Source organism: Bacillota bacterium LX-D, assembly GCA_031628995.1.
In the GTDB taxonomy this organism is placed as follows: Bacteria; Bacillota; DUOV01; order DUOV01; family Zhaonellaceae; genus JAVLUO01.
This window is the reverse complement of the sequence record JAVLUO010000010.1, coordinates 1-57,671: the sequence shown is the minus strand read 5'-3', so window position 1 is coordinate 57,671 and position 57,671 is coordinate 1. Positions and strand designations below refer to the sequence as shown.

The window sequence follows — 57,671 nt, the reverse complement described above, 5'->3', positions numbered from 1 at the left end:
CATTCCCCATTACTACTGCACAACCTACATAATTAAACATTTCTAAATCATTATGGCTGTCTCCAATTCCTATCATTTCATTTTGTCCACAGCCTAGATAATTTGCCAGCGCCTCTAGCCCCTTCCCTTTAGTTGCCTGAGGGTGAAGGAGCTCTAGAAAAGTAGGATCAGACTTAGTTGTAAAGACTTTCTCTCCCCATTTTTTAATAAACTCTTGCTGCAAAGCATTAAGTTCTGCCGGTTCCGCTATGACAACCATTTTAATTGGATCCTTTTGTAAAAATTGCAGCATATCTTCTGCCACATGAATGGGAACCCGGACTCTTTGGGCATAGGCCCTGCCTTTGTCATTAAGCTTCTCCACATATAAACTGTCTTGGTAATAAACATTAACATGGTAGCCGTATTCCTTGGCCATGACAAAAGCTTTGCGGGCAAACTCCACAGGCAAGTTTCGATTGTAGATTAGTTCCCCATTCTGTGGGCTTTTCACAAAGGCGCCGCCATAAGTAACTAAGGGGACCTGTAGCTGCAGCTGTTCTGCGTATGGCAAAGCAGAAGCATACATTCTTCCTGTACATAATGTAACTTCCGTGCCTTGCTCCCGCACTTTGGCAATAACTTCTTGGGTCCGGGGTGAGATTTGTAAATCATTATTTAATAAAGTACCATCTAGGTCAATGGCCACCAATTTAAAAGTAGACATCAAGATCGCTCCTGTTTTCCCAAATATTCCAGTACTGCTTCGGCAGCTTGATAATTCATTCCTTCAACTTGAGCTAATTCTTCCAAGGTGGCTTCTTTTATCTTTTTAATGGAACCAAAGTATTTAAGCAAAGCTTTTTTTCTTTTGGCCCCAATGCCTGGAATCTCATTTAAAATAGACTGGTAAGCTCTCTTTGATCTTAGCTGCCGATGGTAACTAATAGCAAAGCGGTGAGCCTCATCCCTGATTCGCTGCACTAAATAGAGGGCTGAAGAATTCCTTGGCAAAAAAATTGGCTCAGGTCGTCCTTCTGAAAACAAAAGTTCTTCCTCTTTAGCTAAACCAAAGGTAGGAATGTCTGATACCCCTAAATTTTTCATAACTTCCCGAGCTGCTCCTAACTGTCCCTTGCCTCCGTCGATAATAATTAAGTCTGGCAAACGGCTGAATTTACCTTGCTCTTCCCCTGCTTCTATTTCAGCTAAAGCCCTTTTAAATCTTCTCGTTAATACTTCCTGCATGGAGGCAAAATCATTGGGGCCTTCCACTGTTTTAATCTGAAATCTGCGGTAGTCACTATTCTTAGGCTCCCCATTTTCAAAGACAACCATGGACCCTACGGAGTTTGTGCCTTGGGTATTGGATATATCGTAGCACTCAATCCGAAAGGGAGGTTTAGCTAAGTACAGCTCTTTTTGCAACTCTAGAACAGCTTCCTTAGTCATCATATCTTTTCTTCGACGGGTAAGCTCTTCTTCCTCTAAACTCATTAGAGCATTTTTAGCTACCATTTCTACTAGCTTTAATTTTTCTCCTCTTTTAGGGACTTTCAAATAAACTTTTTGTCCTCTTTGGTCTGACAGCCAAGTAGCAATCAGCTCTTCATCTTCAACTTCTTCTTGTAAAATTATTTCCTTAGGTATTTCCGGGGCACTGCTATAATACTGTTTAAGAAAAGCGGTCATAACCTCTGTTCTGCTCATTCCATCTGTACCATTGAGCATAAAATGTTCTCGCCCAATTAATTTTCCTTCGCGGACGAAGAAAATCTGTAAACAGCTTTCCCCTCTGCCTCGAGCCATAGCAATTACATCTTGGTTTTCCTGTTCCGGGGAAATAATTTTTTGTTTAGCTATGGCTTGATGAATAGCTTGCAGCTGATCCCTAATGGCAGCAGCTTTTTCAAATTCCAAATTTTCCGCTGCTGCCAGCATCTTCTCCTGTAAGGATTTAACTAAATCCTCTTGTTTTCCTTCTAAAAACAAACTGGCTGCTTTAGCAGTTTCCCGATATTGGTCTTTACTGACCTGGCCAGTACAAGGTGCCAAGCAGCGTTTAATATGGGCATTTAAACACGGTCTGCTTTGCCTTTCAAAGGTACTGTTGGAACAAGTACGCAAAGGAAAAATTTTTCGGGATAATTTTAAAATCTCATGCATTGCTCCCGTTCTAGTATAAGGGCCAAAATACTTGGCACCATCTTTTTGAATGGACCTGGTGATAATTAGGCGAGGAAAATCCTCTTGCATAGTAAGTTTTAAATAAGGATAATGTTTATCATCTGCCAACCGAATATTATATTTGGGCCGATGCTTTTTAATTAAATTGCACTCTAAAATTAAGGCTTCTACTTCTGAATCAGTAATAATCCATTCTAAGTCAGCAATCCTCTTGACCATAGCCTCAACTTTAGGACCTGCATCCAAGTTTTTTCTAAAATAAGAACGAACCCTATTTTTTAAGGACAGTGCTTTACCTACGTAGATAATTTCTCCATCCTCATTTTTCATTAGATAAACCCCTGGTTTTTCCGGCAGCAATTTTAATTTTTCTTCAATTAGAATTTTTTCCTCGGCCATTGTTTAACCTCATCTAGTAGAGTTTTAATGTAACATTTTGTGCAAGAATTTACCTGTATAGGATGCAGCTACTTGGGCAACTTCTTCCGGAGTTCCTTCAGCAACTATCTGCCCTCCTCCGGAACCTCCCTCAGGCCCTAAATCGATAATATGATCTGCTGTTTTGATTACATCAAGATTGTGTTCAATGACGCAGATTGTATCACCACCATCAGTCAAGCGCTGCAGCACCTCCAATAGTTTATGAATATCGGCAATATGCAGTCCTGTAGTAGGCTCGTCTAAAATATACAGTGTTCTGCCATTAGTTCTGCGGGACAATTCCGTTGCAAGTTTTACCCTTTGTGCTTCTCCTCCGGAGAGAGTTGTTGCCGGCTGTCCCAGCTTAATATAACCTAATCCCACATCCTGCAGGGTTTTAAGTTTCCGATTGATTTTAGGAATATTGGCAAAGAAATCTACTCCTTCGTCTACAGTCATGGCTAAAACATCGGCAATGCTTTTACCTTTGTACTTAACTTCTAAAGTTTCACGATTGTAACGGGCTCCCTTGCAAACTTCACAAGGAACATAAACATCCGAGAGAAAGTGCATCTCAATTTTAATGATTCCATCGCCTCGGCAGGCTTCACACCGTCCTCCTTTGACATTAAAACTAAAACGCCCTGCTTTATAGCCTCGCACCTTAGCTTCAGAGGTAGCGGCAAAAGTATTGCGAATATCATCAAAGACTCCAGTGTAAGTTGCCGGATTAGAGCGAGGAGTACGTCCAATGGGAGCTTGGTCAATATTAATTACTTTATCTAAATTTTCAATTCCCAAAATAGACTCATGTTTCCCTGGTTTGGATTTAGATCCGTAGAGTTCCCCTGCTAATTTTTTATATAGAATTTCGTTAATTAAAGTACTTTTACCTGAGCCTGAAACTCCCGTTATACAGTTAAATAGTCCTAAGGGAATTTTTACATTAATATTTTTTAAATTATTTTCTTTGGCTCCCTTAATTTCTAAGAAATTTCCATTGCCGGGGCGGCGAATTTCCGGTATGGGGATCTTTTTTTGCCCGCTTAGGTACTGGCCTGTAATGGAGTTAGTATTTGCTTTGATTTCCTCAATGGTTCCGGCAGCAACAATTTCTCCACCCTTAGCGCCAGCTCCAGGGCCAATATCGATAATATAATCGGAAGCGATCATTGTATCTTCATCGTGTTCAACTACAATTAAAGTATTGCCCAGCTCCCGTAAATGTTTCAATGTCTCTATCAGGCGTTGATTATCCCGCTGATGTAATCCTATGCTGGGCTCATCTAAAATATACAGCACTCCCATCAGACTGGAACCTATTTGGGTAGCCAAACGGATACGCTGAGCTTCGCCGCCGGATAAGGTGCCTGCCGAGCGGCTTAAAGTTAAATAATTTAAGCCTACATCTTTTAAAAACCCAAGCCTTGCTTTTATCTCTTTTAAAATTTGCTTGGCAATTAAGCTTTCCCGTTCCGTCATCTGTAGATCATTAAAAAATGCTAAACACTCATCAACTGCCATTTGAGTAACTTGGGCAATGTTTTTCTCTCCAATTGTAATGGCCAATGCTTCAGGCCGCAGTCTAGCTCCATGACAAGCCGGACAAGGTGTGGTACTCATATATTCTTCAATGTCATTTCTTGCCCAATCGGACTGAGTTTCTTTATAGCGACGGTCTAAATTAGGGATTACCCCTTCAAATAAACCTTCCCAAGCCCGGGAATGTCCGAATTGGTCTCGATAGCGAAATTTAATTTTTTCCTTTGATCCATAGAGAATTACCTGCTGTACCTCTTCCGATAGTTCCCGAAAAGGGGTATCTAAACTAAAATCATAATGGTCTGCCAAAGCAGTTAAAAGTTGAGGGTAATAACTGCTGCTGCCGCTCCAAGGTATAATTGCTCCTTCGTTAAGGGACAAATCCCAGTTGGGAAGAACTAAAGTTGGGTCTACTTCCATTTTATAGCCTAATCCGCTGCACTCTCCACAAGCTCCAAAAGGGCTGTTAAAGGAGAAAGTTCTTGGATTTATTTCTTCAATGCCAATTCCACAATCTACACAGGCAAAATTAGCACTAAACACTAAATCCTTTTGTCCGTCTAAATTGACATACACAATACCTTTAGCAAGTCCCAGAGCAACTTCTAAGGAGTCAGCCAGTCTTTTAGCAATGCCTGGTTTAAGAATAATCCTATCAACAACAACCTCAATAGAGTGTTTTTTATTTTTGGCTAAAGTAATAGGCTCAGCTGCTTCTCTAATTTCCCCATCTACCCGTACTCTGACAAAGCCCTGCTGTTTAATACTTTCTAAAATCTTTTGATGCTCACCTTTGCGTCCCTTAACTAAAGGAGCTAAAATTTGTAGTTTAGTTCTTTCCGGATAATCAAGCAAAGTATCTACCATTTGTGAAACGGTTTGCTGAGTAATTGGCTTGCCGCATTTTGGACAATGGACATGTCCAATTCTGGCAAAAAGCAGCCTTAGGTAATCATAAATTTCCGTAACAGTCCCTACTGTGGAACGAGGGTTCTTGCTGGTAGTTTTTTGGTCAATAGAAATGGCGGGAGATAGACCCTCGATATAATCTACATCTGGTTTGTCCATCTGACCTAAAAACTGACGGGCATACGCAGATAAAGATTCTACATACCTTCTCTGACCTTCTGCATAAATAGTGTCAAAAGCTAAGGAAGATTTTCCAGAACCACTCAGCCCTGTAATTACGACAAATTTATCCCGTGGAATCTCTACATTAATGTTTTTTAAATTATGTGCCCTGGCTCCTCTGATAATAATTTTATCTTTCATGTAATCTATTTTACTCCCTTATTGTCAGTTCTTAATATATCCCTAATCAGTATATTATAACATAAATGCCGTCCTATCAAAGAGCCAGCCAGCACATGAAGCTAACGATTAAGCTAAGGAAAAAAGAGGCTTCTTCAGCCTGGAAAACTTTACACAGTTAAGCTACATATATTATGATAAGTATAGATTATTTTTAGATAGATATTGATAATATTGACTAAAGAAACAAGAGGCGATGGATCATGCCCCATAAAATTATTTATTTTAAAGACGAAGACATGCCAGTTTTGGAAGAAGCAGAAAAGCAATTTCCTGGTCAGCTGTCAGACATTATTGTGGACGCTTTACGCCACTATTTGGAGCAAAAAAAAGCTGCAGCGGACCAATGGGAAGAAATAACCCTTAAAATAGGCGACGTCTCCTTGGGAGAAAAGGAAATTAACTGGAAGAAAATAAAATTTCTTGGCAAGCTTCTGGCTAAAGGCAATAAATTAACTACTGCAGCCTTTTTTGACACTAACCACGGAGTCAAATATGAGCTTTACCTAACTAAAAAAGGCAAGTATTTGCTCTACACTAGAAACTGGCACGAAAAAGAAGTTGAAAGGAACTCTGCCGACTACGAAGTCTACGACGATTTAAAAAATATTACCCAGATACCCAGACAGATGCTGGAAAAAGCTTGCCGCGTCCTGGGTGAAGACCTTGCTGAAACACTGGATGTTTAAAATAAGATAATAGCTCTTTAAAAAAAGCCAAAGAGGCCTGTAAGCTTTATTACTTACAGGCCTCTTTGGCCTTAATCTTACTCTAATGTTGGTTTAATTTAAGCAAAATTGCTTGAGCTACTTGCTGCATGGTTTTCGAATGATCCATGGCATATTTTCGCAAATATTTATAAGCCTGATCTTCAGTCAGATTATAATGCTGTGTTAAAAGCCCCTTTGCCTTCTCCACTGTTTTTCTAGCGGCTAAATCATTTTTCAATCTACCAATTTCAGCATTGAGATGGCGCAATCGTTCAGCATTAGCCAAAGCAGTGCTTACGGCAGGCAATAAATTCAAGAGGCTAACAGGCTCACCAACAAAAGCAAAAACATTGTAATGCTGAGCATGTTTAATCATGCTTTGCTGCCACTCTTTTAGTAAAAGCACAATTGGTGTTTTTGTCTCAGCCAACGCTCCTAGAAGCTGCCAAAAATTTACTCCTTTCAGATCGCTGCCTAAAATAATCAATTCTGGTAAAAGGGTATTAATTTGGCGAATAGAATTTGGAGCATCTTGGGACTGACCAATAACTGCATAACCATTTTGCTGCAGTATGCTTTTTATTTTATTGCTAGTTTGCAGGTTACTGACGGCAATGTATACCCCAGCCAAATTAAGCACTCCTTATATTTTGTTAGAGTTATTAAAACTTATTTAGATACTGCTTAATTTCCCAAGTGTGAACTTGCATTTTATATTCGTCCCATTCCAAGTTTTTAGCTTCCATATAGCGACTATACGCGTGTTCGCCTAAAGCAGCTTTGATTGTTTCATCTTCTTTTAAGCAGCCTAATGCTTCTTTTAGATTTGCCGGTAAACTATCGATGCCCATATCGGAACGTTCTGCTGCATCTAAGTTATAAATATTTAAGTCAATGGGGTTAGGCGGAGTAATTTTATTTTTAATGCCGTCCAAACCAGCTTTAAGCATTACAGCAAATGCTAAGTATGGGTTGCAAGATGGATCCGGGTTGCGAAGTTCTACCCTGGTGGAAGCACCTCTTTTAGCTGGAATCCGAATTAAAGGACTGCGGTTGCAAGCTGACCATGCTAAATAAACGGGAGCTTCATAGCCAGGAACTAAACGTTTATAGGAATTGACCGTTGGGTTAGTAATTGCAGCCATAGCTTTAGCGTGCTTGAGCAAACCGCCAATATAGTAGTAAGCTTCAGGACTTAAGCCTAATTCCCCTTGAGGATCATGAAAAGCATTGCCATTTTCAGTATATAAAGATTGATTAGCATGCATCCCAGAACCATTAATGCCAGCAATGGGCTTAGGCATAAAGGTAGCATGAAGTCCATGCCGCTGCGCAATAGTACGAACGATGAATTTAAATGTAACCACATTGTCAGCAGTAGTTAAAGCATCCGCATATTTAAAGTCAATTTCATGCTGGCCAGGTGCTACTTCATGGTGAGATGCTTCAATTTCAAAGCCCATTTTTTGCAGAGCTACAACAATATCATTCCGGCAATTTTCTCCTAAGTCTACAGGTGACAAATCGAAGTAGCCTGCATTGTCTTGGGTGTGCAAGGTAGGATGCCCTTGTTCATCTGTATGGAATAAAAAGAATTCAGCTTCAGGTCCGACATAAAAGGAATAGCCTAATTCAGCTGCTTCAGCCAAAACTTTTTTCAGTACATTTCTTGGGCATCCTTCAAATGGTGTACCATCTGAATTATAAATATCGCAAATTAAACGGGCTACATTTCCTTCCTGAGAACGCCAGGGAAAAATCGTAAAACTATTGGGGTCTGGCTTTAAATACATATCCGATTCTTCAATCCGCACAAAACCATCAATAGATGAACCATCAAACATCAGCTCTCCCTCTAAAGCTTTTTGCAATTGCTCCCTGGGAATAGCCACATTTTTTAAAATTCCAAAAATATCCGTAAATTGCAACCGAATAGAATTAACATCATTCTCCTCTGCTTTTTTTAAAACATCTTCAATAGTCATTATATACCCCTCCACTTCTTGGTAAATAAAAAAGCCTATAAGTGTACACAGATGTGCAACTTATAGGCTCCATTGCCTTAAAAATTATTTATTTTTTATCATTATAGCATCCTCAATGTTATTTTGACAACACTTTTTATTTTCGGTTTTAGACGTAGTCTTGATTCTATAGGGCACGAAGATTACATTAAACTCTAGCTCTGTAAAATGATTGTAAATTAACCTGCCTGTATCACCATGCAACAAAAAATTAGCCAGTTTGTTGCTTGTCAAAAATTCCGGAATTGCCATTGTAATGGTGTAATCGGGGTAGTTTCTGCGTAATTCCAGCATATAATTTTCTAAAGGCTCTAAAATAGACCGATAGGGGCTTTCAAGTACGTCTAAAGGTATTTTATTTTCTACCCAAGTAGAAAATTCCCTAATCCTTTCAATAGTCTTTTCGTGGCCTTCTTTATGTACATTAACATGTACCGCCCTAATCATAGTATGGTTATTGACTAAAGTTAAAATATAATCTACCGTATCCCGAGCAACTTTAGTTGTTCCCCCAATGGCCAAGACAATTAAATGCTGTTTTTCTTGGGGAATAATCTCTACATGTTTACCAACTTTTAACTCTGCTCTAACTGCAGCATAATGTTCATTTATGCTTTTAAACAACATAACGAAGAAAGGAATAATTAAAAGTACGACCCAAGCCCCATGGGTAAATTTTGTCCAGGCAAGCACTACTAAAACGATCCCTGTCGCCAGAGCTCCAATGCCATTAATGAGCAAAGGCACAAGGACCTTTTTCTCTTTTCTCAATCTAACCCAGTGCATAACCATTCCACCCTGGGACAATGTAAAGGAGAGAAACACTCCAATGGCATATAAGGGCATTAAAAAGTGCTGAGTACCATGAAAAATTATAATCAGCAGCCCGGCAATAGCTGCAAGGATAATAATTCCATTGCTATAAACTAAACGATCACCTTTCATAGCCATGGAACGAGGCACAAAACCACTTTTAGCTAAAATATATCCCAGCCTGGGGAAACCTGCAAAACTTGTATTGGCTGCTAAAATTAAAATTAACATAGTAAACCACTGATGCAAAATATAAAAAAGACTGTTTTTGCCAAAAACAATTCCTGCAATTTGACTCATTACAGTTTCATCATGATGAGGAACTATATGTATTGCTGAAGCTAAAAAGCCCATACCTAAAGACATGATACCTAAAGCTATAGCCATCCAAACCATTGTTTTGGCGGCATTATGAGATTCGGGGCTGCGAAAAGCCGGTACCCCGTTGCTAATAGCTTCAACACCTGTCAGAGATGTACAGCCTGCAGAAAAGGCTCTTAAAACCAGTAATATTGTTACAGAATCCACGGCAGGATGCATTGGAAGATGGCTGGGAGCTAACTCAAAATTGCCTTGGTGGATTTTCAGCAAGCCCATGACAATCAGAAGCAGCGTTGAGAAAAGAAAAGCATAAGTAGGAATGGCGAATATGGTTCCGGATGCTTGTATGCCTCGCAAGTTTACAAGCATAATTAAGCAAATAGATAATAAACAAAGTTCAACTTTAAATGGCAATAGCTGAGGATAAGCAGAAGTTATGGCTGCAATTCCTGCAGAAACAGATACGGCTACTGTTAATACATAATCCGTTGTCAAAGATGCTGCTGCAATTAAACCGGGGTATAAACCTAAATTTTCCTTGGCGACGATAAATGACCCTCCACCATTTGGGTATTCATAAATTGTTTGACGGTAACTGATGGTCAATAAAGCCAGTAAGCAGACTATGGCAAGTAAAATTGGCAAAGTTAGGTTAAATGCTAAAGCGGCAACTAAAACCCAGAGTATTTCCTCAGTGCCATATGCGACAGAGGATAATGCATCTGATGAAAAAATAGCCAGTGCTTTGAAGTTGCCTATTTTCTGTTGAGCCAGCTCAGCTGTTTTTAATGGAGGACCAATTAAGATTCTCTTGATTAAACTAAAACTCACCTTTAAACACTTCTTTCCTTAGATGAATATAATGATTACTTATTATATTCCGCTTACATACAGATACAAGGACATTTATTGTTTTTTCTATTAAAATTTTGTCTTTAAATAGCAACGCCAAAACAATCAAAAAATTTAAAAAATAGTTAAATTTATTTTGAATTTTTCTATTACTAGCAGGAAAATTGTTGATTATGTTGAATAAATATTATAATAAATTATCTTGCTATAACTTGTTAAACTAAGTTATAGCAAGATAAATTAAAAGTTAAAACTAATTACTCTTTGGTGCCAATTTTGGAGAATAGGAAAATCCATTTAAAGGATACGGTCCCGCCGCTGTAGTAAGGTCCGAAAGCTCGATAACCACTGGCTTATGCTGGGAAGGTGAGCAAGTAGATAGCCTTGAGTCAGAAGACCTGCCAAAGTAGTATGCTCATAATCTGCGTGGAAGTGGTAACAAGTTAGGTTAAGGAACGATGTAAAGTTATCTTTAGAGGGAGCTTTATTTTTTACCACTCTGTGCCAGAAAAGAGGCAATTAAGTGCTGTTCCCGGAGTTGGAGACTGCCTAGAAAAACTGCTGCCTCGAGTAAAAGTTTAAGTGAGGATGAAGGTAAAGTCCACACCTATTATTAGGATGTGGACTTTTCTTTTTATTAAATAATTTAAGGAGGAAGAACAATGGAAATGGAAGAAAAATCCTACCAGGAAAATGTCTTGGAAGTTGAACCCTATGGAATTGAACCAATTCCCCAGAAGGAACGCCATGGCCACCCGAGGCAAATGTTTACTATTTGGTTTGCCATTAATTTAAACGTAGTCAGCTGGTTTACGGGCTTTTTAGGCATTGAATTTGGTTTGTCCTTAAAGTACGCCATTTTAGCAATTCTCATAGGCAATGTGTTCGGCGCTTTCTGTTTAGGAATGATCTCTACCCTAGGGCCAGAGTTAGGGCAGCCCCTAATTCCCGCTAGCAAAAAAGCCATGGGTAAAGCGGGCGTTTTTGGCTTATCCTTTTTAAGCCTAATTAATAATATTGGTTGGCTGGCTGTGAATCTAGTGCTGGCCATTATGGCTCTCCAAAAAATCGTCCCTTTAAGCTATCATCTTTCTCTTTTAGTTCTTACAGCTGCAACACTGTTAGTTGCTATTTATGGTTATAATTTTATTCACTCTTTTGCTCACTGGATGTCCATTATTGTCGGAGTGCTTTTTCTCATCATGTCTGTCATCACTGTCCAGAACTTGCCGGAAATTTTAGCTCAGGCCGGACCAAACACTGCTGGCGGTTTTAGTTTGGGTATGTTTATCCTCACAATTGCCGTAGCATTTTCCTATCAAATCAGCTATTGCCCCATTGGAGCAGACTATGCCCGCTATCTTCCTGCTAATACCTCTAAGAGGAAAATTCTAAACTTTTCCTTTTGGGGGGCTTGCTCTGTTTGCATTTGGCTGGAAATCCTAGGTGCTTTAACAGCAAGCTTAGGCATGCACACAGGTCCCATGGATTTCTTTGCCCAATTAATGGGTGCTTTTACTATCCCTGCTCTCATTACAATTATCCTTAGCATTTTACCTGTTAACGCCATGGCTATGTACAGCGGGGGCTTGGCAGCTTTAACTATGGGGCTGCCCCTCAAACGCTGGACATCAGCTCTTTTAATTGCCTGCTTAGGAGCTTTGTCCATATCTTTTGGCCACGGAGAATTATCTAGTATGTATGAAAATTTTTTACTTCTCCTCTCTTACTGGATCGCTCCCTGGGTAGGTGTAATCCTGTGTGATTTTTATTACCGTAAAGTACATCCTGAACTGCAAAATGTAACAATGGGTTGGCAAGGCGTTGGTGCCTTTATCTGCGGTGTAGCTGTTTCCATCCCCTTTATGAGTTCAGTCCTCTATACGGGCCCCTTGGCTACTTATTTAGGTGGAGCTGACATTAGTTATTTCTTAAGTCTATGCGTCAGTTCTCTGCTGTACTCGAGAGCATTAAAAACGAAAACCGCTTCCAGAACAGTGTCCGGTTCTTTGCCAATTAGCAACGAGAAGTAATAACGGAGGCATTACTTATGGAATTTTTAATTGCAGTCCAATTTTTAACAAAGTTTCCTATTACCATTACCAGACCCATAGACGAAAAAAATATTGCTAAAGCTATGTCCTATTTTTCCTTAGTGGGACTGCTTTTAGGAGGATGTTCCGCAGCTTTAAGGTATGGACTATCTTATTTGCTGCCCATTCCCGTCTGCAACCTTTTGGCCTTAGCTTTTTTAATTTTTAGTACGGGAAATTTACACTATGATGGCCTCATGGATACTGCTGATGGTCTTTTTAGCGGCAGGCCCAAGGAACGTATTTTAGAAATTATGAAAGACAGCAGAGTAGGCTCCAATGGAGTAACTGCAGGAGCACTAGCATTGCTGCTGAAATATGTGCTCCTTAGCCAAATACCTTTGGCAGGTCAGGGAATCGCTTTGGTACTGGCTTCTGCTTTGGGGCGCTGGTCCCAAGTATATGGAGCTGCCTTTTATAAATATGCCCGTTCCACCGGTACTGGCAGCTTTACCCAATATGTGGGCTATTGGCAACTCTTTTTTAACTCTTTTACAGTACTCTTTGCTGCTTTCTTTCTGCTGCATTATCTAAGTATCCTATTTTTACTGAGCATTTTGGCAGGTACTGCTTTTTTACAATGGTATGTCTGGAAAAAAATTGGCGGAATCACCGGAGATACTTTAGGTGCTGTTCATGAATGTATCGAAGTACTGTCCTTAATGGTGTTGTTAATTATCTTTACTAAGTTTTAACCAGCAAATTATACTTTATAATTATACTTTATATAAGAGGACATGTTTATGGTTTCAGTACATACATGTACTTCCTGAAAAAAGGAGGAAAAAGAAATGAATTCAGAATTGCAAAAATTTATTGCTGCTATTAAACCTGTAAGTACCCAATGGCGTAAAAAAGCTAAAAACTATCTAGATACCTTAGCCATTCCCCAGGGTAGTTTAGGAGAGCTGCTAGTTATAGCCGAACAGCTGGCGGCTATTCAAGAAACATTACAGCCTTCTGTCCATAAGAAAACTGTAATTACCATGGCAGGAGATCACGGCGTCGTAGAAGAAGGAGTAAGTGCTTTTCTGCAAGAAGTTACCCCTCAAATGGTTAATAATTTTATTATGGGTGGTGCCGCCATTAATGTTCTTTCCCAAGTAGCAGGAGCCCAAGTAGTTGTTGTGGATATGGGTGTGGCCGCAGATTTAAGCGGCCTTGCCCAGGAAGGCAAGATTATCTCCTGCCGGATTGCCCCGGGCACAAAAAATATGGCCAAAGAAGCTGCTATGACTAGGGAACAGGCTGAAGCAGCTTTGCTGACCGGCATTAAAATTGTCGGTCAACTGGTAGACCAAGGAGTTCAGTTAGTAGCTACAGGAGATATGGGCATTGGCAATACAACGCCTAGCACTGCCATTTTAGCTGCCCTCTTTGGACTTCCACCTCGTGAAGTTACAGGAAGAGGCACTGGAATTACAGACGAAGCCTTAGAAAATAAAGCCAGGGTAATTCAGCAAGCACTTGAAATAAATAAGCCTGATCCCAAAGACCCAGTAGATGTGCTGGCCAAAGTTGGAGGCTTTGAAATTGGAGGAATTGCTGGAGTCATTTTAGGAGCAGCTTATTATCGGATACCTGTTATCGTCGATGGATTTATTTCCACAGCCGGAGCACTGCTGGCTAAGACAATAGCCCCTAATTCCTTAGATTATATGATTGCTGCCCATCGTTCCAAGGAATACGGCCACAGCTTTATGCTGCAGGAGTTGGGACTAAGACCTTTGCTTAATTTAAACCTTCGCTTAGGAGAAGGGACAGGTGCAGCCCTAGCTATGAATATCGTAGAAGCAGCTGCCCAGGTAATTAATAAAATGCTTACTTTTGACGCTGCCGGAGTCACCACCCCAGAAATCTAAGAAGGATGTGGAATAATGAGCCCTTTGGCATTTTTACAAAATGACCCTCAAACAACTAATCCCCAATATTTGGAGGATTTAGCCACAGCCTACTGGTTTTCCGAGGCCCTTTTTACAGCAGTAGAATTAGATGTATTTACTGCTATGGAACCTAATGGAAAAAGCTTGGCAGAGCTTACTAAGCTCCTGAAATTAAATCAAGGTGCTTTAAAACGCTTCCTTAAGGCTCTTTGCTCCTTGGGACTACTTTTTGAATTTCAAGAAACTTATTTTAATACAAAAATTTCCCGTCAATATCTAGTCAAAACCAGCCAGGATTACCAAGGCGAAGCTATTCTCTGGCGTAAATACCTGACGGAGAATTGGCGAAGCCTTCAAGGCTGTTTGCAAGCCGGCAGAAGAGTGGTTTTTGCTCAGAATGACGAAGATCCTCAAGAATTGATTGATAGGATAAGGAAATATAGTCGTGCCATGAGCGCTGCTGCCCAAACTAAAGTTCAGGAAATGCTGCCTTTCTTTGCCCGGATTAATTTGTCAGGAAAAATTTTAGATGTAGGCTCTGGAGTAGGCACAGTTGCTAAAGGTTTTTTAGATCGTTTCCCCCAAACTGAGGCAACTTTACTAGACCTTCAGCAGGTACTGGACTATGGCCGGGAATTAGCTGGCGAAAAGTATGGAGCCAGGCTTAATTTCTATCCTGCCAATATTCTAGAGGATTGGCCTGTGGAGGATAATAGCTTTGATTTAGTCATACTATCTAACATTATTCACGCTTATTCCGAGGAAGAAATTCCTGAGCTGCTGCACAAAGCAGCAAAGTGCCTGAAAAGCAACGGTATCTTATTGATTCATGATTTCTTTGATGAGCACAACCCAGCTAAAGCAGCCCTCTTTGATTTGAATATGCTGACCAATACCTATAATGGCAGAGTATTTCCTGCCAGTTGGGTGAAAGAGGAATTAGCCAAGTTAAAACTTTACCAAACTGAGCTTCTATCTCCGGCCTCGGATACGGCCTTAATTGTGGCAGCCAAAGAGGAAAATATTTTAGAAAATCTTTGTTTAGACAAAAAAACTCAATTAGCTGCTAAAATTAAAACTTTAGGATTCCAACAGGCTTTGCCTATTCCTATAGAAGCAATCCATATACCAAACTGGACAGCTCTCCGCTGTCAGTTTGGCTGCAGCAGTTATGGGAAACCTCACTGTCCACCTAATAGCCCTACTGCGGAAAAAACCCGTCAAGTACTGGCGGATTATACTCAGTGTTTGCTATTACAAGGAGCTCCCCCTACTAATGAGTTTCAAAAGCTGGTGCTGCAAGCTGAAAAAACGGCATTTAAAGCCGGCTACCATAAAGCTCTTGCTTATTGGGCAGGGCCTTGCAGTATCTGTAACCAGTGTGCTGCTGACGGCATTTGCCATAACACTAAAAATGCCCGGCCTTCCATGGAAAGTTCAGGCATTGATGTTTTTACAACGGTCAGAAATGCAGGGCTTAGTTTAAAAACCTTAGCTGACCAAGATGATTTTATTAAATACTATGCTATTTTGTTACTGGAGTGAATAAAATGCGTGTACTTATGGTGCAAACCCCTTCTGTGGAAGGTTTTACCCAAGAAAAGGTATATCCCATCGGCATTGTAACTTTAGCTACCCATTTAAAAAGAGCCGGCCATGAAGTTGCTCTCTTAGATATGAATACTACTTTGGATCCTTATGGAGAACTAAAAGAGAAATTACTAGAGTACCAGCCTGAGGTTGTAGGCTTGTCCTTGCGCAATATTGATCCTTTGGCTAATAAAACCAGTTCCCTCCTCCCTCCTTTTATTGCCACAGTGCGTCTCATTGCCGCCCTGCTGCCTACGGCTCGGATCATTGCCGGAGGGACGGGTTTTTCCCTTTTTCCTGAACGGATTATGAATGAACTGCCGGAAATTCATTATGGCATCCGGGGAGAAGCAGAACATTCTTTCCCGGCCCTACTTGCTGCACTTGACAATCCCCCAGACATTAAGGGATTGTGTTTCCGCCAAGACAACAAGGTGCAGCTGAATCCTCCGGCCAGGGATTATGACTTAGAAGCTTATGTAGTGCCTAACCGTGAGCTATTATCGCCTAAGCTTTACGAGGGCATCAACAATTATGTTCCTACAATAGGCATTGAAACTAAAAGAGGCTGTCCTTTAAACTGCACCTACTGCGTTTATCATCAGCTGCAAGGGAAAAAAATGCGCTGTCGTCAGCCTTTGGAAGTAGTAGATGAATTAGAGTTTTTATATAAGAAATATGGAGTTACTAATTTTCATTTTAACGACCCTGTCATTAATATGCCTGCTGGGCATTTAGAAGCAATTTGCGAAGAAATAATCCGGCGGGAGTTACACATAACTTGGAGCGGCTTTTTCCGTGAAGACTGCTTAAACAAAAATAATATTCAACTTTTTGCCAAAGGAGGCTGCAACTGTTTTTCCTTTTCGCCAGATGGTCTTCATGAAGAAGCATTGGCTGTTTTAGGCAAAAATTTAAGCATCGATGATATTCTGCAAGCAGCAGCCTTGGCTGCCAGTACTGAGGTAGTTACTATGTACCATTTTATGGTCAATGTACCTGGGGAAAATCAAGAAACTATTAGGGAAAGTAAACAATTGCTCCATCGGCTTTATGAGCTGCACCGAACCCAAAGAAATCTCGGTACCATTGTCTTAAATAATATTCGCATTATGCCGGGAACCGCCATTGCCGCCAGAGCCGCAGAGGAAGGGTTAATTGGTCCCGAAACAGACCTGCTCTACCCTGTTTACTACAACCCTAAGCCCTATGAAACTTTGCGTTATGAACTGGAAACTTATCATTTATGGAACAATGTTTTTATGTGGCAGGAGGTAAAATAGAATGAAAATTCTTTTACTGGAACACCCTCGACAAACGGACCCAGGGCGCTGTAATGACATTGCCAATACTCCGCTTTCTTCCAGCCTAATTACAGGCTACAGCGCCGCCATGTTAGTTAGTCAAGGGCATGAAGTGAAAATAGTCGAAGGTTACCTGGAGAAATTAGCTTATGAGGAAATAGAGCAAAAAATAGCAGCCTTTCAGCCTGATCTCCTAGGGATTCATTTAGTCTATAACTGGGAAAATAATGTAAAGCTTTATACATTCTTGCAAAAAATTCAAAAGCAAGGATTGGTTGACACCATAGTAGCCTATGGTTATTATCCTACCTTTGCTTACAAAGAGATTTTGCACCACTGTCCGGCTATTGCCGCAGTAATTTTAGGAGAACCTGAGATTACCTTTGCCCAGTTAGCTGCTCAGCCCTTTACCAATGATAATTTTAAAAATATTCCCGGCCTTGCTTGGCAGGACGAAGAAGGTGCTTTCCATGGTCAGCGTCGGGAAGTAATTGCCGATTTAAATCAGCTGCCCTTCCCCTTACGGACTAAAGCAATGCTAAACATAGGAGAAGTAAATTTGGAAGGCAGCCGAGGCTGTTATGGAGGCTGTACTTTTTGCTACATTAACCCATACTATGGCTGCACCAAATGGCGAGGAAGAAGTCCTGAAAATATCGCCGCCGAAATTGATGAAGTTATTGCTAAATACCAGAAAAAGGACTTTTACTTTACTGACCCTAACTTTTTTGGTCCAGGGCAGCAAGGCCAGGAAAGAGCCCTAGTCTTAGCGGAGCTTTTGAAAGCACGAAAGATACATTTCGGCATTGAAGCTCGGGCTAATGACATTCGGGAGGAAACAATTGGGGCTTTAGTGGATGCTGGACTGCGCCATATTCTAATTGGCTTAGAAAGTGGGAAAGATGCTTCCCTCAAGCGTTTAAATAAAATGACTACCGTTGCCCAAAATGAAAATGCTCTAAGGATTTTACGTCACCATGGCATTGAGCCCAACGTCGGATTTATTATGTTTGAGCCAGACTCTTCTGTGGAAGATTTGCGCCTTAATTTTTCATTTCTCCAAAGAAACTCTTTGCTCAATAATTTAGCCATTACAGCTAATGTACTTTATCATCCCCAAATTATTTTGCAAGGTACTAAAGCCTATCAAGCATTACAGGAAGCAGGTAGATTGCAGTTACGCGCTACTACCTATGAAGGGATGACTTCTTTTCTCCATCCCCAGATTGCTAACTTTGCTCAAGCCATGAGCCAAATCACTAATTATTTATTTGTGCAAATGGATCCCATTTGGAGCGGCAGAAGACAGTCGCCAGAAAATGCCGGCAGCCGTTACTCTCAGATCAACAATTTGCTTGTGGCTAGCTTTGAAAAGATACTGCAAGATTTGGAAGCAGGTAAAGAATTGACAGATGATAAAGTGGCTGTTTTAGTAAATGATGCTCAAAGCAGAATAGCTGCTTTACTGGAAGATTGAAATAAAAAGCTAAATTTTATTGCTTTTTTAGAAAAAAAGTATTGACAAATAGTTTTAGAGAATATATATTACTTATATAATCAAATACGGTAATAGGTTCCCTTGGGAATAATAGGGAAGTCCGAAGTGGTTATCCCACAAACGGCACGGACCCGCCACTGTAGTCGGAGAGTTGTTTATGTCACTGGGCTCAGCCTGGGAAGGCATAAATGCGAGCTATGACCCGTTAGTCAGGAGACCTGCCTATTACTCTGAACCAGCCTTCGTGTGTAAAGGCGGTGAAGTTCGTAGATCATGGAAAAGTCTACAACTAATTTTAGTTGTGGACTTTTTTATTTTTCGAAAACTGCTTTAGCACTAAGCAAATTTCAATGGAAATGTATTTTAAAATTGTTGCCAATTATTTGCAAAATTACAAATATTCTGTGAGGAGGTAATTAAATTGACCCAAATTGAGAGTGCAGTACAAGGCATTATTACAGTTGAAATGGAACAAGTAGCGAAGGATGAAAATGTAAGCCCAGAATTTATTCGAGCAGGAGTGGCCGCAGGTACAATTGTTATTCCCTGTAATATTAACAGAACAAATCGTAAACCTACAGGTATTGGAGCAGGCCTAAGGACCAAAGTTAGCGCCAGTGTTGGCTTATATGGCTCAACTTGCGATCCCAATACAGAGTTGGCGAAAATTAAAGCCGCTGTCCACGCCAAAACAGATTCTATTATGGATTTAAGTGTCAGCGGAGATATAGATGCCATGCGGAAAGAATCACTCTTAGCCACCCCAACACCTGTAGGGACTCTCCCCCTCTACCAGGCCATGGCGGAAGCAGCTGCTAAATACGGTTCCTCCTTAGAAATGAAAGAAGAGGAACTTTTAGAAGTTATTGAACGCCAAGCTGCTGACGGAGTAGACTTTTTAGCTATGCACTGCGGCCTAACTAGAGAGGTTATGGAACTAGCAAAAAGTGAAGGCCGGGTAGATCCCTTAGTTAGCTATGGAGGTTCCCATTTAATTGGCTGGATGGTCCACACTGGTAAGGAAAATCCTCTTTATACCTATTATGATCGTATTTTGGAGATTTGCCGAAAATATGATGTGACCATAAGTTTAGCCGATGGAATGCGTCCCGGTGCTATTGCTGACTCCTTAGATTGGCCTCAAGTTAAAGAAATGTCTATCTTAGGGGATTTAGTCCGGAGGGCTAGAAAAGCAGGTGTCCAGATTATGGTTAAAGGTCCTGGTCATGTACCTGTTGATCAAATAAAGTCTACCATCAATTTACAAAAAACACTTTGTCAAGGAGCACCTTACTTTGTCTTTGGTCCTCTGGTAACTGATATTACCCCTGGTTATGACCACTATAATGCAGCCATTGGAGGAGCCCTTAGCGCTTGGTCCGGAGCAGATTTCATTTGTTATGTAACTGCTTCTGAGCACCTGGGCCTCCCCGATGTGGAAGAAGTCCATGAAGGTGTAATTATTGCCCGTATTGCTGCCCATGCCGGCGATGTAGCTAAGGGCGTGCCAGGAGCCGACCAGTGGGATTTAGCAATGTCTAAGGCTAGAAAATTATTGGATTGGAAAAAACAATTTGCCTTGGCTGTTGATCCGGAAAGAGCGGAAAAAATCTGGAAAGAGCGCAGCGGTGATTTTTCCTCGGAATGTACTATGTGTGGCAAATACTGTGCTATGAAAGTTGTTTCCGAGTTTTTACATACTGCCAAAGTAAGCTGTTAAATACAAAATCTATAGGAAAAGGAAGGTTATAACCATGACAACCCAAGTATTAGAAGCAAGAGCCGGTAATATAACAGAGGAAATGCAAAAAGTTGCAGAATATGAACAACTCCCTGTGGAATTTATCCAAGAAGGTATTGCCAAGGGAAGCATTGTCATCCCCATTAATCAAAATCGTAAAAAGTATAAAAAAATTAGGCCCTGTGGAATTGGCGCTGGTTTAACCGTTAAAATTAACGCCTTATATGGCACTTCCAGCGACAGGGATTCCTATGAATTTGAAGGTATAAAATTAAGGGCTGCTGAAGCAGCTGGCTGCAATTCCGTTATGGACTTAAGTACAGGCGGGGACATTGATGCCATGCGGAAGTTTTCTTTGGAAAATGCCAATGTTGCCGTAGGCTGCGTTCCTCTTTATCAAGCAGGAATTGAATCAATTGAAAAAAACGGCAATATTGTTAAAATGGATCCTGAGGATATTTTTGCCATAATTGAAAAACAAGCTGCCGATGGGATGGATTTTATGGCCGTTCATGCTGCCCTGAACATGACTGTCTTGGATCAATTGCAGAAAACCGGCCGTGTTACTGATGTTGTAAGCCGCGGAGGTTCATTTATGACAGGCTGGATGCTCCACAACGAAAAAGAAAACCCCCTCTATGAGCAATTTGACCGGGTCCTAGAGATTATGAAAAAATATGATGTAGTCTTAAGTGTTGGAGATGCTATTCGGCCTGGCTCCTTAGCTGATTCTCTAGACGCTGCCCAAATTGCCGGTTTAATCGTCGCCGGAGAATTAGTAAAAAGAGCTCAGGAAGCTGGAGTTCAAGTTATGGTTGAAGGTCCTGGACACGTTCCTCTCCATCATGTAGATACCACTATTTTGCTCCAAAAACGTTTATGTCACAATGCCCCCTATTATATCCTAGGGACTTTGGCCACAGATATTGCCCCTGGCTATGATCATCTTACAGCAGCTATCGGCGGAGCCTATGCCGGCTACGTAGGAGCAGATTTTCTCTGCTATGTAACACCTGCTGAACATTTAGGACTGCCTACTGACGAAGATGTTAAACAGGGTATTTTGGCCATTAAAATGGCTGCTCATGCCGTAAATATAGCTCGTAAGAAAACTAGTTCTCAAGCTAAAGATTTAGCAATGGCCCAGGCTAGAGTAGCCTTAGATTTTGACAAACAGCTCTCCTTTGCCATTGATCCTGAAAAAGCTCGGGCAATTAAAGCAAAACAACCTCAGCAAGACGGCTGTGCTATGTGCGGTACCAATTGCGCCAGTGATGTAGCTGCCAAATACTTTGGTATTGCTTAAAAACCATGATGGCCCCTAAGCAGATTGATGACAAACCTAAGGACGAATGTGGTGTCTTTGGTATTTACGCTCCTTTAGAAGATGTCTCCCGTCTCACCTATTACGGTTTATTGGCCCTTCAGCACCGGGGGCAGGAAAGTGCCGGCATTGCTGCTGCAGATGGAAAAAGTTTGCAGTTGCACAAAGGAATGGGTCTGGTGACAGATGTTTTTACGAAGGAAAAATTAGCTGATTTAAAGGGGGATTTTGCCATTGGCCATGTGCGTTATTCCACAACTGGTCAAAGCACATTGGCCAATGCTCAGCCCTTACTTTCTTCCTCCAGCACCCCAAATATAGCATTGGCCCATAATGGCAACCTGGTCAACAGCTTTAAACTGCGCAAGCGGTTAGCCACCAAAGGCGTTAAATTCGAAACGACTAGCGATAGCGAAGTTATCCTCAAATTATTAACCGGAACCGAGGCCCAGTTTTCACCAGAATTACTTGCCCAAGTATTTACCCAGGTCCAAGGAGCCTATTCGGTACTGGTTTTAACAGAAAACCAATTAGTTGGAGCCAGAGATCCTCATGGAGTAAGGCCATTATGCTTAGGAAAACTAAAGAGAGGCAGCTACGTCTTAGCCTCAGAATCGTGCGCTTTAGATACTATTGGTGCTCAGTTGATTAGAGATATCAAACCGGGAGAAATAATCCAAATTACCCAAAAAGGTCTCAGATCCATCAATATTTCTGCGGAACAACAGAGATTATGTGTCTTTGAATATATTTATTTAGCTAGACAGGATAGTAAAATCGATAACCAGCTTGTCAATGAAGTGCGCAGGTCTTTTGGCAAACAATTGGCACGGGAAGTTAACATTGATGTTGATTTGGTTATTGCAGTTCCTGAATCAGGTATTACTGCTGCCTTAGGTTTTGCAGAAGAAAAGCAGCTTCCCTTTCGGGAAGGCTTAGCCAAGAATCGCTATTTAGGGCGTACTTTTATTCAACCGAACCAAAGGCAAAGAGAAAGAGAAGTGCAGCTTAAATTAAACCCGGTGCCAGGTCTACTGGCAGGAAAAAAAGTTGCCATTGTAGATGATTCCATTGTCCGGGGCACAACTTGCTGCCAAATAGTCAAAATGTTAAGGAAAGCAGGTGCTAAGGAGGTACATTTTTTAGTTAGCTCCCCTCCCCTTCGATATCCCTGCTACTATGGAGTTGATGTTTCTTCCCAACAGCAGCTTATTGCTGCCAGAAAAAGTATTTCTGAAATTAAAAACCATATAGGAGCAGATAGTTTACACTACTTAAGTGTTGAAGGAATGCTTTTGGCTTTAAAAGATAATGGTCACAGAGTCTGTAAAGCTTGCTTTAACGGTGAATACCCTATTACAATTCCCGACACCTTATCCTGCTAGAATCAACATATTATAAACAGCCTCCAGGCTGTTTTTTTATTCCGTCTAAATCTTTCTGTCACACTTCTGTAATTCCAGTAATAGATTAATAACAAAAATACTTAACTTAGCTAAACAAAAGAGGGGGCTGCAAAGATGTGCGGTATTGCCGGTTGGATTAACTTAAAAGAAAATATTTCTACTGAATGTGCTGTAATTAATAAAATGGCTGATACTTTAAACAAAAGAGGGCCGGATCAAAGCGGCAGCTATTATTCAGAGCATGCTGTCTTCGGCCATAAAAGATTAGTGGTTATCGATCCTCAAGGTGGCTCTCAGCCTATGGTCAGAACCTTTAATGGAAAAAAATACGTTATTGTCTATAATGGAGAGCTGTACAACACAGAAGAACTCAGAAAGGAATTGCTGCAAAAAGGATTTCGGTTTCAAGCCTATTCCGACACAGAAGTGCTGCTCCTCTCTTATATTTATTGGGGAGAAGAATGTTTAAAATATCTGAACGGTATTTTTGCCTTCGCCATTTGGAATGAAACTGAGGAAAGTTTATTTATGGCTAGAGATCCTTTAGGCGTTAAGCCGCTGTTTTATACTACAACGGCTAATTCCCTAATTTTCGGCTCGGAAATTAAAGCATTGCTGGCACATCCTCAGGTTAAAACAGTGATCACTGAAGAAGGATTAACTGAATTATTGTCCCTGGGGCCAGCAAGGTCTTTAGGCAGCGGAATTTTTGCCAATATCCGAGAAATACCGCCGGCTTACTGGGCTGTCTATAATTCCCACGGGCTGCAGCTGCATCAATATTGGCAGCTGAACTGCTACGAACATAAGGAAGATTTAGGTACTACAGCAGAACATATTCGCTATCTTTTAGTTGATGCCATCGAAAGGCAGCTTGTTTCTGATGTTCCTCTTTGTACATTTTTATCAGGAGGTTTAGATTCCAGCGCAATTTCAGCAGTAGCCGCCGCAAAATTTAAAGAACAAGGGAAAGTATTATCAACTTACTCCCTAGAATATGAAGACAACCAGGCTTACTACCAGCCCAATGAATTTGAGCCAACTTCCGATGCAGAATGGGCTTGGGTCATGGCCCGTAGTATCGGCAGCAACCACCAGTCTGTAGTCTTAAATAATTATGACGTAGCTGCTGCTTTAGAAGCAGCAGTCCGGGCCCATGATCTCCCTGGCATGGCGGATATAGATTCTTCTCTATACCTCTTTTGTCGGGAAATACGGAAAAAAAACACTGTTAGCGTTTCCGGAGAATGCGCTGACGAAATATTTGGAGGCTACCCCTGGTACCGGCGGTCAGAGGACTTAAACTGCAACACATTTCCTTGGTCCAAATCAATTAATGAACGTAAACAATTATTGCATAAAAGTTTACAAAAGATTGACTTAGAAGGCTGCGTACAAGAACAATATGCCAAAACATTAGCCCAGGTGCCTGTACTCCCCAGCGACAGCCCTCAGGAGCAGCAAATGAAAAAATTGTTTTATCTCAATTTAAAATGGTTTATGATAACCCTATTAAATCGCAAAGACCGAATGAGCATGGCCAATAGCTTAGAAGTAAGGGTTCCTTTTGCAGACTACAGATTGGTGGAATATGCCTTTAATCTGCCTTCTGAACTAAAATTCCATGGGGGCCGGGAAAAAGGACTTTTGCGTTTAGCACTCCAAGGTATTTTACCTCCTGAAATAATTACCAGAAAAAAAAGTCCCTATCCCAAAACCCACCATCCTAAATATACAGAAGCAGTACAAAAAAGGCTGCTGCAAATTTTAGCAAATCCCTCTTCCCCTATTCTGGAACTAATTGATAAAGAATATGTTACCAAGCTAGCAGAAACTGGTGGTGCTGTCTACTCTAAACCTTGGTACGGACAATTAATGCGGGGACCTCAACTCTTAGCTTATTTAATTCAGCTAAATTTTTGGTTAGAAGAATATAACGTTACTATAAAGTTAACTTAAAGAATTAAACCGCAAGCTTGAAAGTTTGCGGTTTTACATTTTTGTTTTTAGTTCCATAATAGCATCCCTCAGCTGAGCTGCATCTTCAAATCTTAGTTCTCCAGCTGCCTGCTTCATTTCTTTTTCTAATTGGCCAATAAGCTTTTGTATATCCTTTTTAGACATTTTATCTGCTTTCTTACCAACTTTGTACTCAGCTTTGCTTTCAGCTGCATAAGTTACTTCCAGCAAATCCCGCACTGCCTTTTGTACTGTTTTCGGCGTAATACCATGTTTTTGATTAAATTCCATCTGGATGCTGCGGCGGCGGTTAGTTTCTTTAATAGCCTTATCCATGGAATCAGTAATGGTATCAGCGTACATAATCACTTTACCTTCTGCATTACGGGCTGCACGTCCAATAGTTTGGATTAAAGAACGCTCTGAGCGCAAAAATCCCTCTTTATCTGCATCTAAAATAGCTACTAGAGTTACTTCCGGTAAATCCAAGCCTTCCCGCAGCAAATTGATTCCAACTAAAACATCGAACTCTCCTAATCTCAAGTCCCGAATAATTTCCATCCGTTCAAGGGCACCGATTTCCGAATGGAGGTAACGGACTCGAATACCCATTTCTTTAAAATAATCTGTTAAATCCTCCGCCATTCTCTTAGTTAGGGTTGTGACTAGAACCCGCTGATCTTTCTTGACCCTAGCGGTAATTTCACCAAGTAAATCGTCAATTTGCCCTGCAATGGGCCGGACAATAATTTCCGGGTCTAATAACCCGGTGGGGCGAATAATTTGCTCTACAACCTGAGAACTGTGTTCAAACTCATAAGCCCCAGGAGTAGCAGAAACGTAGATTACTTGATTTACCCTTTCTTCGAACTCCTCAAATTTTAAAGGACGGTTGTCCAAAGCAGAGGGTAAGCGGAAACCATGTTCTACTAACATGGTTTTTCTAGAATAGTCACCTGCATACATTCCTCCTATCTGAGGTACGGTAACGTGGGATTCATCAATTATCAATAAATAATCGTCAGGGAAGTAATCAAACAATGTATAAGGAGGTTCCCCTGAAGACCTGCCTACTAAATGCCGTGAGTAATTCTCTATCCCCTGGCAGAAGCCAACTTCCCGCATCATTTCTAAATCGTAGCGAGTACGCTGTTCCAACCGCTGAGCCTCTAAAAGTTTATCTTGGGAACGAAGCTCTTCCAGCCGGCTTTCCAGCTCTGCTTCAATGGAAGCAATTGCCCGCAGGAGCTTTTCCTCTTCAGTTACATAGTGGCTGGCCGGGAAAATAGCTGCATGCTTTACTCTTCCTAAAATCTCTCCAGTCAGTGTATCTATTTCCAGGATACGTTCAATTTCATCGCCAAACATTTCGATGCGAATAGCTTTTTCAGAACTGGCGGCAGGAATAATTTCAATTACATCTCCCCTAACCCGGAAAGTACTGCGATGAAAATCATAATCATTACGGCTGTATTGAATATCAACTAATTTCCGTAAAATATGATCTCGGTCATACTCCTGCCCTTCCCGCAAAGAAAGCATTAATTCATTATAATCTTCTGGAGAACCTAAGCCATAAATACAGGAAACGCTGGCCACAATTATGACATCTTTCCGTTCAAAAAGGGAAGCTGTAGCTGAGTGCCGCAGCTTATCTATTTCTTCATTAACAGCACTATCTTTTTCAATATAGGTATCCGTCTGAGGTATATAAGCCTCAGGTTGATAATAATCGTAATAGCTAACAAAATATTCTACTGCATTTTCCGGAAAAAACTCTTTAAACTCGCTGCACAACTGAGCCGCCAAAGTTTTATTGGGAGCCATAATGAGCGTTGGTTTCTGTACAGCTTGAATCACATTGGCCATAGTAAAAGTTTTTCCGCTGCCGGTAACTCCTAAAAGGGTTTGGTGCTTACTATTATTTTGCAAACCTGCAACCAGCTTTGCAATTGCCTCTGGTTGGTCGCCTTGAGGGGTATAAGCAGATTTAATTTTAAAAGGAGGCATTTATTTCACCTACTTTAAGCTTAATTTTCTTGTTCTTCAAAATCGGCACTTTTTTTCAAAGCGTAAATCCGATCCTGGGCTTGACGGTTTAAAACGCTGTTTCCATTAGTACGATTAATAGCAGCATAAAAATGTTTCACTGCCATTTCCTTGTCATTATTAATTAAATAAAGTTCCCCTAAAATTAAACAGATCTGCTGCTCCTGTTCAGCAGTTAAATTCACTTTTGATTGTTGGTAATAAGCTTGATAGTAATAATCTAAAGCTTGTTTAGCTGCATAAGCAAACATTTCGCTATCCGAAACATCTTGATATAACCAAGATAAGCGCAGCCAAAGTTTAGCAAACTTAAAACTTTCTGCTTTCCCTAGCTCAGCAGCATGCAGTGCTAAGTAGTAAGAAGTGAACGCCTCATCAATAGTCCTAGGGTTAGAAAAAGAAATTGGTACATCCACCTTTAATGCCCCTTGGTTTTTCTGCAACAGCTTTTTAACTTTGGGAGGGATTCTTTCAAATTCAGCAGCAAAGTCCGCATAAGAGCAATGAGGGCAAATCCAAATAGCATACCACAAAGCTTCAAAGTTCTGATAACGTTTTCTAAAATCCAACTCTACTTTGGAAATCCTTAATTTTGGTGTCCTCACTACTTGAGCAGTAAATTCCTGCTGGCAAATGGGACAAGTAATTTTATTTTCCCGCAAATACTCCCGGTCTGTCAAAGGGGCAATTCTTCCATAAATTTTATGCCCTGGCGGGAAAAAATGGCTGCTTACAGGAACGGTCTCCTGAGTTGGAAGCTCTTCTGTTTCTGCTATTTTTTCCACAGCCTCTATCTTCAGTTCCCCCGTTTCAGCATTATCTACAACCTCGGCTATACTTAAACCTCTCGTTCCCTCTTGGTACTTAAGAAGTTCTTCCGTTAAATCTTTAATTGTTTGACAGAGAGACTGCATAATCCGCAGTGCCATATCTGGCTCCTGAACAATAAAAGCTAGAAAGTTGTCTTTCTCAATAGTCAGAGCAATGGTATTTTCTTTGGCTATAGCCAGTGCGAAGCGAGTTCCCGTACCTATTAAAGCCATTTCACCAAAAAAATCACCTGGTCCGAAATCAGCAATTTTGACTGGGTAGTCTTCCAGGGAATTTTTATGCATTTCCACTTTTCCGGAAAGGATAATATACATTTCCTTTCCCTCTTCTCCTTCGTAGAAAATATATTCTCCTTCGTTAAATTTTTTAATAACCCCAAATTTCTTTAATCGATCTAAGTCACTCAATTTTGGCCTCCAATGTTCTGTCTCTTCCTTATTATTCCATTACATCAATAATACCAATGCAATTTTCTTAGGTCAATGTCCAATATTATCAGCTAATTTGCAATAATTGACTTTGCCCTTGGTCAAAATAATACTATACTTGGTATATAGTATATTACATATTTCGATTCGATTTAACAAATTTATTTCCGAAAGGTTGAAATTATGTCCACACAAGACTTTCTAATTATTTTCGTTTTTCTGCCTCTCATTGGAGGTATTCATGGATACATTACCAATAAAGTGGCTTTACTATTGCTTTTCAGGCCTTATAACCCAATTAAAATACCTTTGCTGAACATAACTTTCCAAGGTTTAATTCCCAGCCGCCAGCCGGATTTGGCCCGTTCCATTGCCGATGTCATTGAAAATCGCTTATTATCGGCTGAGGATTTACTGGGTAAAGAAAAACTAACTTTAATTCTCGATAAGCTGCTGCCTAAAATTACGTATAATATAGAACTCCAAATAAAAAAGCGTCTGCCCTTTTTTGTCCCAGACGCTATCAAAATTATTATAATTGATTATATTCGTAAAATCATTGAGGAAGAAGCTGACCGCCTCAGCGCTAACATTGTTGATATTACGAAAGATGCTCTGCAAAATTCCTTTAAAATTGCAGAAATTGTAGAAAAGAAATTAAATGAATTTCCATCCTCGGAACTGGAAGTTATTGCCCATGAAGTAGCCCATCGAGAACTAAAAAATATTGAAAAACTGGGCTTTATAATGGGTATTTTAATCGGTATTGTTCAAGGTTTCTTTTTATTGCTGCTGGGTTACACTATTTGATAACTATAGATAAATTTAAGCAACTTAGGCCCAAAGCTGAGTTAACAAAGCTGCAAAGCCTGTTAAAAAAATTGAAATCAGGAAAGTTGTTTTAATTACCTTATTTTCAATGCCCATTGCATCTATAGTAGCAGCAGCATTTTGCAGCTTAGCCGGGGAAATCACACTGGCTAAGCCGCCGCCAATAGCTGTGCCCGCTGAAATAATAATGGGGCTTAAGTGCAAAAGGGCAGCTGTATTAAAATTATATTTCGTAAACATAGCAATTGTAGATGCCTCGCTGCCGGTAATAAATCCTCCCAAGAGCCCTAAGTAGCCTGCTACAAGGGGATAAAAGCTTTGGAAAAAGTCAGCAGAACTAGAAGCTAGAATATAAATCATATTTTTAGTGCCATCAAAAAGCTGCCAACCTCCAGGAGTGACAGTAAAGCCGGAATTGTTCATTACATAGGCAATAGCAAAAAAGACAGCTGCGGAAAATACAGGTTTAGGAGCTCTCACCATTGTTTTGCCTAACGAACTAAAGACCTGTTTGGGGGAAGCTTTTAAAATGGGAATAGAGATAATGGTACTAAGCACAATCCAAGTATAAGCATTCCACAAAACTCGAGTTTTAATTGGCTGGCCAGGAATTATTTCTACCGGCATACTCATTGTTTTATAGAAAAAGTCAAACAAACTAGGAGTAAAATTAATTACCATTGTAGAAGCAATTAAGATCAGCCAAGGGGATAATGCTCTGTATAAGGGCATATCTTTTTCAGTTTGTAAATCAAGTTCATTTAAGCAAGTGCGGTCTATCACCTTTTGGCCAAAAACTTTCAGGTAGACAGCCATAACTAAAATGGTCATGATGCCAGCAATAGCTCCTGTTAAAACCACAGCTCCAATTTTATTCATGCAAATTGCTGTAAGACCAATAACGATTCCTGTTATAATAGCTGGAACAAGCCCTTTTTTCACTTCTTTCAGCCCTCCTACCAGCCATAACATACTTAGAGCTAAAAGTGTGGAAATAAGGGGCAAGTATTTAGCAAAGATTAGTCCGGCTTCCGGCAGGCTGATTTTAGCCATGTCGGAAAAAACTACGATGGGGGCACCTAATAAGGAAAATGTACATAACGCATCAAATCCTAAAGCCGGTAAGGCTACAGCAATAAAAGTTGAGTAGCCCATTGCCACTAAAATAGGCGGTAAAATAGAAACAGGTGTAGCACCTACAGATACTAACAAAGTACCGATGCCCATATTCACCATCATGATTTGGACAGCTCTATTGGAACAAGCTAATGTTTTAACAAAAACAACAACTCTTTTTAAGGCACCAACAGACTCCATGTAACTTATTTGCCAAATTGAAGTTAGCACAACTAAGGCCACAGGCAAACTACTTAGTAAACCAGCCAAAGTGGATTTCCAGACAATCTCCACAGAGGTATGAAAAAAATAAATGGCTATTAAGCTGGCGGCAAGCCAACTTACAAAGCCACTTAGGTTTACTGATTTGTTTAAAACAAGCATAAATACCAGAATAAGTAAAATCGGTGCAAAAGACATAAAGACAGAAAACAACATTCCTACTATCCTCCCATACTACCCTAATTTAATTATGGAATACCTATATTCAACGGCTGCTGCTAAAAACCTTTTAAAGGTATAAAAATATCTTTAAAGTGCAAATAAGCATATAAAATTACAAATTAGGTCATGATACGATTATTGTGTTAGCCAAACTTTAGAAAAGGAGACAAAAAATGAAGAAATTATTTCGTCATTTACTTTCCGGTTTAGCACTGGTGGTTCCATTTTTTCTAACTATTTATATTGCCTATCTTGTTTTTAAAATTGGCGATGCTGCCTTTGGTAATTTACTGCGCCGCTTCTTACCCATTTATATACCTGGGTTAGGTTTTATCTTGCTGGTTATTTTCCTGATTATTGTTGGTTTCCTGGGGAACCGGATTATTATCAAAGCACTTTTTAACTTTATCGACAAGATTTTTTCCAAGCTGCCCCTTTTAGGCATGGTTTATCAAACAATTAAAACTACGATTCAAAACATTTTAGGTGAAAAAAAGGCCTTGGACAATCCTGTTTATATAAGTTTAGGCATGGGAAAAATAATTGGTTTTAAAACAAATGAAATTGTCTTAAACGGAGAAAAGCTGGCTGTTGTTTATGTACCTTTATCTTTACAAATGGCAGGCCATTTGGTGTACATACCATTAGATTTAGTTCATCCCTGTGAACTTCCCTCGGAAGAAGTCTTCCAGTTAATTTTAAGTGCAGGCATTTCCAGATAAAGGTTTAAAATCCCAAGGGGCTTACTAAAGCAGTCTCTTGGGATTTTTAATCCTTAGGCTAAGGGTTTAAAATCCTTTTGTTCCAGGGTACTTGCTTTAGAGAGGATCGTTTCTTGTAACTTTTCTAAAAGAGTAAAATCCATAGCTTTGGAGTAATAGCTTTCCAATTTTTCATTAGTTTTTTGCACTTCGGCTAAGCATTTAACTGCCTGAGCTACAGTCAAGTCAAATTCCAGACGCACTTTTTGAGCTTCCTCATTGCCGCCTTGTAGAAACTGCTGCAAATCGATAATTCTATCTCCCGATCTGTTATTCAGCATATAGGAACTATTGATGCAGACAATTGCGATACTCAATTGATTTAATAAAACAAGTTCGATGGCTTCTGGGTCGTAGGCTCCATGGAAAGCTTCAACTTGGTATCCTTGCTTAATAGCTTCTCCTATTATTTTCTTAATGATTATATCTTTGCCTGTTCCCGGGTCGCTTTTAATGATATACCTACGGCTGCAGTGGGCAGTAATGTTGTCAATATAATCAACTAATCCCTTTGCAGTCAGCCCATTAACAAATAGATGTTTAATCTGGGGCTGAGGATGGGCAAAAATCTCCCCTAACAACTTTTCTGAAAGATCTTTGATTTGGTTAATATCTACATTGCTTTGGTTAATGGAGCTTAAATTGTCGTAAATTTCCTTAGCTGTTTCTAGGTACTGGGTAGCTTTTTGCAAATTAGCTTCCCTCTGATTAAAATTGTCCACTATTTCTTCCAGGTGGGCATGAAGCTTTTCTGCCTCCCATAAGTCACCCAAATTAATAATTTCTTCTACTACTCCTGGATATAAAGGATCTACAGTATGAGGCGGGCTGCCGTCAATTATGGCTAGTTTTAGTTCACTGACAATAACTCCCTCAAAAGCATCCTGATCTGTACTGCTGCTTAAAAGGTCTATATTATAGCCTTTTTCCATCATGATCATTCCAACATGATAAATTAACGTTGATTTGCCCGTACCGGGGGGTCCTTTTAAAATAAATACTTTTTTCAAACCTTTAACTAATTCGGGTAGGTAAGTACAGTACCCTTTTGGAGAGTATGTACCAGCAAATACATAGCGTACTCTGCCGCGTTGGTGCACTCACCTCAACTCCTTATTAAATAATTAGTAAAGTCGCTAGCCAATTATTGAAGCTGGGCATGTAGAGCTTCAATAGCTTTTTTCAGCTGGGGATCTTTGTCTTCGTTAGGTGCATTTAACAATGCTTCCCTTTCCAAAGATTGAGGCAACGCAACTTTAATATTAGGCTCAATTCCTTTTTTGTTAATATCGATCTTATTAGGAGTAAGGTATTTAGCCGTTGTTAACTTAACAGCTGCTCCTCCGCCTAATTCAAAGACTGTTTGCACCAGTCCTTTTCCAAAGGTTCTTTCTCCTACTAAAATACCTGACTTTGTATCCTTAATAGCTCCTGATACAATTTCCGAAGCACTGGCACTGCCTTTGTTAACTAAGACGGCTAAGGGTACTTGTAAATAGCCACCGGGAGCCTTATAAGTCTCAGAATCATTTTTACCCACAATATGTACAATTGGCCCTTTGGGCACAAAAATTGATGCTACTTCTAAAGCAGCCGGCAATAATCCCCCAGGGTTATTACGTAAATCTAAAATAATTCCTTTATATCTATTTTTGCCTAAATCATTTAAGACATTAGTCAGCTCCTGTCCGGTACGTTCACTAAACTGGGTAATACTTACGTAGGCAATATCCGAATTCTCCTTTAGCATCTGTCCTTCCACAGATGGAATTTGGATAATTTTACGAGTTAGTTCATAATCTTTAACACCCTCTTGGCCTTCACGCTGGACAGATAATTTAACCTTTGTATCTGGCTTACCCTGCATAAGGCTAGCCGCTTTATCCAAAGGCATTTGGGTTGTATCCTGATCGTCAATTTTCACAATCCAGTCGCCGCTCATTATTCCCGCTTGATGAGCGGGAGTTCCTTTAAAAGGTGATACAACAACTAAACGGTTTTCTTGCTCCATTGTGACCAAAAGACCTACGCCGCCGTAGCTGCCTGTAATATGTTCCGTTAAGCTCTTAAATAATTCGGGGTCTAAATACGTAGAATAAGGGTCTTTCAAGGCCTCTACCATGCCAACGGCTGCCCCTGTTGCCAGCTTTTCATCATTTAGGGGCTGCAGTGCCTTTGTTTTGATTAAAGTAACTACTTTAATTACTTGACTAATATTATTCAGATTAGTCAAAAGGGCTATGCCTAAAAATGTAGTTACTAGAATACTAAAAACTGCGTATATGGTAATGATTTTTTTCAAGACTGTTTTTCTCTGTTCCAACTCTTACACCGCCTATTCTTAAAATACTTGCATACTCTTATATATATGTCAAAAAAAATTCAAATATAATTTTTCCTAAAAATTAAAGGAACTGACATGCAGTTCCTTCTTAACGCAGGTAGCTCCAAGGGTTTACATCGTCACCATTGACTCTAACTTCAAAGTGTAAGTGAGGTCCGGTACTTAACCCGGTGCTGCCAACTCTACCAACCTGCTGACCTCTTTTTACCTTCTCTCCTTCGGAAACAATATAGGCAGATAAGTGAGGATACATGGTTGTTAAGCTATCTGTATGCTGAATAATGACTGCATTTCCATAGGCTCCTAAACGGCCTACAAATATTACTGTACCGTCTTCAGCTGCAATTACTTTGGCACCAGTTGGAGCTGGAATATCAATACCAGTATGTTTCTTTCTGTTTTTTAAAACAGGATGAATGCGATAACCGTAATCGGAAGAAATACGGCTATAGCCAGGCAAAGGCCAAGCTAGCCTTCCTCCTGAGTAAGTAAAGTTATTTTGTTGGGAACCTCCTGAATATCTGCTTGCTCTTAAACGTGCCTGAATTTCCCGGATTTTTTGGGCCACCTCCCGGGAAGCTTTCTCTTCCTCGGCCAATGCTTTTTCAGCTTCTGCCTTATCTGATTCTATTTTAGCTTGCAGCTCTTCTTTAACATCCTTGCGCTCTTCTAATTTTTGTTGTTCTACTTCTGCCTGCTGTTTTAAGGCAGCAATTTTGTTTTTTTCCTCGATTAAAACATTTTGGTACGCAACAATATTAGCCCTTTCTCTCTCAATTGCTTTTAAAGTTGTCATATCTTGTTCAGCCAATTTGGAAAAAAGCTCAAAACGCACTAAAAAGTCCGTAATATCAGTAGATGACATTAATACCTCTAAGAAACTAACATCCCCATTTTCGTAGATTTCTACAAGTCGATTAGCAAAAATTTCGTTTCTTTTTTGCAAAGCTGCCTCGGATTTTTTTAATTTTACTTGTGCATCAGCAACTTTATTTTGGGCAGCTGCAAGCTGTTCATGAAGTCCCTTAATATCATCTTCAATTGCCCCAATAGAAACATCTAATTTTTCAATCTCATTGGCCAAACTATACAACTGATTCTTTTGACTCTTAATTAACTTCTTGTATTGGCTGATTTCCTGAATAGAACTTTGCTGTTTTTTACGCAGTTCGTCAAGTTGTGTCCCGTAAACCGGAAGAATGCTCAGACCCGTCAACAGACAAGTCAGAACTACAATTAAAGCTTTTTTGCCTAATTCTCCTTTTCTCCTCAAACAATCCCCTCCTATTACCTAAACCTGCAGGAAGCGCCGTACAGAAATTAAACTTCCTAAGGCTCCTACTAAAGTACCGATGGCCAGTAGAGAAGCTACAATCTTAAAGATTATCCCTGGATCCATAATTAAAGGTATGAAAGAAATGCTATATCTTAAATTGCTAATTAATAAATCGTAGGTTAGATATAATACACCGATGGCTAACAAAGCCCCAATGAAACCTAAAGCCATGCCTTCTAAAAAAAACGGCCATCTAATAAACCAATCTGTTGCCCCTACGTACTTCATAATATTAATTTCTTTTCGTCTAGCAAATACTGTGAGCCGGATAGTAGTTGAAATTAGGAAGATTGAACCAACAGAGAGCAGCAATACCACTCCTAAGCCGATTAATCTAACCCAATGAATCACCTTAAATAATTTTTCAATAGCCCCTTGGCCATATTTTACTTTTTGCACATAGGTTATCTGCTCCAAAGTTTGAGCTGCTTTTTTGATATCTTCAGGGCTTTTAACTTTTACCTCATAATAATCTGGCAATGGGTTGGAGCCGCCTAAAGCTGATAATAAATTATGCTCTTGGCCAAATCTTTGATTTAAACGAGCCAACCCTTCTTCTTTAGGCACTAATTTAACCTGGGCTACCCCAGAAATGTTTTGTATTTGCTGAGCCACACTTAGTACTTCAGTGCGCGTAGCATCCCGTTCCATAAAAGCAACAATTTCTACATTAGATTCCAAATGACCAGCAATATAATTGGCATTTAAGACTAATAAAGTAAAGATACCTACAATAAAAAGGCAAATAGCAACTGTAGCAATAGCCGCAGCACTCATCCATTTATTACGGCATAAGGAAAGAAAAGCTTGCTTAAAAAAAAATCCCACAGTTCTAACTTTCATAGCCGTAAAACCCTCTTTCTTCATCCCGAATAACCTGGCCCCGTTCTAAAGCTATGACTCTTTTACGCATTTTATCAACTATAGGCCGATCATGGGTAGCCATGACCACAGTGGTTCCTCTAAAATTAATACTTTGCAGCAAATCCATAATACCCCAAGAAGTATCCGGATCTAAATTCCCCGTAGGCTCATCAGCAATTAAAATCTTGGGTCCGTTGACAATGGCTCGGGCAATTGCTACTCTCTGTTGTTCACCGCCGGAGAGCTGGTGAGGAAAATAGGAACTTTTCCCCTCTAAACCTACTAACTCTAAAACCATTGGTACTCTCCGTCTGATTTCCCTTTTGGAATGTTCTAAAACTTGCATGGCAAAGGCAACATTTTCAAAGACAGTCCGCTCCGTCAGCAAGCGGAAATCTTGAAAAACCACCCCTAAGCTCCTCCGCAATCCGGCAATTTCTCCTCTGTTGAAACGAACGGTGCTTCTCCCGTTGATTAAAATCTGCCCTTTAGTGGGAACTTCCTCACGCAGCAAAAGCTTCAGCAAAGTAGATTTTCCAGCTCCGCTGGGACCCACTAAAAATGCAAATTCACCTTTTTCAATAGTCATATTTATATCATTCAGCGCCTGAACGCCATTGGAGTAAATTTTTGTTACATTAAGCAATTGAATCAAATTCAGCACTTCCTAATCTAGTGATTAGAATAAAACATATCTTACATCTTTTTCGACACTTTATAAAAAATTCCTTTTGTTAAATCCTTTTTTGTAAAGAAATGTCTATTGGAATCGAGTAGGAGCTGAAAAATTATTTTATTCAGCGTCTCTCATACCACCGTACGTATCGTTCGGTATACGGCGGTTCATATGCCTTATATGTAGTTCGTGTTCCTCAGACCAGAGCTTTGCCGCCGACTTCCTTCAGATTCCACCTCGCGATGGACACCCTTGTCTTAGGCTAACGGTTGGCACTATCAACCCCCGTATCGGACTTTCACCGACGAGCAAGCGCCCATGCTGGGCGCACAAAAAAAGCCAAAGGCTCCTGGGCCTTTGGCTATGTTTTAAGACTATACTATGCTTTATGCTTTTTTCAACACCTTTGCTACTGCCTCTTTGATACCTTGAGCTGTTAAGCCATATTTCTCCAAAAGTTCTGCCGGCTTGCCAGATTCCCCAAAAACATCTTTCACCCCAACTCTAACTAGGGGAACAGGGAAGTTTTCTGCACTAAGTTCAGCAACAGCAGAACCTAAGCCTCCAATAATACTATGTTCTTCAGCTGTTACAGCAGCCTTGGTTTTTTGCAGGGATTGCAAAATAGTGGCAGCATCTAAAGGCTTAATGGTAGAAACATTAATTACTTCTGCTGCTACCCCTTCTTTCTGCAAAGCTTCGGCTGCTTCTAAAGCTAAGCTGACCATAATACCTGTGGCCAATATAGTCACATCAGCACCTTCCTTTAGCACATTTGCTTTCCCAATAGCAAATGTGTACTGATCATCGTAAATCACTGGTACTCCTGAACGGCCAAGGCGAATGTAAACCGGTCCTTGATAGTAGGCAGCTGCCCTTACTGCTTGCTCCGTTTCTATTCCATCTGCTGGAACAAGTACAGTCATATTGGGAATAGAGCGCATAAGAGCGATATCTTCAATGGCTTGGTGGGAAGCCCCATCTTCCCCTACAGTAATACCTGCATGAGTTGCAGCAATTTTGACATTGAGTTTTGGATAAGCAATGGAATTGCGGATAATTTCAAAAGCCCTGCCTGTAGCAAACATGGCAAAAGAACTGGCAAAAGGTATTCTCCCGCCTAAGGATAAACCAGCTGCCGTGCCTAGCATATTTTGCTCAGCAATTCCCATATCAAAGAATCGTTCCGGATATGTTTTAGCAAAATCTATGGTTTTCGTTGACTTGGCTAAATCTGCATCTAAAACTACAATATTTTCATTTTCCTCACCTAAACGTACTAGTGCCTTGCCGTAGGCTTCACGAGTCGCAATTTTCGTCATCTAAAATTTCCCCCTAATAACCTTTTAACTTAATTCTTGCAATGCCTTTTGGATCTCTTCAGGTTTAGGAGCTACGCCATGCCAGCCCACCTGATTTTCCATAAAGGAAACTCCTTTGCCTTTTACAGTTTTAGCAATTATAGCTACAGGCTTGACCTGAACTTGCTGAGCTTCCCTAACTGCGTGGATAATCTCTTCCATGTTATGACCGTCAATATTGAGTACATACCAGCCAAAGGACTGCCATTTTTCATGCATAGGGTCAACTCCCATTATATCTTCGCAAAAGCCGTCGATTTGTAAGCCATTATGGTCCACAAAAGCAATTAAATTATTTAATTTATAATGGGCAGCAGCCATAGCAGCCTCCCAGACAATACCTTCTTGGGTTTCTCCATCTCCAAGTAAAACATATACTTTAGAACTTTTCCGGTCTAATTTCGCCGCCAAAGCCATTCCCACAGCTGCGGAAAAACCTTGTCCCAAGGATCCTGTAGACATTTCCACTCCAGGAACTTTGCGCAAATCGGGATGCCCCTGCAATTTGCTGCCTAACTTGCGGAGAGTAAGTAAATCCTCTTTAGGAAAATATCCCTTTTCAGCTAAAGCCGCATATAAAAGAGGAGCAGCATGTCCCTTGGATAAGACGAAACGGTCCCGCTCCGCCCAGTCAGGTTTTTTCGGGTCTATTTTAAGAACGTGAAAATATAGGGCAGCTACAATATCTGCCCCCGAAAGGGAACCACCTGGATGGCCTGACCCTGCCTCACCTATCATGCTAATAATATCTCTGCGTATATTTTTAGCTTTAGTTTCTAAGTCTTTAATTAACTCTTGATTCATTTTCAACTACCTCCCGGCCTCTATATTCAAGCAAAATCTTTAAAACCTTGCCCTAAAGCTTCATTGACATTGGCAATGACCACAAAAGCCCCTGGGTCAATCTTAGCAACTAGCTCTTTTAACCTGCTGACTTCGGAACGATTGATTATAACTATTAGTAAATCCCTAGTCGAGCCTGTATAAGCACCTTTCCCCTGGACAAAGGTAACTCCCCTACCTAAATCCTTCATAACTTTTTCCGTAATTTGGGAACTTTTCCCCGAAATAATTAAAGCAGCTTTAGCATAGCCCCTGCCTTCCTGGACTAAATCAATTATTTTGGAAGTAATCAGCAGTACTAAAAACCCATATAAAGCACGTTCTACGCTAAAAACAACGGCCGCTAAAGTTATGACGGCAGCATCAATGACAAAAAGACTTTCCCCAACGCTGATTTTTAAATACTTATTTAAAATTCGGGCGGCTAAATCTGTTCCACCTGTTGTTCCCCCGAACTTAAAAACAATGCCAATGCCTAAACCATAACAGATACCTCCATAAATAGCTGCTAAGAGTAAATCGTGAGTAGGAATTTTGATAAATAAAGCTAAAATATCAACTAAAACAGATAACATGATGGTTCCATAAAGGGTTTTCAGGCCGACAGAAAATCCCAGCTCCTTCAGCCCAAATAAAAATAAAGGTATATTGAGCACAAGCATAGTAATCCCAACTTTAAAATGGAACAGATAATAAAGTATAGTTGAAAAACCGCTTACTCCACCACCGGCAATTTTATTAGGTATTAAAAAAACCACTAAACCTAGGGCTGTTAAAAATGTACCTAGGGTTATTCCTAAAAAATCACGAATATTTCTCCACACAGCTTATTCCACCCTACCTATTTTTTTCCGCAGTTATATCTTCAACTATTAGCATATTTTATGCCTGTCGAAATAGCAAGTTATCTGCGCAAAAAAATTAAACAGTAGCTAAATTTCATTTGCTGATGGCATTAACGGGACAAACATAAAGGCATTTTCCACATTCATTGCAGTCTTTACATATATTGAAGGAATTATAAATCCACCCTTGCTTAAAGTTAGTTAAACCGTTATCGATTGCCTCTTTTGGACAAACTGCGATACAATCTCCGCAAGCAATACAACTATCTGTAATTTTATAAGCCATAATAAAGCCCCCCTTGGCATTTAGTCTTTGCCTTGGGGGCACCTTTATGCATATTAACTAAAACTTTTAAATCCTTCCCCTAAAGCTTCGTGGACGTTGGCCACTATTACAAAAGCTTTGGGATCTGTCCCGGAAACTATTTGGATAATATTGGGCTGCTCATTTCTGCTGAAGACAACCATGAGCATTCCTTTTTGTTCCCCTGTATATCCGCCTATTCCTTGTAAATAGGTAACTCCACGGCCTAAGTCATGCATAATAGCCCGGCCAATTTCCCCTCTCTTTTCAGAAACAATTAAAGCTGCTTTAAAGTATTCTTCACCTTCTTGCAGCAAATCAATAACTTTAGCGCTAAGAAAAATTACCAAGAAACCGTATAAACCTAATTCTACGTTAAAAACAATAGCTGCCAAAGTAATAACTACTGCATCTATAGCCAGTAAGCTTTTCCCGATGCTTAATTTTAAGTACTTATTAATTAGCCGGGCAGCCAAATCTGTTCCTCCCGTAGTACCTCCAAACCTGAAAACAATACCTAACCCCAGTCCGGAAATAACTCCTCCATAAACAGTAGCTAAAATTAAATTATGAGTTGGAGGAGTTAAAAGTGCTGAAAACAATTCTACAAAAATTGAAAGAGCACTAATCCCAAAAATAGTTTTAATACCTGTGCGCAGTCCTAATTCTTTCAGACTTAAAAGAAAAATAGGTACATTTAACAGGAACAAAGAATAGCCAACTTTAAAGTGAAATAAGTAATAAAAAATCGTCGCCAACCCTGTAAAACCACCATCGGCAATTTTATTGGGCACTAAAAACAGGACTAAGCCTAAGGCGGTAATTAAAGAACCTATGGCAATTCCCGCATAATCACGAATTTTTAGCCACATAGCAATCTCCCGTTTACAAAATTATCCTATTATAAGGATACCTAAATGGGAAATTTTTTAAACTAACTCCTGGAAAAAAGCATAAATAAGCAGCAGCCGAAGCTGCTGCCTATTTTTATATCTGCTTAATCCGTAAAGCCCGCATAGCATTTAAAACAGCAATCAGTGCTACTCCTACATCTGCAAAGACTGCTTCCCATAAAGTCGCTAAGCCTCCGGCTCCTAAAAGCAGTACTACTATTTTTACACCTAAGGAAAAGACAATGTTTTGCCAGACAATGGCCCTAGTTTTCCGGGCAATTTTTATAGCACCGGCTAATTTTAAAGGTTCGTCTGTCATCAAAACTATATCGGCAGCTTCAATAGCCGCATCAGAACCTAAACCTCCCATGGCAACTCCAATGTCTGCCCTGGCCAGGACAGGGGCATCATTAATTCCATCGCCAACAAAAACGATTTTACCTCCAGTTTCCCCGGATGTTATTTCCTCTAACTTTTCCACTTTCTGGTCAGGTAACAGTTCTGCATGAACTTCATCTAAGCCTAACTCCTGACCTACTTTTTCCCCAATGGCTTTGGCATCCCCAGTTAGCATAATTAATTTTTTTATTCCTAAAGCTTTTAGTTGCTTTAGGGCCTGGCGGCTATCTTTTTTAATTTGGTCGGCAATAACTAAGGAACCAGCATATTGCCGATCTACAGCAACGTAGACTACAGTCCCACTAGTTTCTGCCGGGACGTAATCTATTGTTTCTTCCTCCATTAATTTAGCATTACCCGCTAAAATCTCTTTGTTTCCGGATCTAACTTTAATGCCCCGGCCGGAAAATTCCGTGTAGCCTTCAATTTCAACTCCAACCAGATCTTTTCCATAGGCTTTTTTAATGGAAACAGCAATGGGATGGCTAGAATATGCTTCTGCTAAAGAGGCATATTTTAAAACTTCTTCTTGGCTAAAAGGAGCTTGGGCCTGAATCTCTACAACTTCAAATACTCCTTGCGTCAATGTTCCCGTTTTGTCAAAAACTATTGTATCAGCTTCATTTAAAGCCTCTAAAAAATTGCCTCCTTTGATTAAAATGCCGTTTTTCGAGGCTCCCCCAATACCGCCAAAAAATCCTAGAGGTATTGAAATAACTAAAGCACAAGGGCAGGAAATAACTAAAAAGACTAAAGCACGGTAAATCCAATCGGCAAAAGCAGCCCCTGGTAGAATTAGGGGAGGTAAAACTGCTACTCCTAAAGCGGAAAAAACTACTATAGGTGTGTATACCCGGGCAAATTTAGTTATAAAGTTTTCAGTTTTAGCTTTTCTATGACCTGCATTTTGCACTAAATCTAAAATCTTGGCTACAGTTGATTCTTTATATAATTTAGTTACTTTTACAGTTAATAGGCCCCTTTTGTTAATAAACCCAGCCAACACTTCACTATCTACTGCTACTTCCCGAGGTATTGATTCCCCGGTTAAAGCTGAAGTATCTACGAGAGATTCTCCTTCAACAACTTCTCCGTCTAAGGGCACCCTTTCCCCCGGTTTAACAATAATCAAATCTCCTACTGCTATTGCTTCAGGTGCAACCTGCTTAATTTCACTGCCTACTTTTAGATTAGCATAATCGGGTCGAATATCCATTAAAGCAGCAATTGATTTTCTCGAACGATTGACTGCTAAATCCTGAAAGAACTCACCTATTTGGTAAAAGAGCATAACAGCTACACCTTCAGGAAACTCTTTAATGGCAAAAGCACCAATAGTAGCCACAGCCATTAAAAAGTTTTCGTCAAAGACTTGCCCTTTGGCTATATTTTTACCAGCTCTCCACAAAACCTCCGCTCCCACTAGAGCATAGCTGATTAGATATAAGCCAAATTCCACCCAAAAGGGAAATTTAAAAATAAAAGCCGTTAGAAAGAGGATGGCACCAGCTATTAGCCTTATTGCTTCAGATTTATTCTTTTCCTCTCCTTGGACTTCATCTTGCTTCCCCTCTACTACATTAACTTCTGGCTCTATCCTTTTTACAATAGCTCTGGCCTGAAACACTATTTGATCTATTTCCTCAGCGCCTTCCGATTCAATTACCAAGGTTCGGGCTGCAAAATTTACGGAAGACATAGTTACACCTGGAAGTTTCCCTACTTGTTCTTCTATTTTGGCGGCGCAATTAGCACAGCCTAGTCCGTCCAGCAGCAGTTCTTTAGCAATTTTGGCCATTTTTTTACACACTCCTTCTAACTCTAGGCTGTTATAAATGATTAATATGCAGCAAACCCTGGTCAAAAATCCGTTTTACATGTTCATCGTCCAGAGAATAATAAACAATTTTTCCTTCTTTCCTGTATTTGACTAACCTGGCTTGTTTTAAGACTCGCAGTTGGTGAGAAATAGCAGATTGATTCATTTTTAATAAAGCTGCAATATCACACACGCACATTTCAGCCGCAAACAAGGCATAGATTATTTTAATTCGAGTAGTATCACCAAAAACCTTAAACAATTCTGCCAGCTCAAACAAATTTTCTTCTTCAGGCATTTGCTTGCTGACTTTCAAGACTACGTCTTCATGAATAACATTGCAAGTGCAGTTTTCTATTTCAACCATAAAATCGCCCCTTATGTTCATATGAATATGTATTCATTTATTATAGTATATTATACTACTTTTCCGTTGGTACTAAAAGTACTTTCGAAAATTTTGAGCTGTTTACGTTAGCAGAATGGATCAGCTTTATTATTTTGCATAAAGCAAGTTCAATAGGGAAAAATAGGTGAGATTAAAAAACAACAGAAGGTGCATACATGCCACAGCCAAATTTGACATTACATGAAACCATGGAAATTCACGAACTCCTTAACTCTAATACTATCTGTATGACCCAGTCAAACTGATCCAAGGTGTAGTCTTTGACCAAGATTTAAAAACAGTATTACAAAAAAATGTTCAACTTTCCATGGAAGCAGTCAATGTACTGCAAGGCCTATTAACCAAAAATCAACCACAATAATTGGAGATGAAAAAACATGGACTACGGAAAAAACCCATTAACGCCATTAAAAAGCCCATGAGCAACGACTATTTAGAAATTGAAAATGCTGATGGTATGCCTGGCCTAGTGGATTCAACCATCGCCTTGAACCTTTTGTTAAATGTAAAAAGCGGAATTAGAAATTATGCTATTGCCCTTACAGAAACTGCAGATCCGGAAGCAAGAACAGCTATCCGCACTTTTCTTGACAAGGAAATTGACCTCCATGCTGAAGTTTCAGAACTAATGATGAAAAAAGGGTGGTTCCATCCTTATAACGTCCTGGAACAGTTTCAACTAGATCAAATGTCTTCTCAAGCGGCAGTCCAAATTGCCAATTTAGAGCTTTTCCCAGGCAATACCAGCAGGCTAGGCACCTTTGCCACTCCCAACTATTAAAAATCAGGAGGTCCCAAAGTATGAAAGCTGTAACTTATCAAGGCATTAAAGATGTTCGAATCAAAGAAGTTCCTGCTCCTTCAATTCATAAACCGGACGACATTATCGTCAAGCTGACAACTACAGCAATTTGCGGCTCGGATTTGCACCTTATTCACGGTATGGTTCCCAATCTGCCGGAAAACTATATTATCGGCCATGAGCCCATGGGAATTGTAGAGGAAGTAGGGCCCGAAGTCACAAAAGTAAAAAAAGGAGACCGGGTAATTATCCCTTTTAATGTAAGCTGCGGAGAATGTTATTTCTGCAAACATGGTCTAACTAGTCAGTGTGATAATTCTAACCCTCACGGAGAAGTAGGAGCATATTTTGGCTATTCTGAAACCTTCGGCGGCTACCCTGGAGGCCAGGCTGAATATATGCGGGTTCCCTATGGTAATTTTACTCCTTTCCGGATTCCTGACGATTGTGAAGTAGAAGATGAAGAATTAGTATTACTAGCCGATGCTGCCTGCACTGCCTATTGGAGTGTAGATCACGCCGGTGTCAAAGATGGAGATACGGTAATTGTCCTAGGCTGTGGGCCTGTGGGACTTTTAGCCCAAAAATTCTGCTGGCTGAAAGGTGCCAAAAGAGTCATTGCCGTAGACTACGTAGAATACCGCCTAGAGCATGCCAAAAAGTATAATGGAGTGGAAGTAGTCAATTTTGAAAAACAAGAAAATGTTGGAGAGTATTTGCGAGAAATTACTCAAGGCGGTGCTGATGTAGTCATCGACTGCGTAGGCATGGATGGAAAAATGACACCTCTTGAATACCTGGCAACAGGTATGAAGCTGCAAGGAGGAGCCATGGGGGCTATTGTTACTGCCACGCAAGCAGTGCGCAAAGGAGGAACTATTCAAATCACCGGCGCTTACGGTTCCAGATATAACGCCTTCCCCCTTGGGGATATTTTCAACCGCAACATTAATCTAAAAACAGGACAAGCACCAGTCATTCCCTATATGTGGCACGTGTACAAATTAATTGCCGACGGAAAAGTTAATCTCGGGGACATTGTTACCCACAAGCTGCCTTTAGATCAGGCAGAACATGGCTATGAAGTTTTTGATACTAAAACCGACGGCTGCATTAAAGTGGTTCTAAAACCAATGTTACACTAATGGATTGAAGTACTAATTTTTACAAGGACAGGAGTTGATTTTTTGGAAACAAGAAAGAGACTGGCACCCCATGAATCCTTTGAACTCCACGAATTACTTACTTTTAAAAATGTTTGCGCTGCTAAGTCAGTTGCAATGGGGAAATTAGTTGCCGATGAAGAATTAAAAAAACTGTTACAACAGGATTTTAGAATGGGACAAGAACACATTAAGGAATTACAAAGCCTTATTCAAGCTTCAGATTTTGACCCAATTAGGACTACTGAGATTTCAGCAGAGGAAGGAAGCACTGTCCGTCACTAAAAAATAAATTCTATTCCAGGAAAGAAGGGATATTTGTGGCCAATATAATTCAGAATCTCGCAGGTATAGGTGATCTGACGGAACAGGTCATTGCAACTGATTTTTTAATCTCTGCCAAAGCCGGTGTCCGCAACTATGCAGCTGCCTTATCAGAAACTGCAACGCCGGAAGTTAGAGAAGTACTTCGCAGACAGTTAAATGCTGCCATTGAGACCCACGAAAAAATAACAAATTATATGATAGACAAAGGCTATTATCATGTTCTCAACCCCCAAGAACAAATACAGGTAGACATGAAAGCTGCTGACACAGTTCTAAACATTCAGCAATAGTGAACTCTGTAAAGCACCTTGCCAAAAACTAATCTCGGAAAATATAAAAGAAAATGCAGTTTAAAAGGCAAGTTATGCATGATTCACCAAATTAGAAACTGTTTTAAATATATTCCTTACAAAGAACAAAAAGCAGTTATAGCAGATATGAAAACCATTTACGAGGCCTTGACCCTAGAAGAAGCTAAACTTGCCTTTGCAATTTTTAAAACCATACCCTCTTTTTTATTTGCAGGAACTCTAAATAACCCTGCTTTTGCTAACAATTTATCATTTGTGAAAATTCGGATTTATTATTGCCAAAAGGATAAATAATCAATAGTTCCTTGAACATTATACAAATGATGATGCAGATATAATCATTCCTGGACGATTAATAATAAATTCTTTATCCCATTCTGCATTTAATAACTTTTCAAAAATTCTTAAAGAACCTTCTATTTCAACAAACTCAACTTTAAGAAACTTAGCAACCTCCTTGCTGTACTCAACATCATCAGCATCATTTCCCAAAGTATGGATATATGCAACTCTTTGATAATTAGCATATTCAACATCCATCACGTACTTAGCATTTTCTTCTCCATACTTCTCACAGTATCGCTTATAACTAGACAAAGGGTCTCCTTTTTGCTTAATCCATCCTTTACTTAAATAGTATGTTGCTGGAAACCGATCAAACTCTTGATGATATTTAGTTCTTGAGCCTAATAAGAGGCTTATACAATCATGAACTTTTGGAATGACTATTGTATGCCTATCTGATTTTAGCCCTGCAGTACTATTTGAACATAAACCATAACCTAAGAGTAATGTATCATGGTCCTTGTCTTGTATAATTGCATCTGTAAGTTTATTTTTCAATACATCCGGAGTATTATGAAGTGCATATTCTAAAAATTCACAGTCAATATTTTGCGGCTTAATGGCATTAATCTCATCTTCTAATGTCCGACAAGCAATTAATTTTGTATTATTCATATTTTTCTCCTTAAAAATTATTTAATTTTGGTTTACCAACTGCAATTACTTTAATCATAGTTTCCACAAGAGTTTTTACACCATAAGATTCCATTGTAGTTTTAGGTTTAATTGTAACAATGTATGTTCTTTATTTCAATATACGTTATGATAAACTCAAACGAATATGAAAAAAAAGAATAGTTTTAATACCATTTTTTACTTGCATTAGTAATAGATTTGAAGACAATTATAAAAGAATATGCTATTGGTTGGGGAACTTTAACATTGATAAACAAGAAAAGAGCCCGTCCTATAAAGCTCATAATATAGACAGGCTCATCTGGGATATCCTTCTCTTGGTTAATTAAAAAGATCTGTAGATAAATACCTTTCTCCCGTATCGGGAAGCAACACAACAATATTTTTCTCTTTATTTTCTTCTCTCTTTGCTAATTCCTTTGCTGCGTGGACAGCGGCCCCAGAGGATATTCCTACTAACAAACCTTCCCGTTTAGCCAATTCCCGCACAGCAGTATAGGCCTCTTCTGTTTTTACTTTAATTATTTCATCAACTATATCTAAATTTAAGACTTTTGGTTTAAAGCCTGCTCCAATGCCTTGAAGGCGGTGAGGCCCAGGCTGTCCTCCTGACAATACAGGAGAATCAAAAGGTTCCACGCCGACTACTTTAATGTTGGGGTTTTTCTCTTTGAGTACTTCACCAACTCCTGTAATCGTACCACCAGTACCAATGCCAGCTACGAAAATATCTATTTTCCCATCTGTATCCTTCCATATCTCTAAAGCTGTGGTCTGACGATGGGCTTCAGGATTACTGGGATTATTAAATTGTTGAGGAATAAAGGAGTTTTCTATTTCCTGAGCCAACTCTTCCGATTTCTTAATCGCTCCTGGCATTCCTTGGGCTCCAGGTGTTAAAACCAGCTCAGCACCTAAAGCTTTCAACAAATTTCTGCGCTCAATACTCATCGTCTCAGGCATAGTTAAAATCAGTCTATAACCTCTAGCTGATGCTACAAAGGCTAAACCTACTCCGGTATTGCCGCTGGTAGGCTCAATAATAACCGTATCTTTATTGATTAAGCCTTTTTCTTCCGCATCTTTAATCATAGCGTAAGCTACCCGGTCTTTAACACTGCCGGCAGGGTTAAAATACTCCAACTTCCCAAGCAGTTTAGCATTTAATTTTTGACTAGCACCATAGCCTCCCAATTCCAGCAAAGGAGTATTTCCAATTAAATCAGTTAAATTTTTGGCAATGCCCATTACATTGGCCTCCTTTTTAATTCCTAGTATTTCTATATGTTTTTGTATATTTGATTATATTAAGCTATATCTTTAATTATTTGTCAATAATTAAGAAAAAAACCTAATGAATCATTAGGTTTTAAAAATTAACTCCTATTTATTTTTGTTTTCAGCTAACTTATGCAAATAAGCTTCAATAAAAGGAGTAATGTTGCCATCCATTACGGCAAATACATTGCCAATTTCCACATTAGTCCGATGGTCCTTAACCATACTATAAGGATGGAAGACGTAGGAACGAATCTGGCTGCCCCAAGCAATGTCCATTTGATCCCCCCGCATTTCAGCAAGCTGATCTTCCTGTTCCTGACGCTTCATTTCATATAGTTTAGCTTGCAGTAATTTCATGGCCTTTAATTTATTAGCATGCTGGGAACGCTCATTCTGACATTGAACTACAATGCCCGTAGGCAAATGGGTAATCCGTACGGCCGAATCTGTTTTATTTACGTGCTGACCGCCAGCTCCTCCCGAACGATAGGTATCTACTTTTAAATCAACAGGATCGATGTTAATCTCTTCATCGTCCTCTATTTCCGGCAATACATCAACAGAGGCAAAGGAAGTATGCCTTCGACCTGAAGCATCGAAAGGAGAAATTCGAACTAAGCGATGGACACCTTTTTCCGTTTTAAGATAGCCAAAGGCATTTTCCCCTTTAACAAGGACGGTCGCACTTTTAACCCCAGCTTCATCTCCAGCTAAATAATCCAAAATTTCCACAGTGTAGTTTTGGTCTTCTGCCCAGCGGGTATACATCCTTAGCAGCATTTCTACCCAATCCTGGGCCTCAGTTCCACCAGCGCCGGCATGGAGGGATAAAATAGCACTGCTTTTATCGTGTAACCCGCTTAATAAAGTCTCCAATTCCAGTTTTTCTAATTTGTGGGTAAAATCTTTAATCCCCTCGGCTAGTTCCGGCTCTAGGCTTTCATCATCTTCTTCTTTAGCAATTTCCCATAAAGCTTCTAAATCCTCAAATTCCCCAGTCATTTCCTTAATGCCGCTGACTTTTTCCTTCAGCCGGTTTAAGCTTTGCAGCACTGTCTGAGCCTTCTCCCGCTCATCCCAAAAGTCGTTGGATTGTATTTGTTCTTCTAATTGGGCAATTTTTAGCTCTTTGCCAGGTAAGTCAAAGAGAAGCCCTCAATTCGTTAAGCTTCTGCCTAATTTCAGCTAGCTGTGGTCCATAGTCTAAAATCATTCTTTCAACTCCAGTTCAAATTATTTTGCGCCGCAGCATTTTTTATATTTTTTACCGCTGCCACAGGGACATAACTCGTTGCGTCCAATTTCCGTTTGTTTGCGTACAGGCTTTTTCGGTTGATCTTCTTCATATCTATTTTCGGTGACATTTCGAGGAGCTTCCTGTTCTTCTACTACATTGACCCGGAAGATATAGCGCACCACGTCTTCTTTAATAGCTTCAATCATATTATTAAACATGTCGTAGCCTTCAAATTTATACTCAACCAATGGATCCTTTTGGCCATAAGCTCTTAAACCAATACCTTGGCGCAATTGATCCATAGCATCTAAGTGGTCCATCCATTTTTCATCAACAACTTTGAGCAATACCATGCGTTCCAATTCCCGCATAATATCTTCCCCTAAAGCTGCCTCCCGTTCTTCGTAAGCCTGGTTCGCTTTGTCATGAAGCAGTTCTTCCACTTCTGTTTTATCCATATTCTTCAATTCATCTATATCCAGGCGCTGGCCAGGTAAAAATGTTTGCTCTGCAAAATCAGCTAAGGCTGCTAAATCCCATTCCTCAGGATACTGGCTTTGGTTGGAATAGCGGGCAATGGCACCATCTACCACTTCGTGCAGCATGCTTTGGACATTTTCCCGCAAATTCTCCCCTTCCAGCACTTGGCGTCTTTGTTTATAAATAACTTCCCTTTGCTGATTCATTACATTATCATATTCTAAGACGTGTTTCCGAATATCAAAGTTTCTAGCTTCCACTTTTTTCTGGGCAGATTCGATGGAACGGGAAATCAGCGGATGATCGATGGGCGTCGAATCATCCATACCCAACTTATCCATAATGCCGGCAATATTATCGGAACCAAATAAGCGCATTAGTTCATCTTCCAAGGAAACATAAAAACGGCTGGAACCAGGATCTCCTTGACGGCCGGCACGACCCCTTAACTGATTGTCAATCCGGCGGGATTCATGTCTTTCGGTGCCAATAATATGAAGTCCTCCTAAATCGGAAACTCCTTCACCTAAAATAATATCTGTACCACGACCGGCCATATTGGTAGCAATAGTTACCATTCCTTGCTGGCCGGCGTTACTAACAATCTGTGCCTCTTGTTCATGGTACTTAGCGTTAAGGACCTGGTGAGGAATACCTCTTTTCTTCAAAGTGTTGCTTAAAAGTTCCGATTTCTCAATGCTAATGGTACCTACTAGCACCGGCTGCCCTTTTTGATGACGTTCAATAATCTCCTCAACTACAGCATCGAACTTGCCTTTTTCCGTCCTATAGACAATATCGGGCAAATCCTGCCTAATCATAGGCTTATTGGTGGGTATGACCACTACATCTAAACCGTAAATTTTCCGAAACTCTTCCTCTTCAGTAGAGGCTGTACCTGTCATCCCAGCTAGCTTTTCGTACATTCTAAAATAATTTTGGAAGGTAATTGTAGCCAGGGTCTGGGATTCCCGTTCAATTTTAACTCCTTCTTTGGCTTCAATTGCTTGATGCAGGCCATCGCTATAGCGGCGGCCAAACATTAATCGTCCGGTAAATTCGTCGACGATAATAACCTCTCCATCTTTAACTACATAGTCCACGTCTCTTTTCATTAAAACGTGAGCTCTTAAAGCTTGGTTAACATGATGGCTTAACTCCACGTTTTCGTTATCATATAAATTGTCTACGCCTAACATCTGCTCTACTCGGCGATTGCCGTTTTCTGTTAACATAACTGCCTTTGCTTTTTCGTCAACAGTGTAATCTTCTTCCACTTTTAAACGAGGGATAATTTTAGCTACCGCATAATAAAGCTGCGTAGGTTTATCGGCTTGACCTGAAATAATTAAAGGAGTACGGGCTTCATCAATTAAAATACTATCAACCTCGTCCACAATAGCATAATTTAAAGGTCGTTGAACCATTTGGGACGGATGCAAAGCCATATTATCACGCAAGTAATCAAAACCAAACTCATTATTGGTACCATAAGTTACATCAGCAGCATAAGATGCTTTGCGCTCATTAAAATCCAGCCCATGGACAATTAAACCTACATCTAGACCTAGGAAGCGGTGGATTTGTCCCATCCATTCACTGTCCCTTTTAGCCAAATAGTCATTAACAGTAATTACATGAACGCCTTTCCCGGAAATTGCATTTAAATAACTGGGCAATGTTGCTACTAAAGTTTTACCTTCACCAGTTTTCATTTCTGCAATTCTGCCTTGGTGCAGCACTATGCCCCCCATCAGCTGAACATCAAAATGACGCAATCCTAAAACTCGGCGGGATCCTTCCCTTACAACAGCAAATGCTTCCGGCAGCATATTATCTAGTGATTCCCCGTTAGAGAAACGCTGCTTAAATTCTGCTGTTTTTCCTACCAAATCTTCATCGCTTAATTTTTGAATGGCAGGCTCCAACTCATTAATGGCTGCTACAGATCTATTTAACTTTTTAATTTCTTTAGCATTGTCATCTAATAATTTTTTCAGAAAGTTTAACATTACTTTCGATCCTTTCAAAAATAGCCGGGACACACCCCAGTCCTTTTAAATAAATTTAAAGCAGATTACTGCTTAAGTATAAATTTTAACACTCTTTTTCTTATACTTCAAGAAATCAAGTAGTTATCTTTCAGCCGTAAAAAAAGGCAGTCGTTGGAGGTCAACAACTGCCTTGCTTTTCCCAGCTAAGCTAATTCTTTTGTCTAAGCTAGTTTTTAATATTCAGGTTCAATTAAACCATAGTTCCCATCTTTACGGCGGTAAACCACATTTACCTGCTCTGTCTCTGCATTAGAAAAAACATAGAAGCTGTGTCCCACCATATTCATCTGCAAAATTGCCTCTTCTACAGCCATGGGCTTAATAGAAAAATGCTTGTTCCTCATTATCTTAAATTCATCTTCATCCTGGTCATCCTGTGTTTTTGCCGCTTCCACAACTTTGGTAAACTTATTGCTGCGCAGTTTTTTCGCTATCTTAGTTTTATATTTTTCAATTTGTTTCTCCAATTTATCCAGCACTAAATCAATTGAAGCGTACATATCTCCAGTAGCTTCCTCGCCCCTAAGAATATACCCGTTTAGTAATATTGTCACCTCTACGATATGAGTGTCTCTTTCAACCGTTAAAGTAACCTGCGCCTCAGTATTTTCTTCAAAGTACTTATCCAGTCTTCCTAGCCGTTTTTCAACATGTTCTTTTAGAGCGTTGGTTATTTGTATATTTTTACCCCTGACTGCTATTTTCATTGAGCATCGGCCCCTTTCTGGTATTTTGGATCTGCAGGCTAAAGCAAGCTGTTACATATATTATTCCCTAGAATTACTAAAAATCCTTCTTCCCAATAATTTTCTTTTCCCAAACCCAGACACGGGGACGGTTCCGTTGTCTCGGCGAGGGATGACGAGACAGCGGAACCGTCCCCGTGTCTGGGAAGTAAAAAACCCTGTGGTTGAAAAAACCACAGGGCACTGTTCGTTAAATTAATTTATAATTTAACAACATTAGCTGCTTGAGGGCCTCTTGGACCTTCAACGATTTCGAATTCAACTTCCTGACCCTCGGCTAATGTTTTAAAGCCGTCTTCCTGGATTGCTGAAAAGTGAACGAATACATCGTCCCCCTCTTCTCTTTCAATGAATCCGAATCCTTTTTCTTGGTTAAACCATTTAACTTTACCCAGCATTCATTCATTCCTCCCGCATGTGTTACTCTTGCAGGCTAGGTAAGACTACAAGTAGTTATATTATAACATACCTAAGTTGAATGTCAAACAATGGAATGCTAATAAACAAGGATCAATTTACAAGTTTTTAAAGTATTTTACTTAGAAAACTTTTAGTTCTAGGGTGCTTCGGATGATCAAATAATTCTTGGGGAGTTCCTTCTTCTAAAATCATCCCTTCATCCATGAACAAAACCCGGTCTCCTACTTCTTTGGCAAAACCCATTTCATGGGTAACAACTGCCATAGTCATTCCTTCTTTAGCTAAATCCTTCATTACGCTTAGGACTTCCCCTACCATTTCCGGGTCCAGTGCAGAAGTTGGTTCATCGAAGAGCATAATTTTCGGCTGCATAGCTAAGGCTCGGGCAATGGCTACCCTCTGCTGTTGGCCGCCGGATAATTGATCCGGGTAAGCGTCTGCTTTATCGCTAAGTCCTACTTTGGCCAATAGCTGCCGGGCAATTTTATCTGCCTCGTCAGCTTTCCAGCCCCGGACTTTGGCTGGAGCTATAGTAATATTTTGTAAGGCTGTCATGTGGGGAAAAAGGTTAAACCGCTGAAAAACCATTCCAACTTCCTGTCGAATGGTATTAATATTTGCTTTTTTATCCAATAAATTTACTCCGTCAATTATAATCTCTCCAGAAGTAGCTTCTTCCAGCTTATTCAGGCAGCGCAAAAAAGTGCTTTTTCCGGATCCGCTAGGCCCAATAATAACTACAACTTCTTTTTCAGCAATATGGGTGCTAATTCCTTTTAAAACTTGTAAATCACCAAACTGCTTGTACAAATTTTTAACTGTTATCACTAGTTTTAACCTCCTCTCAAAGCAGTCAATAGATAGGCAAATATTTAGTGTTTGCCTTCAGCCGATAGTTTTCGTTCCATATAGGCTACCCACCTAGATACAGTCATTGTCATTACTAAGTAAACTAAAGCAATTCCCGTAAAGGTTGGAAAGGAAGCATAGGTAGTTGCATTGTATAATTGCCCCTGACGCATTAATTCTTCTACTCCAATTACTGACAAAATAGACGTATCCTTCATTAAAGCAATGAATTCATTGCCCAAAGGAGGAATTACCCTGCGGAAAGCTTGAGGAAGTATGATGTAGCGCATAGCCTGAACATGAGTCATTCCTAAAGAACGGGCAGCTTCCATCTGTCCCCTTTCAATAGACTGAATACCAGCTCTAAAAATTTCTGCTACATAGGCACCGCTATTAATGCTGCAAGCCCAGACTGAGGATACAAAAGGGTCCATAGGCACCCGACTGCCGGTTATTTGCAATAGTAAGTTAGGCAAACCAAAATAAATAATGAAAACCTGAACCATCAAAGGAGTTCCTCGAATAATATCAACATAAGCTGCGGCAATAGATTTAATTAGCTTATTGCGAGCTAATCTACCCATACCTACAAAGAGTCCGATTACTGCTCCAATTAAAACAGATAAAGCAGTTACCTCAATAGTAACAACTGCTCCCTGCAGTAAAGATGGAAATACTGCTTTTAGATGGGTTAAATAGTACTGCAACATTTTTACCCCTCCTCTTTATTTTTTCGTTCCTGCTGCACCGGCGCTTGTACCAAAAGAAATGCGTAACACAGCAACGCGTTACGCATTTACGATTCCTTATTTACCACTAAATTTTTTCTTATTTTCCACCAAAGTATTTGACTTTTAATTCGTCATATTTTCCATTTGCCTTAACTTTTTCCAATCCTGTATTTAATTTTTTCAAAAGTTCTTGGTTATCTTTAGCCACTGCAAAACCATATTGTTCGCCGTTTAAAACATTACCGACCATTTTGATTTTGCCGGGGTTTTTGCTCATGTAGGCTTCGTTAACAGGCAAATCGTTAATTACAGCATCAACAGTACCGTTTAAGAGTTCTAAAAAGATGGCATCAGCAGTATTAAAGGTTTTAACTTTAGCTATAATTTTTTTGTCTAAAAGTTCTTGCGCCTTATTAGCCCCAGTTGTCCCAATTTGTACTGCTACTGTTTTGCCTTTTAAATCATCAATTCCCTTAATTGTGGTGTTATTGGCAGGTACTGCAATTTTTAAACCTGCATCAAAATATGGCTTTGTAAAGCTGACTTGAAGAGCACGTTTTTTAGTAATTGTCATACCTGAAGCTACAATATCAATGTTGCCTGCTTGCAGAGCTGGAATTAAGCCGTCAAATCCGAGGGATTGTATTTTAACTTTAATACCTGTTTCTTGAGCAATAGCTTTAATTAAATCAATATCAAAGCCAGTAATTTCCGAAGTTTTTTCATCTCTAAATTCAAAAGGCGGAAAAGTTGGTTCCGTTGCAACAATATATTCCTTTTCAGCCGTTTGTTCTTGCTGCCCTTCTTTAGTTTGATCCGTACTTTGTCCACTTTGCCCGCAGCCTGCAAGGCCTAGCATTAAAGCCATTGTTAATGCTAATGCTAAAATTAAACTCAAACTTTTTTTCATTTTTCTCCTCCTCATCCCTATGCTAATAATAATTATACGGGCTGGTTTATATTAATGCAATAAAACTTTACATAAATCTCCGTTGAAATCATTGTCGAAATTAAAATTATTCACATTAGTTGTTTATAAAAAAGTTGTGGATAATGTGGATAAGTCTGTTAATAACTAGTAAAATAAGCCCTTTTTCCTGTGGACTTATTTGTGGATGTAATTTTTTTAGGATTTTTTGTCGGTATTTTGCAGCCAAATGCTGCCTTTATCATATTACGCTTTACGCTATTGCCCAGACCAAAGCATAAACATCCTTGGCTCCTGCTTTTAGTAGTGTTTGAGCAGCTTCGTTAATGGTAGACCCTGTAGTAAAAATGTCGTCGACTAGAATTACAACTTTATTTTTAAGGGGCTCCGGATTGGGAACATTAAAGGCCCCTTGCAAATTAGTAAGCCTGTCCACTTTCTTTAAACCGGCTTGAGGAGCCGTATCCCTGATCTTGGTTAGGAGATTGGTGTAAACGGGCAGCTTAGTTCTCTCAGCTACTGCCCGGGCTAAAAGCTCAGCTTGGTTAAAACCTCGAATTGCTCTTTTCCTTGGGCTTAAAGGGATAGGAATAATTATACTTCCTGCATATCCCTGTATTTCCCTTAATCTATCCCCCATTAAGCTGCCCATAGGCACTGCTAAATATGTCTGGCCGCTGTATTTTAAGCGATAAACAGCCTTTTTAAAAACACCTTGATAGGGTGCCACACCATGTAGTTTCCTGTAGAAAGTTTGTTGTTTTGTGCACCGGCATAGTTGACCAAATTTTTTGGGCCGGCCGAAAACATTGCAAAATTTTTGCTTTTGCCAATTTTGCAATATTTCCTGACAATTTTCACAAATTAAATTATTTGTAATTTTCTCCAAACATAAAGGGCAGGTATCGCTTGGCGGATAAAAAAAAGCAAGCAATTCTGCCCATAGCTTTTTTAGCAGCTGCATTTTTCTCCCTCTAATAATTCTTTTTTTACTACCTGTTTAATCTGGGCCATACAGGTATTATAATCTGAAAAATGATCAATATTAATTGTAGCAACCTTTACAGCATCAGTATAGCCTAAACTTTTAACACCTTTTTCTTCAAAAGTCGCCAAATCTAACAGGTGGTAATGAGGATCCGGATGATTTAGTTTTTCCAGAATAAATTTAGTCCCATCGCTTGAATTACAATCTACGACAGCCAAGTTAAAAGCCTTATCTGCAGCAGAACGCCAGCTAAGTATTCCTCGAATAATACCTTCTACTTGTTTTTCGCAATTATGTACTAAAAGTATTAGCAACCCGGGACAAGAGGAAAGAACAATTTCACGATTTTTTTGCCTAACCCAAATTTTTAATTTGGTAACTAAAAACAACAGCAAACCAACGCCAATTAAAACAAGTACAAATTTCATTTCGTCAGCCCCTTCCCGTGTGGTACTGCATTATATGCTGCCAATATGTAATTTGGGAATAGGACAGCGAATATCTTTCCTATTTTTTGGCCATAGTATAAGTTAGAGGTGAGGAAAATGGAGTTAGAAAATGACCGTTGCCTAAAATGTGGACAATCCATTAGTTTTATGGAACGTATCTGGGAGGATCTGCCTACGGTCAGCATCCCCGGAAAAGGTGAACTATGCCCCGTTTGCTATCGTTCCTTAACTGCAGAGGAAGAACAATCCTATTTTGCGTAACCTATAATTCTAGGATGTTTTAATAACGGCGAAAGAAATTTTTCATTCTTTCGCCGTTTTATTTGTGCGCCCAGCATGGGCGCTTGCTCGTCGGTGAAAGTCCGATACGGGGGTTGATAGTGCCAACCGTTAGCCTAAGACAAGGGTGTCCAT

At 39.9% G+C, this 57,671-nt stretch carries 50 protein-coding genes, 1 pseudogene and 2 riboswitches (1 of these 53 running past the window's edge); of the genes and pseudogenes, 19 read left to right on the top strand and 32 right to left on the bottom strand.

The genetic code is table 11. From position 1 onward, the window contains the following. The 3 genes in view from RDV78_09095 to uvrA are tightly spaced (at most 24 nt apart) and all read right to left on the bottom strand, a layout consistent with a single transcriptional unit that may run on beyond the window. Positions 1-706, bottom strand: the 5' portion of a protein-coding gene (locus RDV78_09095; GenBank protein ID MDS1030622.1) for a Cof-type HAD-IIB family hydrolase. It extends 98 nt beyond the left edge of the window; the window shows 706 of its 804 coding nt (coding positions 1-706); it begins with the start codon at positions 704-706; the stop codon falls past the left edge of the window. Beyond that, entirely contained in the window at positions 706-2,565 is a 1,860-nt protein-coding gene (gene uvrC / locus RDV78_09090) for an excinuclease ABC subunit UvrC (GenBank protein ID MDS1030621.1), read from the bottom strand. The genes RDV78_09095 and uvrC overlap by 1 nt, the downstream gene beginning before the upstream one ends. Before the next feature lie 24 nt (positions 2,566-2,589). Continuing rightward, the gene (gene uvrA / locus RDV78_09085; protein ID MDS1030620.1) at positions 2,590-5,400 is read right to left on the bottom strand and encodes an excinuclease ABC subunit UvrA; all 2,811 of its coding nucleotides are present in this window, start codon (positions 5,398-5,400) and stop codon (positions 2,590-2,592) included. 242 nt (positions 5,401-5,642) lie between these two features. Between uvrA and RDV78_09080 the strand changes: the two genes are divergently transcribed. Next, positions 5,643-6,128 (top strand): hypothetical protein, encoded by a 486-nt coding sequence (locus tag RDV78_09080; protein ID MDS1030619.1) that lies wholly within the window; start codon positions 5,643-5,645, stop codon positions 6,126-6,128. Positions 6,129-6,210: 82 nt separating this feature from the next. Here RDV78_09080 and RDV78_09075 read toward each other — a convergent pair whose 3' ends face one another. The 3 genes from RDV78_09075 to RDV78_09065 form a co-directional block, all read right to left on the bottom strand. Next, positions 6,211-6,780, bottom strand: a complete 570-nt coding sequence (locus tag RDV78_09075) for an ANTAR domain-containing protein (protein ID MDS1030618.1) — start codon at positions 6,778-6,780, stop codon at positions 6,211-6,213. Between the two features lie 31 nt (positions 6,781-6,811). Next, complete coding sequence (gene glnA / locus RDV78_09070; protein MDS1030617.1) at positions 6,812-8,134, bottom strand: type I glutamate--ammonia ligase; 1,323 nt, start codon at positions 8,132-8,134, stop codon at positions 6,812-6,814. Between the two features lie 84 nt (positions 8,135-8,218). Continuing rightward, on the bottom strand, positions 8,219-10,138 hold the full coding sequence (locus RDV78_09065; protein MDS1030616.1) for an APC family permease: 1,920 nt from the start codon (positions 10,136-10,138) through the stop codon (positions 8,219-8,221). A gap of 269 nt (positions 10,139-10,407) precedes the next feature. Next, positions 10,408-10,580: riboswitch (cobalamin riboswitch) on the top strand. Between the two features lie 241 nt (positions 10,581-10,821). Between RDV78_09065 and RDV78_09060 the strand changes: the two genes are divergently transcribed. The 10 genes from RDV78_09060 to asnB all read left to right on the top strand — a co-directional run bounded on the left by RDV78_09060 (position 10,822) and on the right by asnB (position 24,957). Further along, on the top strand, positions 10,822-12,192 hold the full coding sequence (locus RDV78_09060) for a cytosine permease (GenBank protein ID MDS1030615.1): 1,371 nt from the start codon (positions 10,822-10,824) through the stop codon (positions 12,190-12,192). A 17-nt stretch (positions 12,193-12,209) separates the two neighbouring features. Then, entirely contained in the window at positions 12,210-12,947 is a 738-nt protein-coding gene (gene cobS, locus RDV78_09055; protein MDS1030614.1) for an adenosylcobinamide-GDP ribazoletransferase, read from the top strand. A 96-nt stretch (positions 12,948-13,043) separates the two neighbouring features. After that, positions 13,044-14,114, top strand: a complete 1,071-nt coding sequence (cobT, locus tag RDV78_09050) for a nicotinate-nucleotide--dimethylbenzimidazole phosphoribosyltransferase (GenBank protein ID MDS1030613.1) — start codon at positions 13,044-13,046, stop codon at positions 14,112-14,114. 15 nt (positions 14,115-14,129) lie between these two features. Beyond that, entirely contained in the window at positions 14,130-15,680 is a 1,551-nt protein-coding gene (locus tag RDV78_09045) for a DUF2284 domain-containing protein (protein MDS1030612.1), read from the top strand. A 5-nt stretch (positions 15,681-15,685) separates the two neighbouring features. Next, complete coding sequence (gene bzaD, locus RDV78_09040; protein ID MDS1030611.1) at positions 15,686-17,008, top strand: B12 lower ligand biosynthesis radical SAM protein BzaD; 1,323 nt, start codon at positions 15,686-15,688, stop codon at positions 17,006-17,008. 1 nt (position 17,009) lies between these two features. Then, positions 17,010-18,506 carry a radical SAM protein gene (locus tag RDV78_09035; GenBank protein ID MDS1030610.1) on the top strand — a complete coding sequence of 499 codons (1,497 nt, stop codon included), beginning with the start codon at positions 17,010-17,012 and terminating at the stop codon, positions 18,504-18,506. A gap of 77 nt (positions 18,507-18,583) precedes the next feature. Next, positions 18,584-18,768: riboswitch (cobalamin riboswitch) on the top strand. A gap of 180 nt (positions 18,769-18,948) precedes the next feature. Next, complete coding sequence (gene thiC, locus RDV78_09030) at positions 18,949-20,247, top strand: phosphomethylpyrimidine synthase ThiC (protein ID MDS1030609.1); 1,299 nt, start codon at positions 18,949-18,951, stop codon at positions 20,245-20,247. Between the two features lie 34 nt (positions 20,248-20,281). Beyond that, positions 20,282-21,574: a B12 lower ligand biosynthesis ThiC-like protein BzaB gene (gene bzaB / locus RDV78_09025; protein MDS1030608.1), complete on the top strand. Its 1,293-nt coding sequence runs from the start codon at positions 20,282-20,284 to the stop codon at positions 21,572-21,574. 5 nt (positions 21,575-21,579) lie between these two features. Continuing rightward, on the top strand, positions 21,580-22,977 hold the full coding sequence (purF, locus tag RDV78_09020) for an amidophosphoribosyltransferase (GenBank protein ID MDS1030607.1): 1,398 nt from the start codon (positions 21,580-21,582) through the stop codon (positions 22,975-22,977). A gap of 135 nt (positions 22,978-23,112) precedes the next feature. Further along, positions 23,113-24,957 carry an asparagine synthase (glutamine-hydrolyzing) gene (asnB, locus tag RDV78_09015; GenBank protein MDS1030606.1) on the top strand — a complete coding sequence of 615 codons (1,845 nt, stop codon included), beginning with the start codon at positions 23,113-23,115 and terminating at the stop codon, positions 24,955-24,957. A gap of 33 nt (positions 24,958-24,990) precedes the next feature. Here the strand turns inward: asnB and uvrB are convergent, their stop codons facing one another. Together uvrB and RDV78_09005 are read right to left on the bottom strand one after the other, a co-directional pair. Next, positions 24,991-26,967, bottom strand: coding sequence for an excinuclease ABC subunit UvrB (gene uvrB, locus RDV78_09010; GenBank protein MDS1030605.1), 1,977 nt, complete (start codon positions 26,965-26,967; stop codon positions 24,991-24,993). Between the two features lie 20 nt (positions 26,968-26,987). Further along, positions 26,988-28,244 carry a DUF2225 domain-containing protein gene (locus tag RDV78_09005; protein MDS1030604.1) on the bottom strand — a complete coding sequence of 419 codons (1,257 nt, stop codon included), beginning with the start codon at positions 28,242-28,244 and terminating at the stop codon, positions 26,988-26,990. Between the two features lie 204 nt (positions 28,245-28,448). Between RDV78_09005 and RDV78_09000 the strand changes: the two genes are divergently transcribed. After that, positions 28,449-29,075: a DUF445 family protein gene (locus RDV78_09000; GenBank protein MDS1030603.1), complete on the top strand. Its 627-nt coding sequence runs from the start codon at positions 28,449-28,451 to the stop codon at positions 29,073-29,075. Between the two features lie 24 nt (positions 29,076-29,099). On the opposite strand, the gene RDV78_08995 is transcribed toward RDV78_09000, so the two are convergent. After that, positions 29,100-30,650: an L-lactate permease gene (locus RDV78_08995; protein MDS1030602.1), complete on the bottom strand. Its 1,551-nt coding sequence runs from the start codon at positions 30,648-30,650 to the stop codon at positions 29,100-29,102. 179 nt (positions 30,651-30,829) lie between these two features. On the opposite strand from RDV78_08995, the gene RDV78_08990 reads away from it, so the two are divergent. Further along, complete coding sequence (locus RDV78_08990) at positions 30,830-31,378, top strand: DUF502 domain-containing protein (protein ID MDS1030601.1); 549 nt, start codon at positions 30,830-30,832, stop codon at positions 31,376-31,378. Between the two features lie 53 nt (positions 31,379-31,431). Here RDV78_08990 and RDV78_08985 read toward each other — a convergent pair whose 3' ends face one another. The 12 genes from RDV78_08985 to RDV78_08930 all read right to left on the bottom strand — a co-directional run bounded on the left by RDV78_08985 (position 31,432) and on the right by RDV78_08930 (position 43,468). Beyond that, positions 31,432-32,517, bottom strand: a complete 1,086-nt coding sequence (locus RDV78_08985; protein MDS1030600.1) for a hypothetical protein — start codon at positions 32,515-32,517, stop codon at positions 31,432-31,434. Between the two features lie 44 nt (positions 32,518-32,561). After that, positions 32,562-33,740: a S41 family peptidase gene (locus tag RDV78_08980; protein MDS1030599.1), complete on the bottom strand. Its 1,179-nt coding sequence runs from the start codon at positions 33,738-33,740 to the stop codon at positions 32,562-32,564. A 109-nt stretch (positions 33,741-33,849) separates the two neighbouring features. Then, entirely contained in the window at positions 33,850-35,034 is a 1,185-nt protein-coding gene (locus RDV78_08975; protein MDS1030598.1) for a peptidoglycan DD-metalloendopeptidase family protein, read from the bottom strand. Between the two features lie 18 nt (positions 35,035-35,052). Next, positions 35,053-35,940, bottom strand: coding sequence for a permease-like cell division protein FtsX (gene ftsX, locus RDV78_08970; GenBank protein MDS1030597.1), 888 nt, complete (start codon positions 35,938-35,940; stop codon positions 35,053-35,055). Continuing rightward, a complete protein-coding gene (gene ftsE / locus RDV78_08965; protein MDS1030596.1) occupies positions 35,930-36,616 on the bottom strand; it encodes a cell division ATP-binding protein FtsE in 687 nt (228 codons plus the stop codon). Before ftsE ends, ftsX begins: the two co-directional genes overlap by 11 nt. Before the next feature lie 407 nt (positions 36,617-37,023). After that, positions 37,024-37,959 (bottom strand): transketolase family protein, encoded by a 936-nt coding sequence (locus RDV78_08960; protein MDS1030595.1) that lies wholly within the window; start codon positions 37,957-37,959, stop codon positions 37,024-37,026. Positions 37,960-37,983: 24 nt separating this feature from the next. Then, positions 37,984-38,802, bottom strand: a complete 819-nt coding sequence (locus RDV78_08955) for a transketolase (GenBank protein ID MDS1030594.1) — start codon at positions 38,800-38,802, stop codon at positions 37,984-37,986. A 26-nt stretch (positions 38,803-38,828) separates the two neighbouring features. After that, positions 38,829-39,665 (bottom strand): YitT family protein, encoded by an 837-nt coding sequence (locus RDV78_08950; protein ID MDS1030593.1) that lies wholly within the window; start codon positions 39,663-39,665, stop codon positions 38,829-38,831. Between the two features lie 115 nt (positions 39,666-39,780). Further along, positions 39,781-39,972 (bottom strand): 4Fe-4S binding protein, encoded by a 192-nt coding sequence (locus tag RDV78_08945; protein MDS1030592.1) that lies wholly within the window; start codon positions 39,970-39,972, stop codon positions 39,781-39,783. A 53-nt stretch (positions 39,973-40,025) separates the two neighbouring features. Next, positions 40,026-40,862, bottom strand: coding sequence for a YitT family protein (locus RDV78_08940; protein ID MDS1030591.1), 837 nt, complete (start codon positions 40,860-40,862; stop codon positions 40,026-40,028). A 115-nt stretch (positions 40,863-40,977) separates the two neighbouring features. Next, on the bottom strand, positions 40,978-43,080 hold the full coding sequence (locus RDV78_08935; protein ID MDS1030590.1) for a heavy metal translocating P-type ATPase: 2,103 nt from the start codon (positions 43,078-43,080) through the stop codon (positions 40,978-40,980). 31 nt (positions 43,081-43,111) lie between these two features. Then, positions 43,112-43,468, bottom strand: coding sequence for a metalloregulator ArsR/SmtB family transcription factor (locus tag RDV78_08930; GenBank protein ID MDS1030589.1), 357 nt, complete (start codon positions 43,466-43,468; stop codon positions 43,112-43,114). A gap of 460 nt (positions 43,469-43,928) precedes the next feature. Between RDV78_08930 and RDV78_08925 the strand changes: the two genes are divergently transcribed. The 5 genes and pseudogenes from RDV78_08925 (at position 43,929) to RDV78_08905 (ending at position 46,302) form a co-directional block, all read left to right on the top strand. Next, a complete protein-coding gene (locus tag RDV78_08925; protein MDS1030588.1) occupies positions 43,929-44,291 on the top strand; it encodes a spore coat protein in 363 nt (120 codons plus the stop codon). A gap of 20 nt (positions 44,292-44,311) precedes the next feature. Further along, the gene (locus RDV78_08920; GenBank protein ID MDS1030587.1) at positions 44,312-45,457 is read left to right on the top strand and encodes a zinc-dependent alcohol dehydrogenase; all 1,146 of its coding nucleotides are present in this window, start codon (positions 44,312-44,314) and stop codon (positions 45,455-45,457) included. A 42-nt stretch (positions 45,458-45,499) separates the two neighbouring features. Further along, positions 45,500-45,760: a spore coat protein gene (locus RDV78_08915; GenBank protein MDS1030586.1), complete on the top strand. Its 261-nt coding sequence runs from the start codon at positions 45,500-45,502 to the stop codon at positions 45,758-45,760. Between the two features lie 35 nt (positions 45,761-45,795). Next, complete coding sequence (locus RDV78_08910) at positions 45,796-46,092, top strand: spore coat protein (GenBank protein ID MDS1030585.1); 297 nt, start codon at positions 45,796-45,798, stop codon at positions 46,090-46,092. A gap of 69 nt (positions 46,093-46,161) precedes the next feature. Further along, a pseudogene (locus tag RDV78_08905) lies at positions 46,162-46,302 on the top strand (transposase). Between the two features lie 123 nt (positions 46,303-46,425). Here the strand turns inward: RDV78_08905 and RDV78_08900 are convergent. From RDV78_08900 to RDV78_08850, 11 genes are all read right to left on the bottom strand, one after another. Continuing rightward, positions 46,426-47,073, bottom strand: a complete 648-nt coding sequence (locus RDV78_08900) for a DUF1638 domain-containing protein (protein ID MDS1030584.1) — start codon at positions 47,071-47,073, stop codon at positions 46,426-46,428. Positions 47,074-47,415: 342 nt separating this feature from the next. Beyond that, entirely contained in the window at positions 47,416-48,342 is a 927-nt protein-coding gene (cysK, locus tag RDV78_08895; protein MDS1030583.1) for a cysteine synthase A, read from the bottom strand. A 135-nt stretch (positions 48,343-48,477) separates the two neighbouring features. Then, a protein-coding gene (gene prfB, locus RDV78_08890) for a peptide chain release factor 2 (protein ID MDS1030582.1) occupies positions 48,478-49,588 on the bottom strand; the annotation gives its coding sequence in 2 pieces (ribosomal slippage) (positions 48,478-49,518 and positions 49,520-49,588; 1,110 coding nt in all). A 20-nt stretch (positions 49,589-49,608) separates the two neighbouring features. Further along, entirely contained in the window at positions 49,609-52,104 is a 2,496-nt protein-coding gene (secA, locus tag RDV78_08885; GenBank protein ID MDS1030581.1) for a preprotein translocase subunit SecA, read from the bottom strand. Positions 52,105-52,319: 215 nt separating this feature from the next. Then, on the bottom strand, positions 52,320-52,853 hold the full coding sequence (gene raiA / locus RDV78_08880) for a ribosome-associated translation inhibitor RaiA (GenBank protein MDS1030580.1): 534 nt from the start codon (positions 52,851-52,853) through the stop codon (positions 52,320-52,322). 239 nt (positions 52,854-53,092) lie between these two features. Beyond that, on the bottom strand, positions 53,093-53,290 hold the full coding sequence (gene cspD, locus RDV78_08875) for a cold-shock protein CspD (protein MDS1030579.1): 198 nt from the start codon (positions 53,288-53,290) through the stop codon (positions 53,093-53,095). Positions 53,291-53,417: 127 nt separating this feature from the next. Further along, positions 53,418-54,140, bottom strand: a complete 723-nt coding sequence (locus tag RDV78_08870) for an amino acid ABC transporter ATP-binding protein (protein ID MDS1030578.1) — start codon at positions 54,138-54,140, stop codon at positions 53,418-53,420. Positions 54,141-54,184: 44 nt separating this feature from the next. Next, a complete protein-coding gene (locus RDV78_08865) occupies positions 54,185-54,871 on the bottom strand; it encodes an amino acid ABC transporter permease (GenBank protein ID MDS1030577.1) in 687 nt (228 codons plus the stop codon). Positions 54,872-54,989: 118 nt separating this feature from the next. Further along, positions 54,990-55,802: a basic amino acid ABC transporter substrate-binding protein gene (locus RDV78_08860; protein ID MDS1030576.1), complete on the bottom strand. Its 813-nt coding sequence runs from the start codon at positions 55,800-55,802 to the stop codon at positions 54,990-54,992. 271 nt (positions 55,803-56,073) lie between these two features. Beyond that, entirely contained in the window at positions 56,074-56,784 is a 711-nt protein-coding gene (locus RDV78_08855) for a ComF family protein (GenBank protein ID MDS1030575.1), read from the bottom strand. Further along, complete coding sequence (locus tag RDV78_08850; GenBank protein MDS1030574.1) at positions 56,772-57,236, bottom strand: hypothetical protein; 465 nt, start codon at positions 57,234-57,236, stop codon at positions 56,772-56,774. Before RDV78_08850 ends, RDV78_08855 begins: the two co-directional genes overlap by 13 nt. Before the next feature lie 117 nt (positions 57,237-57,353). Between RDV78_08850 and RDV78_08845 the strand changes: the two genes are divergently transcribed. Then, positions 57,354-57,518, top strand: coding sequence for a hypothetical protein (locus RDV78_08845; GenBank protein ID MDS1030573.1), 165 nt, complete (start codon positions 57,354-57,356; stop codon positions 57,516-57,518). Positions 57,519-57,671 lie beyond the last annotated feature (153 nt).

Bases quoted from the DNA above. Each gene is read 5' to 3' on its own strand.
- uvrC (MDS1030621.1), bottom strand. From the start codon at position 2,565: ATGGCCGAGGAAAAAATTCTAATTGAAGAAAAATTAAAATTGCTGCCG.
- uvrA (MDS1030620.1), bottom strand. From the start codon at position 5,400: ATGAAAGATAAAATTATTATCAGAGGAGCCAGGGCACATAATTTAAAA.
- RDV78_09080 (MDS1030619.1), top strand. From the start codon at position 5,643: ATGCCCCATAAAATTATTTATTTTAAAGACGAAGACATGCCAGTTTTG.
- glnA (MDS1030617.1), bottom strand. From the start codon at position 8,134: ATGACTATTGAAGATGTTTTAAAAAAAGCAGAGGAGAATGATGTTAAT.
- RDV78_09060 (MDS1030615.1), top strand. From the start codon at position 10,822: ATGGAAATGGAAGAAAAATCCTACCAGGAAAATGTCTTGGAAGTTGAA.
- cobS (MDS1030614.1), top strand. From the start codon at position 12,210: ATGGAATTTTTAATTGCAGTCCAATTTTTAACAAAGTTTCCTATTACC.
- cobT (MDS1030613.1), top strand. From the start codon at position 13,044: ATGAATTCAGAATTGCAAAAATTTATTGCTGCTATTAAACCTGTAAGT.
- RDV78_09045 (MDS1030612.1), top strand. From the start codon at position 14,130: ATGAGCCCTTTGGCATTTTTACAAAATGACCCTCAAACAACTAATCCC.
- bzaD (MDS1030611.1), top strand. From the start codon at position 15,686: ATGCGTGTACTTATGGTGCAAACCCCTTCTGTGGAAGGTTTTACCCAA.
- RDV78_09035 (MDS1030610.1), top strand. From the start codon at position 17,010: ATGAAAATTCTTTTACTGGAACACCCTCGACAAACGGACCCAGGGCGC.
- bzaB (MDS1030608.1), top strand. From the start codon at position 20,282: ATGACAACCCAAGTATTAGAAGCAAGAGCCGGTAATATAACAGAGGAA.
- purF (MDS1030607.1), top strand. From the start codon at position 21,580: ATGATGGCCCCTAAGCAGATTGATGACAAACCTAAGGACGAATGTGGT.
- asnB (MDS1030606.1), top strand. From the start codon at position 23,113: ATGTGCGGTATTGCCGGTTGGATTAACTTAAAAGAAAATATTTCTACT.
- uvrB (MDS1030605.1), bottom strand. From the start codon at position 26,967: ATGCCTCCTTTTAAAATTAAATCTGCTTATACCCCTCAAGGCGACCAA.
- RDV78_09000 (MDS1030603.1), top strand. From the start codon at position 28,449: ATGTCCACACAAGACTTTCTAATTATTTTCGTTTTTCTGCCTCTCATT.
- RDV78_08995 (MDS1030602.1), bottom strand. From the start codon at position 30,650: ATGTTGTTTTCTGTCTTTATGTCTTTTGCACCGATTTTACTTATTCTG.
- RDV78_08990 (MDS1030601.1), top strand. From the start codon at position 30,830: ATGAAGAAATTATTTCGTCATTTACTTTCCGGTTTAGCACTGGTGGTT.
- ftsX (MDS1030597.1), bottom strand. From the start codon at position 35,940: ATGAAAGTTAGAACTGTGGGATTTTTTTTTAAGCAAGCTTTTCTTTCC.
- RDV78_08960 (MDS1030595.1), bottom strand. From the start codon at position 37,959: ATGACGAAAATTGCGACTCGTGAAGCCTACGGCAAGGCACTAGTACGT.
- RDV78_08955 (MDS1030594.1), bottom strand. From the start codon at position 38,802: ATGAATCAAGAGTTAATTAAAGACTTAGAAACTAAAGCTAAAAATATA.
- RDV78_08945 (MDS1030592.1), bottom strand. From the start codon at position 39,972: ATGGCTTATAAAATTACAGATAGTTGTATTGCTTGCGGAGATTGTATC.
- RDV78_08940 (MDS1030591.1), bottom strand. From the start codon at position 40,862: ATGTGGCTAAAAATTCGTGATTATGCGGGAATTGCCATAGGTTCTTTA.
- RDV78_08935 (MDS1030590.1), bottom strand. From the start codon at position 43,080: ATGGCCAAAATTGCTAAAGAACTGCTGCTGGACGGACTAGGCTGTGCT.
- RDV78_08930 (MDS1030589.1), bottom strand. From the start codon at position 43,468: ATGGTTGAAATAGAAAACTGCACTTGCAATGTTATTCATGAAGACGTA.
- RDV78_08925 (MDS1030588.1), top strand. From the start codon at position 43,929: ATGAGCAACGACTATTTAGAAATTGAAAATGCTGATGGTATGCCTGGC.
- RDV78_08920 (MDS1030587.1), top strand. From the start codon at position 44,312: ATGAAAGCTGTAACTTATCAAGGCATTAAAGATGTTCGAATCAAAGAA.
- RDV78_08900 (MDS1030584.1), bottom strand. From the start codon at position 47,073: ATGAATAATACAAAATTAATTGCTTGTCGGACATTAGAAGATGAGATT.
- cysK (MDS1030583.1), bottom strand. From the start codon at position 48,342: ATGGGCATTGCCAAAAATTTAACTGATTTAATTGGAAATACTCCTTTG.
- secA (MDS1030581.1), bottom strand. From the start codon at position 52,104: ATGTTAAACTTTCTGAAAAAATTATTAGATGACAATGCTAAAGAAATT.
- raiA (MDS1030580.1), bottom strand. From the start codon at position 52,853: ATGAAAATAGCAGTCAGGGGTAAAAATATACAAATAACCAACGCTCTA.
- cspD (MDS1030579.1), bottom strand. From the start codon at position 53,290: ATGCTGGGTAAAGTTAAATGGTTTAACCAAGAAAAAGGATTCGGATTC.
- RDV78_08865 (MDS1030577.1), bottom strand. From the start codon at position 54,871: ATGTTGCAGTACTATTTAACCCATCTAAAAGCAGTATTTCCATCTTTA.
- RDV78_08860 (MDS1030576.1), bottom strand. From the start codon at position 55,802: ATGAAAAAAAGTTTGAGTTTAATTTTAGCATTAGCATTAACAATGGCT.
- RDV78_08855 (MDS1030575.1), bottom strand. From the start codon at position 56,784: ATGCAGCTGCTAAAAAAGCTATGGGCAGAATTGCTTGCTTTTTTTTAT.
- RDV78_08850 (MDS1030574.1), bottom strand. From the start codon at position 57,236: ATGAAATTTGTACTTGTTTTAATTGGCGTTGGTTTGCTGTTGTTTTTA.
- RDV78_08845 (MDS1030573.1), top strand. From the start codon at position 57,354: ATGGAGTTAGAAAATGACCGTTGCCTAAAATGTGGACAATCCATTAGT.